This is a genomic window from Mesorhizobium sp. M0052 (genome assembly GCF_040323255.1).
Lineage (GTDB): Bacteria > Pseudomonadota > Alphaproteobacteria > Rhizobiales > Rhizobiaceae > Mesorhizobium.
The window spans coordinates 1-55739 of record NZ_JAMYUS010000015.1 but is presented as its reverse complement, the minus strand read 5'-3'; the positions used below and the strand labels follow the sequence as shown (position 1 = coordinate 55739).

The 55739-nt window shown below is 63.5% G+C and carries 56 protein-coding genes (1 of these 56 running past the window's edge); 18 read left to right on the top strand and 38 right to left on the bottom strand.

Annotation, left to right across the window (positions count from 1 at the left end; translation table 11 throughout):
- From NKJ77_RS20490 to NKJ77_RS20405, 19 genes are all read right to left on the bottom strand, one after another.
- A protein-coding gene (locus NKJ77_RS20490; protein WP_352535647.1) for a sodium-translocating pyrophosphatase crosses the window boundary here: on the bottom strand, positions 1-1321 show its 5' portion. It extends 821 nt beyond the left edge of the window; the window shows 1321 of its 2142 coding nt (coding positions 1-1321); the start codon lies at positions 1319-1321; its stop codon lies off the left edge, out of view.
- Between the two features lie 259 nt (positions 1322-1580).
- The gene (locus NKJ77_RS20485; protein WP_023833080.1) at positions 1581-2348 is read right to left on the bottom strand and encodes an ABC transporter permease; all 768 of its coding nucleotides are present in this window, start codon (positions 2346-2348) and stop codon (positions 1581-1583) included.
- On the bottom strand, positions 2345-3283 hold the full coding sequence (locus tag NKJ77_RS20480; RefSeq protein WP_023833079.1) for an ABC transporter ATP-binding protein: 939 nt from the start codon (positions 3281-3283) through the stop codon (positions 2345-2347). Before NKJ77_RS20480 ends, NKJ77_RS20485 begins: the two co-directional genes overlap by 4 nt.
- A complete protein-coding gene (locus NKJ77_RS20475; protein ID WP_023833078.1) occupies positions 3280-4443 on the bottom strand; it encodes an ABC transporter permease in 1164 nt (387 codons plus the stop codon). The genes NKJ77_RS20480 and NKJ77_RS20475 overlap by 4 nt, the downstream gene beginning before the upstream one ends.
- 316 nt (positions 4444-4759) lie before the next feature.
- On the bottom strand, positions 4760-5671 hold the full coding sequence (gene osmF / locus NKJ77_RS20470; RefSeq protein WP_023831606.1) for a glycine betaine ABC transporter substrate-binding protein OsmF: 912 nt from the start codon (positions 5669-5671) through the stop codon (positions 4760-4762).
- Between the two features lie 178 nt (positions 5672-5849).
- Positions 5850-7067, bottom strand: coding sequence for an MFS transporter (locus NKJ77_RS20465; RefSeq protein ID WP_023682389.1), 1218 nt, complete (start codon positions 7065-7067; stop codon positions 5850-5852).
- Positions 7064-7564, bottom strand: a complete 501-nt coding sequence (gene nusB, locus NKJ77_RS20460) for a transcription antitermination factor NusB (RefSeq protein WP_023682390.1) — start codon at positions 7562-7564, stop codon at positions 7064-7066. Before nusB ends, NKJ77_RS20465 begins: the two co-directional genes overlap by 4 nt.
- Entirely contained in the window at positions 7561-8055 is a 495-nt protein-coding gene (gene ribH, locus NKJ77_RS20455; RefSeq protein ID WP_023682391.1) for a 6,7-dimethyl-8-ribityllumazine synthase, read from the bottom strand. Before ribH ends, nusB begins: the two co-directional genes overlap by 4 nt.
- 81 nt (positions 8056-8136) lie before the next feature.
- Complete coding sequence (locus NKJ77_RS32410) at positions 8137-8247, bottom strand: hypothetical protein (protein WP_502904432.1); 111 nt, start codon at positions 8245-8247, stop codon at positions 8137-8139.
- A gap of 50 nt (positions 8248-8297) precedes the next feature.
- Positions 8298-8915 (bottom strand): riboflavin synthase, encoded by a 618-nt coding sequence (locus NKJ77_RS20450; RefSeq protein ID WP_023831605.1) that lies wholly within the window; start codon positions 8913-8915, stop codon positions 8298-8300.
- A gap of 1 nt (position 8916) precedes the next feature.
- The gene (gene ribD, locus NKJ77_RS20445) at positions 8917-10047 is read right to left on the bottom strand and encodes a bifunctional diaminohydroxyphosphoribosylaminopyrimidine deaminase/5-amino-6-(5-phosphoribosylamino)uracil reductase RibD (protein WP_023831604.1); all 1131 of its coding nucleotides are present in this window, start codon (positions 10045-10047) and stop codon (positions 8917-8919) included.
- A gap of 2 nt (positions 10048-10049) precedes the next feature.
- Positions 10050-10544 (bottom strand): transcriptional regulator NrdR, encoded by a 495-nt coding sequence (nrdR, locus tag NKJ77_RS20440; protein WP_023669351.1) that lies wholly within the window; start codon positions 10542-10544, stop codon positions 10050-10052.
- 138 nt (positions 10545-10682) lie between these two features.
- On the bottom strand, positions 10683-11267 hold the full coding sequence (locus NKJ77_RS20435; protein WP_023730852.1) for an invasion associated locus B family protein: 585 nt from the start codon (positions 11265-11267) through the stop codon (positions 10683-10685).
- Between the two features lie 80 nt (positions 11268-11347).
- A complete protein-coding gene (glyA, locus tag NKJ77_RS20430; protein WP_023669349.1) occupies positions 11348-12661 on the bottom strand; it encodes a serine hydroxymethyltransferase in 1314 nt (437 codons plus the stop codon).
- A 171-nt stretch (positions 12662-12832) separates the two neighbouring features.
- Positions 12833-14479 (bottom strand): Na+/H+ antiporter, encoded by a 1647-nt coding sequence (locus tag NKJ77_RS20425; protein WP_352535646.1) that lies wholly within the window; start codon positions 14477-14479, stop codon positions 12833-12835.
- A gap of 182 nt (positions 14480-14661) precedes the next feature.
- Complete coding sequence (locus NKJ77_RS20420) at positions 14662-15915, bottom strand: L,D-transpeptidase family protein (RefSeq protein WP_023708671.1); 1254 nt, start codon at positions 15913-15915, stop codon at positions 14662-14664.
- Between the two features lie 378 nt (positions 15916-16293).
- Complete coding sequence (ldtR, locus tag NKJ77_RS20415) at positions 16294-16809, bottom strand: transcriptional regulator LdtR (RefSeq protein ID WP_023672997.1); 516 nt, start codon at positions 16807-16809, stop codon at positions 16294-16296.
- A gap of 203 nt (positions 16810-17012) precedes the next feature.
- On the bottom strand, positions 17013-17435 hold the full coding sequence (locus NKJ77_RS20410; RefSeq protein WP_023682398.1) for a DUF6163 family protein: 423 nt from the start codon (positions 17433-17435) through the stop codon (positions 17013-17015).
- Positions 17432-18469, bottom strand: coding sequence for an enoyl-CoA hydratase/isomerase family protein (locus tag NKJ77_RS20405; RefSeq protein ID WP_352535645.1), 1038 nt, complete (start codon positions 18467-18469; stop codon positions 17432-17434). Before NKJ77_RS20405 ends, NKJ77_RS20410 begins: the two co-directional genes overlap by 4 nt.
- 179 nt (positions 18470-18648) lie before the next feature.
- Here NKJ77_RS20405 and NKJ77_RS20400 point away from each other — a divergent pair, with 179 nt between their 5' ends.
- Positions 18649-19155, top strand: a complete 507-nt coding sequence (locus NKJ77_RS20400) for a pyridoxamine 5'-phosphate oxidase family protein (RefSeq protein WP_352535644.1) — start codon at positions 18649-18651, stop codon at positions 19153-19155.
- Between the two features lie 88 nt (positions 19156-19243).
- Positions 19244-20299 carry a porphobilinogen synthase gene (gene hemB, locus NKJ77_RS20395; protein WP_352535643.1) on the top strand — a complete coding sequence of 352 codons (1056 nt, stop codon included), beginning with the start codon at positions 19244-19246 and terminating at the stop codon, positions 20297-20299.
- A 34-nt stretch (positions 20300-20333) separates the two neighbouring features.
- Here hemB and NKJ77_RS20390 read toward each other — a convergent pair whose 3' ends face one another.
- Positions 20334-20660: a DUF1330 domain-containing protein gene (locus NKJ77_RS20390; RefSeq protein WP_023673003.1), complete on the bottom strand. Its 327-nt coding sequence runs from the start codon at positions 20658-20660 to the stop codon at positions 20334-20336.
- Positions 20661-20836: 176 nt separating this feature from the next.
- Between NKJ77_RS20390 and NKJ77_RS20385 the strand changes: the two genes are divergently transcribed.
- Positions 20837-21532, top strand: coding sequence for a winged helix-turn-helix transcriptional regulator (locus NKJ77_RS20385; RefSeq protein WP_352535642.1), 696 nt, complete (start codon positions 20837-20839; stop codon positions 21530-21532).
- A gap of 109 nt (positions 21533-21641) precedes the next feature.
- Positions 21642-22286 (top strand): dihydrofolate reductase family protein, encoded by a 645-nt coding sequence (locus NKJ77_RS20380; RefSeq protein ID WP_023689515.1) that lies wholly within the window; start codon positions 21642-21644, stop codon positions 22284-22286.
- A gap of 189 nt (positions 22287-22475) precedes the next feature.
- Here NKJ77_RS20380 and ppk2 read toward each other — a convergent pair whose 3' ends face one another.
- Positions 22476-23396 (bottom strand): polyphosphate kinase 2, encoded by a 921-nt coding sequence (gene ppk2 / locus NKJ77_RS20375; RefSeq protein WP_023689516.1) that lies wholly within the window; start codon positions 23394-23396, stop codon positions 22476-22478.
- A 242-nt stretch (positions 23397-23638) separates the two neighbouring features.
- Here ppk2 and NKJ77_RS20370 point away from each other — a divergent pair, with 242 nt between their 5' ends.
- Positions 23639-24682, top strand: a complete 1044-nt coding sequence (locus tag NKJ77_RS20370) for an aldo/keto reductase (protein WP_023700559.1) — start codon at positions 23639-23641, stop codon at positions 24680-24682.
- Positions 24683-24702: 20 nt separating this feature from the next.
- Here the strand turns inward: NKJ77_RS20370 and NKJ77_RS20365 are convergent, their stop codons facing one another.
- Entirely contained in the window at positions 24703-25674 is a 972-nt protein-coding gene (locus NKJ77_RS20365; RefSeq protein ID WP_023753659.1) for a glycosyl transferase family 90, read from the bottom strand.
- A gap of 178 nt (positions 25675-25852) precedes the next feature.
- Here NKJ77_RS20365 and NKJ77_RS20360 point away from each other — a divergent pair, with 178 nt between their 5' ends.
- Complete coding sequence (locus NKJ77_RS20360) at positions 25853-26011, top strand: hypothetical protein (RefSeq protein WP_023673009.1); 159 nt, start codon at positions 25853-25855, stop codon at positions 26009-26011.
- A 72-nt stretch (positions 26012-26083) separates the two neighbouring features.
- On the opposite strand, the gene NKJ77_RS20355 is transcribed toward NKJ77_RS20360, so the two are convergent.
- Both NKJ77_RS20355 and NKJ77_RS20350 read right to left on the bottom strand, forming a co-directional pair.
- Positions 26084-26317: a DUF982 domain-containing protein gene (locus tag NKJ77_RS20355; RefSeq protein ID WP_245259900.1), complete on the bottom strand. Its 234-nt coding sequence runs from the start codon at positions 26315-26317 to the stop codon at positions 26084-26086.
- A 109-nt stretch (positions 26318-26426) separates the two neighbouring features.
- A complete protein-coding gene (locus tag NKJ77_RS20350) occupies positions 26427-27092 on the bottom strand; it encodes a GntR family transcriptional regulator (protein WP_023742859.1) in 666 nt (221 codons plus the stop codon).
- A gap of 150 nt (positions 27093-27242) precedes the next feature.
- On the opposite strand from NKJ77_RS20350, the gene NKJ77_RS20345 reads away from it, so the two are divergent.
- Both NKJ77_RS20345 and NKJ77_RS20340 read left to right on the top strand, forming a co-directional pair.
- Positions 27243-28508, top strand: a complete 1266-nt coding sequence (locus NKJ77_RS20345) for a multidrug efflux MFS transporter (RefSeq protein ID WP_023831601.1) — start codon at positions 27243-27245, stop codon at positions 28506-28508.
- A gap of 43 nt (positions 28509-28551) precedes the next feature.
- Positions 28552-28926, top strand: a complete 375-nt coding sequence (locus tag NKJ77_RS20340) for a DUF423 domain-containing protein (protein ID WP_023831600.1) — start codon at positions 28552-28554, stop codon at positions 28924-28926.
- A 36-nt stretch (positions 28927-28962) separates the two neighbouring features.
- Here NKJ77_RS20340 and NKJ77_RS20335 read toward each other — a convergent pair whose 3' ends face one another.
- Positions 28963-29106: a hypothetical protein gene (locus NKJ77_RS20335; protein WP_023697463.1), complete on the bottom strand. Its 144-nt coding sequence runs from the start codon at positions 29104-29106 to the stop codon at positions 28963-28965.
- A gap of 63 nt (positions 29107-29169) precedes the next feature.
- A complete protein-coding gene (locus tag NKJ77_RS20330) occupies positions 29170-29313 on the bottom strand; it encodes a hypothetical protein (protein ID WP_023673015.1) in 144 nt (47 codons plus the stop codon).
- Positions 29314-29459: 146 nt separating this feature from the next.
- Between NKJ77_RS20330 and NKJ77_RS20325 the strand changes: the two genes are divergently transcribed.
- Positions 29460-30542 (top strand): LacI family DNA-binding transcriptional regulator, encoded by a 1083-nt coding sequence (locus NKJ77_RS20325; protein ID WP_023682412.1) that lies wholly within the window; start codon positions 29460-29462, stop codon positions 30540-30542.
- Between the two features lie 15 nt (positions 30543-30557).
- On the opposite strand, the gene NKJ77_RS20320 is transcribed toward NKJ77_RS20325, so the two are convergent.
- Positions 30558-31793 carry an OpgC family protein gene (locus NKJ77_RS20320; RefSeq protein ID WP_023831599.1) on the bottom strand — a complete coding sequence of 412 codons (1236 nt, stop codon included), beginning with the start codon at positions 31791-31793 and terminating at the stop codon, positions 30558-30560.
- A gap of 217 nt (positions 31794-32010) precedes the next feature.
- On the opposite strand from NKJ77_RS20320, the gene NKJ77_RS20315 reads away from it, so the two are divergent.
- Positions 32011-32682, top strand: a complete 672-nt coding sequence (locus NKJ77_RS20315) for an alpha/beta hydrolase (RefSeq protein WP_245260287.1) — start codon at positions 32011-32013, stop codon at positions 32680-32682.
- Positions 32683-32740: 58 nt separating this feature from the next.
- On the opposite strand, the gene sthA is transcribed toward NKJ77_RS20315, so the two are convergent.
- Positions 32741-34129, bottom strand: a complete 1389-nt coding sequence (gene sthA, locus NKJ77_RS20310) for a Si-specific NAD(P)(+) transhydrogenase (RefSeq protein WP_023682415.1) — start codon at positions 34127-34129, stop codon at positions 32741-32743.
- A gap of 190 nt (positions 34130-34319) precedes the next feature.
- Between sthA and NKJ77_RS20305 the strand changes: the two genes are divergently transcribed.
- The 3 genes from NKJ77_RS20305 (at position 34320) to NKJ77_RS20295 (ending at position 36712) form a co-directional block, all read left to right on the top strand.
- The gene (locus NKJ77_RS20305) at positions 34320-34790 is read left to right on the top strand and encodes an RDD family protein (RefSeq protein WP_023673020.1); all 471 of its coding nucleotides are present in this window, start codon (positions 34320-34322) and stop codon (positions 34788-34790) included.
- A 139-nt stretch (positions 34791-34929) separates the two neighbouring features.
- Positions 34930-35694 (top strand): arginyltransferase, encoded by a 765-nt coding sequence (locus NKJ77_RS20300; protein ID WP_023682417.1) that lies wholly within the window; start codon positions 34930-34932, stop codon positions 35692-35694.
- A gap of 121 nt (positions 35695-35815) precedes the next feature.
- Complete coding sequence (locus NKJ77_RS20295) at positions 35816-36712, top strand: DMT family transporter (protein ID WP_023829426.1); 897 nt, start codon at positions 35816-35818, stop codon at positions 36710-36712.
- Here the strand turns inward: NKJ77_RS20295 and NKJ77_RS20290 are convergent.
- Together NKJ77_RS20290 and parC are read right to left on the bottom strand one after the other, a co-directional pair.
- On the bottom strand, positions 36700-37914 hold the full coding sequence (locus NKJ77_RS20290) for an AI-2E family transporter (protein ID WP_023727506.1): 1215 nt from the start codon (positions 37912-37914) through the stop codon (positions 36700-36702). The genes NKJ77_RS20295 and NKJ77_RS20290 overlap by 13 nt on opposite strands.
- A gap of 281 nt (positions 37915-38195) precedes the next feature.
- Positions 38196-40448 carry a DNA topoisomerase IV subunit A gene (gene parC / locus NKJ77_RS20285; protein ID WP_352535641.1) on the bottom strand — a complete coding sequence of 751 codons (2253 nt, stop codon included), beginning with the start codon at positions 40446-40448 and terminating at the stop codon, positions 38196-38198.
- A gap of 404 nt (positions 40449-40852) precedes the next feature.
- Here parC and NKJ77_RS20280 point away from each other — a divergent pair, with 404 nt between their 5' ends.
- The gene (locus tag NKJ77_RS20280) at positions 40853-42043 is read left to right on the top strand and encodes an aq_1923 C-terminal domain (RefSeq protein WP_023697470.1); all 1191 of its coding nucleotides are present in this window, start codon (positions 40853-40855) and stop codon (positions 42041-42043) included.
- 230 nt (positions 42044-42273) lie between these two features.
- On the opposite strand, the gene aspS is transcribed toward NKJ77_RS20280, so the two are convergent.
- Positions 42274-44067, bottom strand: a complete 1794-nt coding sequence (gene aspS / locus NKJ77_RS20275; protein WP_081732404.1) for an aspartate--tRNA ligase — start codon at positions 44065-44067, stop codon at positions 42274-42276.
- 634 nt (positions 44068-44701) lie between these two features.
- Complete coding sequence (locus NKJ77_RS20270; RefSeq protein WP_023831595.1) at positions 44702-45460, bottom strand: DeoR/GlpR family DNA-binding transcription regulator; 759 nt, start codon at positions 45458-45460, stop codon at positions 44702-44704.
- Between the two features lie 107 nt (positions 45461-45567).
- On the opposite strand from NKJ77_RS20270, the gene NKJ77_RS20265 reads away from it, so the two are divergent.
- From NKJ77_RS20265 to rnd, 3 genes are all read left to right on the top strand, one after another.
- On the top strand, positions 45568-46770 hold the full coding sequence (locus NKJ77_RS20265; RefSeq protein WP_023831594.1) for an MFS transporter: 1203 nt from the start codon (positions 45568-45570) through the stop codon (positions 46768-46770).
- Positions 46771-46975: 205 nt separating this feature from the next.
- On the top strand, positions 46976-48220 hold the full coding sequence (locus NKJ77_RS20260; protein WP_023673030.1) for an MFS transporter: 1245 nt from the start codon (positions 46976-46978) through the stop codon (positions 48218-48220).
- Positions 48221-48295: 75 nt separating this feature from the next.
- Positions 48296-49447, top strand: a complete 1152-nt coding sequence (gene rnd / locus NKJ77_RS20255; protein ID WP_023682426.1) for a ribonuclease D — start codon at positions 48296-48298, stop codon at positions 49445-49447.
- A gap of 63 nt (positions 49448-49510) precedes the next feature.
- Here rnd and NKJ77_RS20250 read toward each other — a convergent pair whose 3' ends face one another.
- The 5 genes from NKJ77_RS20250 to NKJ77_RS20230 all read right to left on the bottom strand — a co-directional run bounded on the left by NKJ77_RS20250 (position 49511) and on the right by NKJ77_RS20230 (position 52884).
- Complete coding sequence (locus NKJ77_RS20250) at positions 49511-49930, bottom strand: MAPEG family protein (RefSeq protein ID WP_023673032.1); 420 nt, start codon at positions 49928-49930, stop codon at positions 49511-49513.
- A gap of 22 nt (positions 49931-49952) precedes the next feature.
- Positions 49953-50522: a hypothetical protein gene (locus NKJ77_RS20245; RefSeq protein ID WP_050587175.1), complete on the bottom strand. Its 570-nt coding sequence runs from the start codon at positions 50520-50522 to the stop codon at positions 49953-49955.
- Positions 50523-50541: 19 nt separating this feature from the next.
- Positions 50542-52044 carry an IMP dehydrogenase gene (guaB, locus tag NKJ77_RS20240; RefSeq protein WP_023742866.1) on the bottom strand — a complete coding sequence of 501 codons (1503 nt, stop codon included), beginning with the start codon at positions 52042-52044 and terminating at the stop codon, positions 50542-50544.
- Positions 52045-52186: 142 nt separating this feature from the next.
- On the bottom strand, positions 52187-52642 hold the full coding sequence (locus tag NKJ77_RS20235) for a PIN domain-containing protein (RefSeq protein WP_023673035.1): 456 nt from the start codon (positions 52640-52642) through the stop codon (positions 52187-52189).
- Positions 52639-52884, bottom strand: coding sequence for a type II toxin-antitoxin system Phd/YefM family antitoxin (locus NKJ77_RS20230; protein ID WP_023673036.1), 246 nt, complete (start codon positions 52882-52884; stop codon positions 52639-52641). The genes NKJ77_RS20235 and NKJ77_RS20230 overlap by 4 nt, the downstream gene beginning before the upstream one ends.
- A 243-nt stretch (positions 52885-53127) precedes the next feature.
- On the opposite strand from NKJ77_RS20230, the gene NKJ77_RS20225 reads away from it, so the two are divergent.
- On the top strand, positions 53128-54549 hold the full coding sequence (locus NKJ77_RS20225) for an MFS transporter (RefSeq protein WP_023805084.1): 1422 nt from the start codon (positions 53128-53130) through the stop codon (positions 54547-54549).
- 217 nt (positions 54550-54766) lie between these two features.
- Here the strand turns inward: NKJ77_RS20225 and NKJ77_RS20220 are convergent, their stop codons facing one another.
- Positions 54767-55477 (bottom strand): RlmE family RNA methyltransferase, encoded by a 711-nt coding sequence (locus NKJ77_RS20220; protein ID WP_023694903.1) that lies wholly within the window; start codon positions 55475-55477, stop codon positions 54767-54769.
- Positions 55478-55739: the final 262 nt, after the last annotated feature.

The window sequence follows — 55739 nt, the reverse complement described above, 5'->3', positions numbered from 1 at the left end:
CGCCGGCATTGTCGGTGACCGGGCCGAAGGCGTCGAGGGCGACGATCATGCCGGCAAGGCCGAGCATGGTGGTGACCGCGATCGCCGTCCCGAACAGGCCGGCGAGCTGGTAGGTCGAGATGATGCCGCCGACGATGACGATTGCCGGCAGTGCGGTCGATTCGAGCGACACCGCAAGTCCCTGGATGACGTTGGTGCCGTGACCGGTCACCGAGGCCTGGGCGATGGAGTTCACCGGGCGCTTGTTGGTGCCGGTATAGTATTCGGTGATCACCACGATAAGACCGGTCACAACGAGACCGATCAGGCCGCAGATGAACAGGTTCTTGCCGATGATGGTCATGCCGGCGACGGTGCCGACCTCGCCCCAGCCGACGGTTGCCGAGGTAGCGACGCCGAGACCGACGATCGACAGCAGGCCGGTGACGATCAGGCCTTTGTAGAGGGCGCCCATGATCGAGCCGTTGGAACCGAGCTTGACGAAGAAGGTGCCGACGATCGAGGTCAGGATACAGGCGCCGCAGATGGCGATCGGATAGAGCATCGCCGCACCCAGAGCGGCGGTTCCGCCGAAGAAGATGGCAGCCAGCACCATGGTGGCAACGACGGTCACCGCATAGGTCTCGAAGAGGTCGGCGGCCATGCCGGCGCAATCACCGACATTATCGCCGACATTGTCGGCGATGGTGGCCGGGTTGCGCGGATCGTCTTCGGGAATACCGGCTTCGACCTTGCCCACGAGATCGCCGCCGACGTCGGCGCCCTTGGTGAAGATGCCGCCGCCCAGACGGGCGAAGATCGAGATCAGCGAAGCGCCGAAGCCGAGCGAAACCAGCGCATCGATGACGATGCGGTCATTGGGCTGCAGGCCCATCGGGCCGGTCAGAATATAGTAGTAAATCGACACGCCGAGCAGCGCCAGGCCAGCCACCAGCATACCGGTGATGGCGCCCGACTTGAAGGCGATGTCGAGACCGGCGGCGAGGCTGTTGGACGCCGCCTGCGCGGTGCGCACATTGGCGCGCACCGAGACGTGCATGCCGATGAAACCGGCGGCGCCCGAAAGCACGGCGCCGATCAGGAAGCCGACCGCGGCGGTGATCGAGAGCAGCCACCAGGCGAGCACGAGCACGACCACGCCGACGATGGCGATGGTGGTGTACTGGCGCGCCAGATAGGCTTGCGCGCCTTCGCGGATGGCGGCGGAGATTTCCTGCATGCGTGCGTTGCCCTGATCGGCTGCAAGAACCGATCGTGTCGCCCAGATGGCGTAAAGGATTGAAAGCAAGCCGCAGGCGATGACGGCAGAAATGATGGTCATTGCCGAATTTTCCTCGATTGATGGCCCAAAAGAACCCCTCCCTGGGCCGTTGGTGCGGGGAGCGGAAAGCCTAGGCGGAATCCGTCCTTCGCAGCGGTGTATGCGAAACAGGGCTCGGAACGTCAAGATATTGTTCGGTTTTTGCCCCGCTTTCAGCCAAAAGGTTTAGGCCACAACATTCCCGTGGCCGATGCCTTGCTATTAGATCGGTTGAAATGACGCTGCGTCGGTCAATGCTTTGCCCGCAGTCCAGCGAAGGTCAGTCGCCAGTCTCCTGCCCCATCTTGCGCGCCGTGTAGCGCTCGATGGCGGACAGTCCGTCATAGATCAGCACCGCCAGCGCCGCGACGATCAGGCCGCCTTGCAGGACGAAGGCGAGATTGTTGGACAGCAGGCCGGCGATGATCACCTCGCCCAGCGTCTTGGCGGCAACCGTCGAACCGATCGTCGCCGTGGCCAGGCTGATCACCACCGACAGCCTTATGCCGCCCAGAATGATCGGCGCACTCAGCGGCAATTCAACCTTGATCAGCCTTTGCCAGCCGGTCATGCCGGCGCCGCGCGCGGCCTCCATGATGTTGCCCTGCAGCGTCGTGAGGCCGGTCAGCGCGTTCTCGAAGATCGGCAGCAGGCCGTAGAGAAACAGCGCAATCAGCGTCGGCTTCTCGCCGAAACCGACGGCGGGCACCGCCAGCGCCAGCACCGCCACCGGCGGAAAGGTCTGGCCGATATTGACCAGACTGCGCGACAGCGGCAGGAATTCGGCGCCCGCCGGCCTGGTCACCAGGATGGCAAGCGCCACGGCAACGATGGTTGCGGCGACGGTAGCGATCAGCACGGTCCTGAGATGCACCAGGGTCAGCGTCAGCAGGCTGCCCTGATTGTAGATCGCCGGCGCATTGTTTTCGGTCAGCGGCTTCAACAGCGGCTCGAACCAGCCGGGATTGGTGACGAAGGCTATGAGAAGCACCACCAGGGCAAGCCTGAGCAGCGAAGGCAGCCAGGCTTTTAGACCGGCCCCTTTCATGCCGGTCTCGCCGCGCGCTTCACCAGCCCGTCGACGGTGACGCGGCCGAGAGGCTTGCCGTCTTCGCCCTTGACCGGCAGCGCCGGCCGGCCGGACCACAGAAGCTCGGCCAGCGCGTCGCGCTGGCTGGCGTCGCCTGGGATCGCCTCGCCTTCGGCAGTCCCCTTTTCCACGGCCTCGCGCACGCGGCCGAGCGACAAGAGCCGGAACGGCTTTTCGCTGGCGCCGACCAGGGTTTCGACGAAGGCGTTCGCCGGCCGCGCCAGGATCTCTTCCGGCTTGGCGTATTGCACCAGCTTTCCGGCATCCATGACGGCGATCTTGTCGCCCATATGGACCGCCTCCTCCATGTCGTGGGTGACGAGGATGATGGTGGTGCCGAAGCGCTTCTGGATTGCCAGCAGGTCCTCCTGCGCCTTGGTGCGGATGATCGGGTCGAGTGCGCCGAACGGTTCGTCCATCAGAAGCACATTGGGCTCGGCGGCGAGCGCGCGGGCGACGCCGACACGCTGCTGTTGCCCGCCGGACAGTTCGTGCGGGTAGCGCGGGCCATAGGCCTCGGGGTCGAGCTGGTAGAGTGTCATCAACTCATCGACGCGGGCCTTGATGCGGTCCTTGTCCCAGCCCAGCAGGACCGGCACGGTGGCGATGTTCTGCGCAACGGTGCGGTGCGGGAACAGGCCGTGGCCCTGGATAGCGTAGCCGATGCTGCGGCGCAGCTCGTAGCCGGGCAGCGTGCGGTTGTCGTTGCCGTCGAGCTTGATGACGCCGGCGGTCGGCTCGACCAGCCGGTTGATCATTCGCAGCAGCGTCGTCTTGCCGGAACCGGAGGTACCGACAATGACGCAAACCGTGCGCGGCTCGACGACCATGGACACGTCGTCGACCACGGTCGTCGCGTCATAGCGCTTGGTAATGCCTTCGATCTCGATCATGCCGTTTCAACCCTGCGCCTAGTGGCGGTCATTTCGATCACTGCGTCGAGGATGATGGCCGCGGCGAAGGCCAGCGCCACCGTCGGCACGGCGCCGAGCAGCACCAGGTCCATTGCGGTCTGGCCGACGCCCTGGAAGACGAAGACGCCAAAGCCGCCGCCGCCGATCAGTGCGGCGATGGTGGCCAGGCCGATGTTCTGCACCAGCACGATGCGGATGCCGGTGAGGATCACCGGAAAGGCCAACGGAAACTCGATGCCGAACAGGCGCTGGCCATCGGTCATGCCCATGCCGCGCGCTGCATCATTGGCCGCGCGGGGTACGCCGGCAAGCCCGACCACGGTGTTGGCCACCACCGGCAGCAGCGAATAGAGGAACAAGGCAACGAAGGCGGGCGCGGTGCCGATGCCTCTGATACCGAGCGCTGCGGCACCCGGAACATGGGTGGCGACCCAGCCGAGCGGTGCGATCAGCAGGCCGAACAGCGCGATCGAGGGTATGGTCTGGACGATGTTGAGCACGTTGAGCACACCGGCGCGCAACCGTTCGACGCGATGGCATAGAATGCCGAGCGGCAGGCCGACGATCACCGCCGCCGCCAGCGACCCCAGCGCCAGTGTGATGTGCTTGGAGCCTTCGGCCCAGAAACTATCGGCGCGGTTTGCATATTCCTTGAGGATCGACAGGCTGTCCCACTGCCCCGATATCAGCAACAAGCCGATGGCCAGCGCCGCGAGGACGAGCACGCCGATGCGGGCCGGTGGCGACAGGTTGAGCCTGGTCAGCACGTCGGCGAGCAACAATGTGAAGGCAAAGATCAACAGCCAGAAGCCGGAAGCCGGCGAGATGCGGGCGAAGGTGTTGCCGGCCGGCATCAGGAAGGTGCCGGCGACACCGATCAGGATGGCAAGGGCGGCGAGCGCCACGACGCTTGCAGCCAGGCGCAGGACAAGTGGGGTTTTCAGCAACGCAACAATTGCGGCCACGACGACGACCGCCAGCAGCAGCGGCCCGACTGTGGCCGGCAGCGCCTCGAGGATCGAGCGCGCCTGACCGGGAACGATACGATTGGCGCGGAAGGTGGCGAACGGGGCCAGAAACGCCGCATAGGCAACGATCGCCGCGATAACCACGCCGAGCTTGTCGAAACGCAGGGTCATGGATGCCCCTCATGAGGAGCGATTTTCCACGTTGCGCAGACTACGCCGGTGATCGGCGAAAGCCGACGCGAAATCCGATCTCCCCCCTTGCGGGGGAGATGGCCGGCAGGCCAGAGGGGGGTGTGAAGGATCGCCAGCTTTCGAGCGTCGGCTTGTTCAGAAGCAACCCTGTCGAGGCACGCACCTGCTACCGGTTGTGAGGTCGGCGGGACAGCACCCCCCTCTGTCCTGCCGGACATCTCCCCCGCAAGGGGGGAGATCAGCAGCTTCCAGAGAGGGGTGTCTCGCACCAGCGTCACGATCAGCTATGCGCTGACTACTTCAAAAACCCGTTCTTCTTCAAAAAGTCCTCGGCGACACCCTTGACCGGCTCGCCGCCGACCTGGACGCGGCCGTTGAGTTCCTGCAGCGTGACGAGGTCGAGCTTGGCGAACACCGGCTTCAACAGCGTCTCGATCTCCGGATGCTCTTTCAGCACCGCTTCGCGGATGATCGGCGCCGGCTGGTAGACCGGCTGCACGCCCTTGTCGTCGGCGAGCACGACCAGGCCGGACGGCGCGATGCCGCCGTCGGTGCCGTATACCATGGCGGCGTTGGCGCCGTTGGTCTGGTTGGCGGCAGCACCGATTGTCGCGGCGGTGTCGCCGCCCGAAAGCGTGATCAACTGCTCCGGCTTCAGCGTGAAGCCGTAAGTGGTCTGGAACGCCGGCAGGGCTGCCGCCGAATTGACGAACTCGGCCGACGCCGCCAAAACCACCGTGCCGCCGCCGGCGACGTATTTGCCGAAGTCGGTCAGGGTCGCCAGCTTGTTGGTCTCGGCAATCTCCTTGCGCAGCGCGATCGCCCAGGTGTTGTTGGCCGGTGACGGCGACAGCCAGACGATCTTGTTGGCGTCATAGTCGAGCTTCTTGGCGGTCTCATAGGCCTTGGCGGCATCCTTCCAGACCGGATCGTCGGCCTTCTCGAAGAAGAAAGCGGCATTGCCGGTGTACTCGGGATAGATGTCGATCTCGCCGGCAGTGATCGCCTTGCGTACCACCGGCGTGCCGCCGAGCTGGATGCGGTCGGTGGTCTTGATGTTGTTGGCGTTGAGCACAAGCTGGATGATGTTGCCGAGCACGCCGCCCTCGGTGTCGATCTTCGAGGAGACGACCACCTGGGCATTGGCGGAGGCGGCCGTGATGCCGAGCGCCAACGCCGCGCCGGCCAGAATCTTGACTGAAAACATTGTGAAAACCCCTTGCTTTGGACCGAAATGCGGTGGCCGCATATGAGCATGGCTTCAACGCCCCGTCGGGGCACACGGTTTCATAACAATGGGTACAGACGCAATAATTTTGTGCGGTCGCCGCGATTTCGGCCGCCGCCATGCTGACACGTCGTGCCAAGCCAAAGATAGAACCGGATCAGGCGCGGGCTTTGCGCGATCCGGTCAGTTTGAGCGCGCCAAGGGCGACGAAGCAGAGGGCGACGACCGGGAAAACCAGCCAGTTCAGCATCTCCCAGCCCCAGGCATTGTAGATGGCGCCCGACATTAGCGAGGCGAAGGCGACGGAGCCGAACAGGACGAAGTCGTGGAAGCCCTGCACCTTGCTCTTTTCGGACGGATGGTAGCTGTCGGCGACCATGGAGGTGGCGCCGATGAAGGCAAAATTCCAGCCGAGGCCAAGCAGGATCAGCGCCGTCCAGAACTGCCACAAATGCAGGCCGGACAATGCCACCGCGGCGCAGCCGATGAGCAGGACCAGGCCGGTGGCGACGATGCGTTCGGCGCCGAAGCGATGGATCAGCGATCCGGTGAAGAAGCTCGGCGCAAACATCGCCATCACATGCCAGGAAATGCCGAGCGTGGCGTCGTCTGTCGACAGGCCGCAGCCGACCATGGCCAGCGGCGCGCCGGTCATGACGAAACTCATCAGCGCATAGCTGCCGACGGCGCAAAACAGCGCCGCGACAAAACGCGGCCGGGTGACGATATCGGACAGCGGCCGGGCGTCGCTTGACGCGACTTCCGCGTGGCCGGGAGCCTTGGCCGGGATGCGCAGGAATGACAGGATGATGGCGCCGGCCGCCGCCAGAACCGGAATGGCCACGAACGAGCCGGCAAACATCACCGGCGCCAGCAATTCGCGGGTGAAGATGACGATCTGCGGCCCGAGGATCGCGGTGATGACGCCGCCGGCCAGCACGAAGGAAATGGCGCGCGCCTTGAATTCGGGCGGAGCATTATCGGCGGCGGCGAAGCGGAACTGCTGGACGAAGGCGCCGCCGACGCCGATCACCAGCAGGGCGAAAGCGAACAGCCAGAAGCTGGCGTGGAACAGTGCCAGCGTGGAGATGACGCCGCCAAGCGCGGTCACGATGGTGCCGGTCATGAAGCCGCCGCGCTGGCCGAGCCAGCGGATGATGGCCGCGGCCGGCAACGCGCCGAGCGCCACGCCGATGTTGAAGCCGGTGATTGGCGCCGTTGCCAGCGACTTATCGGGGCCAAGCAGATATTGCCCGGCCAGCCCGCCCATGGAAATGGCAATCGGCGCGGCCGAACCGATAATCGCCTGCGACGTCGCCAGGATGATCGCCGTGCGGCGCGCTTCCCTTGCTGCGCCGGGGACGGTGCCGGTCACAATGCGTCCTTGCCGCGCCCCTCGCCCCGCACCCGGCGCGACACACGGTCGAGCACGGCGTTGGTCAGCTTCGGCTCGTCTTCCTCGTAGAAGGCCTTGGCGATGTCGACATATTCCGAAACGATGACGGCCACCGGCACGTCGTCGCGCTTCATCAGTTCGTAGACGCCAGCGCGCAGGATGGCGCGCAACGTCGAATCGAGTCTGGACAGCGGCCAGTCTTCCGTCAGCGCCTGGCGTATGATCGGATCGATGGTCGTCTGGTTCTCGACGACGCCGGCCAGGATGGCGCGGAACCACTGCGCGTCGGCCTCCCGATAAAGCGCGCCGTCGACTTCCTTGCCGAGCCGGAACGCCTCGTATTCGGCGGTGATCTCGAAGACGCCGCTGCCGGCCACGTCCATCTGGTAAAGCGCCTGCACGGCGGCCAGACGGGCGGCGCCACGCTTGTTGGCGTGGCGTATCGCGGGCTGGCCGGGCGAAGCGGGTTCGCTCACGATTGCGCTCCCAGCTTCTCTTTGAGCGCGATCATGGTCAGCGCCGCGCGCGCGGCAAAGCCGCCCTTGTCACCCTCCGAGCGCTTGGCGCGCGTCCAGGCCTGCGCGTCGTTCTCGGTGGTCAGGATGCCGTTGCCGATCGCAATCGCTTCCTGGACCGAGAGATCCATCAGCGCGCGACTCGATTCATTGGCGACGATATCGAAATGATAAGTGTCGCCGCGGATGATGGTGCCGAGCGCGACAAAACCATCATAGTCCTTGCCGCCCTCGCCCATGCCGTCGAGCGCAAAAGTGATCACGGCTGGAATTTCCAGCGAACCGGGAACGGTGACGACGTCATAGGTCGCGCTAGCTTCGTCGAGCGCGCTCGTCGCGCCGTCGAGCAGTGCGTCGGCAAGATCGTCATGAAAGCGCGCCTCGATGATCAGAAGGTGGGCCTTCTTCTTCGGGCGAATGAACGCTTTGCCGTGTTGGGATGTGCCAGCCATAAATGTCTCCGGGGGTAGCCGGTGACTTAGGCCGAAGCCGGTTTGATCGCAAGCGGAAGATTGCTGGAGGCGAAGCCTGGCCTAGCGCGTCTTTGGGCTGGGCGTCGGTAGCGGCCACTCGCTGCAGAGGCTTTCAGCCCAGACGAGAACAGCTTCGTGATCCACTACACGACCCCCGTCTACATCGGACATTGCTTCGCGCGTAAGCCGCTTTTTCTGTTCGATTGTGAGTCTTGCGGCCATCAAAGCCCCTCTTTCGCCGCCTCGACTAGGCGCGCGGCGTAGCGGGCCATGGTGTCGATCTCGAGGTTGACCTTGTCGCCGACCTTGCGCTCGCCCCAAGTGGTCACGGTCAGCGAATGGTGGATCAGAAGCACGTCGAAACGGGTGCCCTCGACCTTGTTGACGGTAAGCGAGGTGCCATCAAGTGCGACCGAGCCTTTTGGCGCGATGAATCTCGCCAGTTCGCGCGGCGCCTCCAGCGTAAAGCGCACCGCATCGCCTTCATCCTTGCGCTCGATGATTTCGGCCATGCCGTCGACATGGCCCGACACGATGTGCCCGCCGAGTTCGTCGCCGATCTTCAGTGCCCGCTCGAGATTGACCTTGGTGCCTGATTTCCAGCCCGACGCCGTGGTCAGCCTGAGGGCCTCTTCCCAGGCTTCGACCTCGAACCAGCGTGCGTTGGACCCGCCATCTGGCAGCGCCGTCACCGTCAGGCAGACGCCGCCGCAGGAGATCGAGGCACCGATGGCGATCGTCGCGGGGTCATAGCCGGTGTCGATGCGCAGGCCGACGCCTTCGCTCAGCGGCTTGACGGCCGCGACGGTGCCGATATCGGTGACAATTCCAGTGAACATTTCAGATATCTCTCACCCATTCGGCATAGCTGTCTTCCCCGAAGCGTATCTCGCGCAACTTGCGGAAGCCTGCCGGGATATGGTTGGCGTCGATGGGCGACGCAATGCCGCCCTCGCCGATCGCTTCCGGTCCCTGGAACAGCACGATGCGGTCGACCAGTCCTTCGGCGAGGAAGGCGCTGGCTACCTTGGCGCCGCCTTCGACCAGAACGCTGGCCATGCCGAGCGCGCCGAGATCCTCGAGCAGCTCCGGCAAGGCAATGCCGCCTTCATGGGTTTCGGTGCCGATGAAGCGCACACCGGCACGCTCCAGCACCGACCGCCGCAGCGGGTCGGCCTCCAGGCTCGCGGCGATATAGAGCGGCACCCGGTCGATGCCGGAGACCAGCTTCGAGGCTTCGGGCAGCCTGATCTGGCGGTCGAGCACGATGCGCGCCGGCGAGCGGTTCTCCAGCCCCGGCAGCCGGACGGTGAGCGCCGGATCATCCTCCAGCGTCGTGCCGATGCCGACCAGTATGCCATCGGCTTCGGCGCGCATCAGATAGACTTCGCGGCGGGCGATATCGCCGGTGATCGCGACCTGGCCGGCGCCGTGCCTGCCGATCTTGCCGTCGCTGGAAAGCGCAAGCTTCAGAATCACTTCCGGGCGCTTTTTCAGGGACCGAATCAAATAGCCGGCCATCTGCTCGGCGGCTTCCTCGGCCAGCACCTTTTCGACCACTTCGATGCCGGCGGCGCGCAGGATGGCATAGCCTTTGCCGGAGACGCGCGGATCGGGATCGCTGGCGGCGCCGACGACCCGCGCCACTCCGGCATTGACCAGCGCGTTGGCGCAAGGCGGCGTGCGGCCATGGTGGGCGCAGGGCTCCAGCGTGACATAGGCGGTGGCACCGCGCGCCAACTCGCCGGCTTCAGCCAGCGCTTCGGTCTCGGCATGCGGCCGGCCGCCAACAGCGGTGACGCCGGTGCCGACGATCATCGGGCCGGCGCCATCGTCGCGAACGATGATGGTGCCGACCGAAGGGTTGGTCGAGGTGCGGCCGGCATTTCTGCGCGAGAGCCTCAGCGCTGCGGCCATGAAGCGGCGATCGAGGGCCTGCTGATCGGCCTTCCCTGACGTTTGGCTTGCCATGCTCAGCCGGCGTCCTCTTCGCTCTTCAGCTCGTCGCCTTTGAGTTCGTCACCTTTGAGCTCACCCAGCACATCGTGAAAATCCTTGGCCTCACGGAAATTGCGATAGACAGAGGCGAAGCGGACATAGGCGACGTCGTCGAGCGACTTCAGCGCTTCCATCACGAGCCGGCCGACCTCGCCCGAGGCGATTTCCGTCTCGCCGGAGCTTTCGAGCTGGCGCACGATGCCGGTGACGGCGCGGTCGATGCGCTCGGGATCGACATTGCGCTTGCGCACCGCGATCTCCACCGAACGCAAGAGCTTGTCGCGGTCGAACGGCACCTTTCTGCCGGACTTCTTGACCACCACGAGGTCCCGCAACTGGACGCGCTCGAAAGTGGTGAAACGGCCACCGCAATCGGGGCAAACGCGCCGCCGGCGGATCGCGGCGCCATCCTCGGCGGGGCGCGAATCCTTCACCTGCGTATCTTCGGACTGGCAATAGGGACAGCGCATGGAGAGCCTTCGGGTTGGCGATTCTGGCGGAACGATAGGCTTAGAGGTTTTTGCCGGGACGGCAAAGGTTCGGCAACGGCCGCTCGCGCCCTCAGAGATAGCGAGGCGGGAGGAAAATTGCCAGCCGCGCCAGATATGTCAGGGGGCGACGTCCTTGGTCGGGAAGCCGCAGGACGTTCCGAGGTTGCGGTAGGCCTTGGTGAAGCCATCCATCGGGATGCTGGCGACAGCCTGCTTGCCGAACGTCACATCGAGCGAGATGACCTGGCGCATGGCCCGCAACAAAGCGAGACTGGTCTTGGCCTGGTTGTCGACGGTCCAGCTCGGGCGGCCGGCATCATTGGAATAGACGGTCGCGGAAACCTTGACGCCGGGGTCACCGAAGGTCGCGGCGATCTTCTTGCCGGTCGGCAGCTCCTTGTTGGCGATCGTGAACATGATCGCGGGATAGGCATCGGGCGGCAGCGCGTCGCCGGTCGAGATCGAAAGCGTCAGCGTGCCGGCATTGCCGCCGCCATCGACAAAGGCCGTGGAGGCAGCGCAGGTCTTGCGGGAATCCTGGCCGGTGTCGAGCGCATCGATGATGGTGGTCCACCTGCCAAAGGTGTTTGTGGCGGGGATATCCGTGCCCGGCTGCGTCTGCTCCTGGGCGATCGCGCCCGACACGGCGACAGCGGCAAGCGAGCCGAGGGAGGCCAGAACGGCAGGATGGAACATGCGCATCGTCAAATCTCCAACAGGCCGCGCCGCCCGGACAGCAAGCGGCGCAGAGCGCGGGATAAAAGACGAAGCGCCGCTGGCGGTCAACCGAGATAGGGATAGAGCGGGAAACGATCGGTCAGCGCCACGACCTTTGCCTTCACCGCCGCCTCGACCGCCGCATTGCCTTCGTCGGAATTGGCGACCTTCAGCCCGTCCAGCACTTCGGCGATCAGCTTGCCGATCTCGCGGAACTCGGCCTGGCCGAAGCCGCGCGTGGTGCCGGCCGGCGTGCCCAGACGCACGCCAGAGGTGACGAAAGGCTTTTCCGGATCGAACGGGATGCCGTTCTTGTTGCAGGTGATGTTGGCGCGGCCGAGCGCTGCCTCGGCGCGCTTGCCGGTGGCGTTCTTGGGCCTGAGATCGACCAGCATCAGATGGTTGTCGGTGCCGCCGGAGACGATGTCGAGGCCGGTTTCCTTGAGGCTCGACGCCAGCGCCTTGGCGTTGGCGGCGACGCTCTCGGCATAGAGCTTGAAGCTCGGCTTCAGCGCCTCGCCGAAGGCAACCGCCTTGGCGGCGATGACATGCATCAGCGGGCCGCCCTGCAGGCCGGGGAAAACCGCCGAGTTCATCTTCTTGGCGATGTCCTCGTCATTGCACAGGATCATGCCGCCGCGCGGGCCTCGCAACGATTTGTGCGTGGTCGTGGTCACGACATGGGCGTGCGGCAGCGGTGACGGATGCACGCCGCCGGCAACCAGGCCGGCGATATGGGCCATGTCGACCATCAGATAGGCGCCGACCGCATCGGCAATCTCGCGAAAGCGCTTCCAGTCCCAGATGCGCGAATAGGCGGTGCCGCCGGCCAGGATCAGCTTCGGCTTGGTCTCATGCGCGGTCTTTTCGATCGCGTCCATGTCGAGCAGATGGTCGTCCTTGCGCACGCCATAGGAAACGACCTTGAACCATTTGCCGCTCATATTGACGGGCGAGCCGTGCGTCAGGTGGCCGCCGGAGTTCAGGTCGAGGCCCATGAAGGTATCGCCCGGCTGCAGCAGCGCCAGGAAGACCGCCTGGTTCATCTGGCTGCCGGAATTCGGCTGGACATTGGCGAAGTTGCAGCCGAACAGCTTTTTGGCGCGCTCGATAGCGAGTTCCTCGGCGACGTCGACGAACTGGCAGCCGCCATAATAGCGCTTGCCCGGATAACCCTCGGCGTATTTGTTGGTCATGATCGAGCCCTGCGCCTCGAGCACGGCGCGCGAAACGATGTTTTCCGAGGCGATCAGCTCGATCTCGTGACGCTGGCGGCCAAGCTCGTTGCGGATCGAGCCGAAGATCTCCGGATCGGCATCTTCCAGCGTGGTTTCGAAGAAGGATTCGAATTTGTTCGACGCTGCCGCTGCAGTTGCCATGGCCTGAAATCCTTCGGTTCGGGGCATTTATCTATGCATATCGTTGCCCCGAAACCGCTGCACGGTTCCGGGCGACATGCATTGCCGCGCCATTAACACAGTTGTTTTCGCCTCGCCACGTTTGCAGCGCGAAATTTGCTGGCCGGATTGCGCCAGAGCGGCCCTGAACCGCTATTTTCGCTCCTGCCGCCCCTGCAGCAAGGCTTCGGTGAGCGTGATCTCGGTAAACAGCGCCTGCGCCGTATGGTCGTTGATCGCGCCGCTGCTTAACATGTCGCACACGGCGATGCGCTCGGCCTCGATGCCGGCAAGCCGCATTTCGAGCTCCAGCCGCCCGGCTTCGCGGGCCTCCGCCCGGGCGTCGTCGGCCTCGTCCGAGGTGGCGATGCGGCGCCGGTAGCCGACGACGATGTTTTCGGCGGCGGCAAGCCTGGCGCCGGGGACCTCGCCCTGGTCGTCGTCGCTGGCGCCCGCCATGCTTTCGACGCGGGCGATGGCCGCCTTGGCGGCGCCGATGCGGGCGAGACGCTCCTCGATGGCGCGGCCATCCTCGCCCGGCTCGACCAGCCCGCGCGCTATCTTCGGCAGCGCCACGCTGGCGATGGCGAGCGAACAGATGATGACGCCGGCGGCGAGGAAGATCACCAGGTCGCGCGCGGGAAAAGGCGAGCCGTCCGGCATCGCAAGCGGGAGCGACAGGATGCCGGCCAGCGTGATCGCGCCGCGCACGCCCGCCACCGAGCCGGCAAGCCGCACACGCATCCCGAACGGCTCGGCCTTGCGCTTTCCCCATTTTGCCTTGAGGCCTGCCGCGATGTCGCCGACCCAGATCCAGAGGAAGCGCAGCGCGATCAGGCACAGCGTCAGCGCTATCACCGTCGCGACCGGCTGGATGATCGGGTAATGGCCGGTCAGTTCAGGCGGCACGCGGCGAATGATTTCGGGAAGCTGCATGCCGAGCACGATGAACAGCGCGCCATTGTAGACGAAGGACAAGGTCGTCCACAGCGAGATCGTCTGCATGCGCGCCGAGACGCCGAGGAAGCGGAAGACGCCGGAGCTGCCGGTCAAAAGCCCGGCGGTGACCGCCGCCAGAATGCCTGAGGCATGCAGATGTTCGGCGACGAGATAGGCATGAAGGGCAGCAGGACCATGACCAGAACCTGCGCCTCGGCCGGAACGCCGCCGATGCGATTCAGAAGCTGCAGCAGCCTGGCGGCGATGAACAACGCGGCGATGCCGGCCAGGGATGCCGATGGCGACGGCATAAACGAAGCTCAGCGATGCATCGGCGAAGGAAAAGCTGCCGGTCACGGCGGCGGCGACGGCGAAGCGGAACATGACCAGGCCCGAGGCGTCGTTGAGCAGCGCCTCGCCTTCCAGAATATGCATCAGCCGCGCCGGCACCAGGCTTCTGTCGACGATCGAGGACACCGCCACGGCGTCGGTCGGGGACAGCACGGCGGCGAGCGCGAAGGCGACGACCAGCGGGATGCTCGGCACCAACCAGTGCAAGGCATAACCGAAGCCGACAATGGTAAAGAAGACCAGCCCGATGGCCAGATCGAGGATCGGTCCGCGCAGCGCGATCAGCTCGCGTTTGGGCGCTCCATAGGCATCGCCGAACAAAAGCGGCGGGATGAACACCAGCAGGAAGAGTTCGGGGTCGATCTCGACATGGATGCCCTTCACCGGCCATGCGAGCGCGGCGCCGATGGCAATCTGCAGCACCGGCAGCGGCACCCGAACCAACCGCACCAGTGCGCCGGAAAGAGCGACGAAGACCAGCACGGCGAGGATGAAGATTGCGACCTGCATGGCGCGATTCCGGCTGTTTTGAGGACCATGCGCAATTGCCGTTAGTCCGTCCAGATGGGCCTGCGGCGCAACGTCCGGCAGTGTTCATGGCCTGCATGGCTGGCGGCCACCAGTCTTCTTCTGTTGGGATGTCGAACGGAAAAGGCCGCCTCACGGCGGCCTTTCATAAACAATTCAGGCACCTAGAGCGAAGAGGTGATCTGCAGTTCGCTGGCGCCATCGAGCGCGTAGACGTCGTCGCGGAACTGCACGACGCCCGGACCCGTCGACCAGGCCGACACATAGAGGAAGTGGACCGGAACCGGGTTGACGACCTGCACCGGCGTGTTCTCGCCGGTCTTGATGGTCGCCTCGAAATGCTGGCGGTCCCAGCCGGGTGTGTCGCGCAGGATCCATGTGACGAGGTCGCGCACGTTCTGGACACGCACGCAGCCCGAGGAATCGAAGCGCATCATCTTGCCGAACAGGCTTTGCTGCGGCGTATCGTGCATGTAGACGCCGTCGGGGCTGGGGAAGTTGATCTTCACCGAGGCCATGGCGTTGCCGGAACCCGGATCCTGGCGGAAGCGGTATTTTGCGGCATCATCCGTCGACCAGTCGACAGTCATCGGATCGACTTCGCTGCCATCAGGCGCAAACAGCCGGATGTGGCTGTCCTTGAGATAGTCGGGGTTCTTCCGCATCAGCGGAATGATGTCCTTGCGCACGATCGAGACCGGCGCGTTCCAGTAAGGATTGACGATGATCTCGTTGATCTTGGAATTGACCACCGGGGTCTGGCGGTCGATCTTGCCGACGATTGCGGTGTGGCGCAGCACGACGCGATCGTTCTCGACCGCCTCGATCTGTGCCGCCGGGATATCGACCAGCACATAACGGCTGCCCAGCGTGCCGGCCTTTTCGCGCAGGCGCTCCAGGTTGGTCTGCAACTGACCGAGGCGGATCTGCGCCGAAACGTTCATCGCGGCGTAGGTGTATTTGCCCATGGCGCCGTCGGCCGGCAGGCCATGGCGCGCCTGGAAGCGCTTGACCGCGGCGTCGACGTAGGAATCGAACGATGTCGAAATGCCGGCGCTCTGCGCCAGGTCGCCCGAAACCATCAGCCGCTTGCGCAGCGGCACCACGTCCGGATCGTCGACGCCAAGCTGCAGCTTCTTGGTCGCCGGCACCTCGCCCCAGCCGCCCTGGGCGACGATGTTCTGATACTGCGCCACCGCCTGTTCGGTGAAGGCGACCGTCTGCAGGCTGAAGATCGGCAGCGTCGAGGCGACCTTGCCGCCCTCCGAGGCGCGGGCATCGAACTGGTCGTCCCAATTGCCGCGGCCCGATGATTTCAGGATATCGTCGATCACATCCTGCGCGCTGGCGGCATTGGCAACCATGGCAACGGCGAGCGCGGAAGCTCCGGAAAGGAAAAGGCGGCGGCTGGTTCTCATGGACGTTCCAGACATTCTTGTCGTGTTTGGCTTCTAGCGTTTGGCTGTTGCAGCGTTCGGCTACGTGCTCGATCTTGGGCGATATCGCCCGCACTCTAAAGTTGGCACTGTTAACAATTAGCCAACCATGACCTGCATCACTGAGCCGTGAAAAGCGGACCGCGATGCGACATTACAGGCGCGCGAACAGCTTTCGCCGCCGCATCACCCGCATCCCCGCTTCCACCGCGAATATGGCGGCAACGTGGCTTACGCCGAATTTGGAAGCGCCGGCGGCTCGAAAAGAAAAGGCCGGTGCTTTTCGGCACCGGCCTGTTGGCTGAGACTTTCCTCCGGCCGCGCTTCTTCCGGCGCAGCTGCTATTCAATGGCCCGCTGATTACATCCGGTAGGCGATGGTGTCGTTCCAGAAGCGGTCGAGGCGCTGCAGCGCGCGGTTCATCTGCTTGAACTCTTCGCTGTTGATGCCGCCGACCTGTTCGATCGAGCCGACATGGCGCTCATAGAGACCGGCGACGACTTCCGCCACTTCATTGCCCTTCGGCGTCAGCGAAACGCGGACCGAACGGCGGTCGATGCGCGAGCGCTGGTGGTTGATGAAGCCGAGATCGACCAGCTTCTTCAGATTGTAGGAGACGTTCGAGCCGAGATAGTAGCCACGCGAGCGCAGCTCGCCGGCGGTCAGTTCGGAATTGCCGATATTGAACAGAAGCAGCGCCTGGATGGCATTGATGTCGGAACGGCCGTTGCGGTCGAACTCGTCCTTGATCACGTCAAGCAGACGGCGATGCAGACGCTCCACCAGCTGCAGCGATTCCATGTAAAGCGAACGGATAGCCTCGCGGCGATCGTCGGATACGTTGGCGGTCTTCGCCGCCGGACGCGAATTGATCATTGTCTTTGCCTCTCGTTTGTCGCCCTGGTGATTTTTTGTTTTTCACCTTGATTGCGACACTATCGAATACTCATAAAATTCGACTTAAACGCTAGGGCTAACAAGAGCTTACCGGTAATAGGTTTCGCAAGACGCTTAATGAACGGTCACCCGAGCAAGGATAATTAACCTAAAGATTTACCCAATGGCTGCGGGGCGGCGTTTCAGGCGCGCGCGGGGCGCTTGCGCATCCAGATAACGACGCGGAAGGCGATGTAGAGCAGCGCCACCGCGGCATGCGAGAAGACGATCAGCGGCCGGTGGCCGTACAGATCGGGGAAGCCGGCATACATGATGGTCTCGGTCACCGCGCAGATGAACCAGATCACCGGGCCCCACGACGCCAGCATCCAGAGGCCGGCGGCGGCGAAGGGGAAGAACACGGCCAGCATCACCGCCACGACCTGCCAGTGCACCGGCATCAGGTCGAAGCGCCACAGCGGGCCGGGATAAAAGCCGATCAGCCGGATCCAGTACAGGATGCCGAACAGCAGGCAATATCCCGCTATGACGCGCTGGAACCAGGCGAAGATGATCTCGACACCCGAGGGCTGCAGCACGATGCGCCGCGACGTGACCTCGCTCACAGTTCGAGCTCCCGTTCGAGCGGCGCGAAATAGGCGTCCACCGAAGCAGCGTCGACCTCGGCCAGGCTTGCCGGCCGCCACTGCGGCGTCGAACCCTTGTCGACGAGGACGGCGCGGATGCCTTCATAGAAGTCCTGCCCGGCCAGCATGCGGTTGAGGATGCGGAACTCCATCTTCATGCAGGCTTCCATCGACAGCGTCAGCCCGGCGCTGATCTGGCGCCAGGCGACATTGAGGCTGGTGGGCGAGCGGGTGCGGATGGTGGCCAGCGTCTTGGCGGCAAACTCGTCGGCGCCGGCCGCCCGCTCCAGGCTATCGAGGATTTCGGCGAGCGAGGGTTGGGAAAAATGCCGGGCAATGGCTTCTAGCACCGGCTGGCCGGTCTCGCGCCTGGCCGGCACGAAAAAGCCGCGCAGCACCGATTCCGGATCGCCATTGGCGCAGAGCCGGTCAAGAAAGGCAGCCTGGTCAGCGGCCTTGATGGTGTGGGTGGCCAGGCCAGACCACAGCGCATCGCCATAGCGAATGCGGTTGCCGGTCAGCGCCAGATACATGCCGAAGCTGCCGCCAAGGTCGGGCAGAAGATGGCTGCCGCCGACATCGGGGAAGAAACCGATGCCGACTTCGGGCATGGCGAACTGGGCGTTCTCGGTCAGCACGCGCTGCGAGCCGTGGAACGAGATGCCGACGCCGCCGCCCATCACGATCCCGTCGATCAGCGCGACATAGGGCTTTTTGTAACTGTTGATGCGGGCGTTGAGCCGGTATTCGTCGGCGAAGAACTCGACCGGCGGCTTCACGGCGCGGGCCTCGTAGACGTGCATGATGTCGCCGCCGGCGCAAAACGCCCTGCCCTCGGCCTTGACGATGACGACATCGACGCCGGTATCGCGTTCAAAAGCGTCGAGCGCCTTGTCCAGCGCCTTGATCATGCGATGTGTCAGCGCATTGAGCGCCTGCGGCCGCGTCAGCGTGACGACGCCTGCCTTGCCCAACCGTTCGAAGCGGATCTCGTCGCCGCCGCCAAAATCCATCGTCAGAGAATCCCTCCCCGCGCCTGCGGGACTGAAGTGCTAAAGGTGGCGCATGGGTGCGTCAACCGGCGGGTGCGGTTTGGATTTTCGCAAGGCAACGCGACCGTGCTTTGCCCCCGGCAGAAATGCGCGCAAAATTGCCGGGCAAAACAGCCTTTCTTCTGATGCAGGGACAACGCATGACGCTTGAAACCGCGGCGCCGAACCGTAGCTGGGGGATGCCGAAAAAGTTCGACCCGGATGATGTTCTCAGCCGCCCGCTGATGGCCAATCTGGCGACCGTGACCGCTGACGGCGCGCCGCGCAACGCGCCGATATGGTTCATCTGGGAGGACGCTGCGATCTGGCTGCTCGGCTCGACCGGGGCAAGTGCTGTCAAACACCTCGAACGCGACCCGCGCTGCGCCGTGGAGATCGTCCATTTCGACAATGAGGCCGGCATCCTGCTGCATCTCGGCCTGCGCGGCTCCGCCACCATCGAGCCGATGGCGCCGAACCGCTTCAAACGGCTGCTGCACAAATATCTCGGCCCGGAGGCGACCTGGAACCGCTGGTTCATCGACAATGTCGCCGACATCGGCCATCCGGACGGGCGCCTGATCCGGCTTGCCCCGAAGAGCATCTTCACCAACAATGTGTCGTTCTCCAAAACCGGCCCCGAGCTGGCGTGGCCGCCGAAGCCGTAAGCAGCGCGTTATCGACTGGCACAATCGTGTCGCATTGGTCAGCGGCAAGGCCTCGTGGTAAAAGCCGCCTCGACCCGGAGTTTTTGCGATGAACAAATTCACCCCCGCGACGAGCAACAAATTCGCGCCGGCAAAGCCCGGCGGTGCGCGCAGCGTCGACGAGATCACCGGCAGCCGCCGCTTGCGGCGCATGCGCAAGGCCGACTGGTCGCGCCGCCTGGTGCAGGAAAACCGGCTTACGGTGAACGATCTGATCTGGCCGATCTTCGTGATCGACGGCAAGAACACGCGCGAGCCGATCGCCGCCATGCCCGGCGTATTCCGCCTGTCGCTGGACCTCGCCGTCAAGGAGGCCGAGCGGGCCGCTAAGCTCGGCATTCCGGCGATCGCCACCTTCCCCAATGTTGAACTCAGCCTGCGCGACCTGACGGGATCGCACATCCTCGACCCGGAAAACATCGTCAACCGCGCCACCCGCGCCATCAAGGACGCGGTGCCGGAGATCGGCATCATCACCGATGCCGCGCTCGATCCGTTCACCTCGCACGGCCATGACGGCATCTTGCGCGACGGCATCATCGTCAATGACGAGACGGTGGAACAGGTGACCGCCGCGGCCGTCATCCAGGCGGCGGCCGGCGCCGACATCATCGCGCCGTCCGACATGATGGACGGCCGCATCGGCGCCATTCGCGACGCACTCGACGCCAACGGTTTTTCGGATGTGGCGATCATGTCCTATGCGACGAAATTCGCCTCCGCCTTCTATGGCCCCTACCGCGAGGCGGTCGGCACCGCCGGCCTGCTCAAGGGCGACAAAAAGACCTATTATCTCGACCACGCCAATTCCGACGAAGCGGTGCGCGAGGCCGAGCAGGACCTCGCCGAGGGCGCCGACATGCTGATGGTCAAGCCTGGCCTGCCCTATCTCGACATTATCCGGCGGCTGAAGGACGAGTTCCAGATGCCGACCTTCGCCTACCAGGTTTCGGGCGAATATTCGATGATCAAGGCGGCGGCCGCCAATGGCTGGATCGACGGCGAAAAGGCGATGCTGGAATCGCTGCTCGCCTTCAAGCGCGCCGGCTGCGACGGCATCCTGACTTACTTCGCGCCGGAAGTGGCGCAGATGCTGAAGGGTTAGCCGGAACCTGGATGCTCCGGGTTCCGGCTTTTCCTCACGCCTTTGGCAAATAAGGAATCGTTCCGGCGAGATCGGTATCGTCGATCAGCTGGAAGCGGCTGTCGCTGCCCTTCCGGCGCTCCGCCACAAACGGAGCGTATTGCGGATCGTTGGTGAAGGCTTCGGCTGCCTTTGCCGACGGAAACGCCATGATGGCGATCAGGCTGGTGTCGAGCGGCTTGCCCTCCAGCGTCTTCACATTGCCGCTGCGGGCGAGATACTTGCCGCCATGCTTGTGGACGAGGTCATGCACCGAAGCGGCATAGGCCGGCACCCATTTGTCGTCCTTCACCTTGATGTCTGCGATCACGTAAGCGGTCATTGTCCAACTCCTCATGGATCGGCACCGGACTGCCCGGTGACGTGACCGCTGCCTCGCATGGCGGCGCCGGACCGCTCCAGTCACAGAACTGTACCGGGGGTGCCAGTACAGCTTCTGTACTGGCTGAACTCAGGTTTTCTGAATAAGGTCCGGCAACATCTTTTGGAGCTCACCACATGACACAAGCCGGTTACAAGCAATTCTGCCCGCTCTCCATGGCCGCCGAGCTGCTCTGCACACGCTGGACCATGGTGCTGCTGCGCGAACTGGTGGCGGGATCGACCCGCTTCAACGATTTGCGCCGCGGCGTGCCGAAAATGTCGCCAACCCTTCTGTCGCAACGGCTCAAGGACCTCGAGGCCGGCGGCATCGTCGAGCGGACCGAGATCGCGACCGAGAAGGGCGTGTTCGAATACCGGCTGACCGAGGCGGGCCGGGATTTGCGCCCGGTTGTCGAGGCGATGGGGTTTTGGGGCCAGAAATGGGTCGAGGCCAGGCTGTCGCTCAAAAACCTCGATCCGTCGCTGCTGATGTGGGACATGCGGCGCAATCTGAACCCCAATCCGCTGCCGGACGGGCGCACCGTGATACAATTCCTGTACCATGACCTGCCGGCGTCAAAACGATCGTGGTGGCTGATCGTCGAAAAGCAGGGCGAGGTCGATCTTTGCTGGTACGATCCGGGCTTCGACGTCGATCTCTACGTCTCGACCGATCTGTGCACCATGACCTCGATCTGGATGGGGCTGACGACAGTTCACAAGGAACGCGACAAGATCAGCCTGACCGGCGATCTCGACGTCGCCGGCAAGATGCAGATCTGGCTTGGGCTCAGCCCGTTTGCGGTGATGCCGAAGCGCGTGGCGGCTTGAGTCCCTGCGCATTCCACAGATCGGTTTGCCTCTAAAAATACTAGTTGCAAAATGCAATCAGTTTGAGTACTGATTGCAAATCACAACTGGTCACCAAAGGGAGTCTTCCATGTCCAAACTGCGCGTCAATGCCTTCACCTTGTCGCTCGACGGTTTCGGCGCCGGTCCTGACCAGGACCTGCAAAATCCGCTCGGCGTTGGTGGCGAAGATCTGCACAAATGGATGACCGGCACCCGCACCTTCCACGAGATGGTCGGCAAGGATGGCGGCAGCACCGATGTGGACGACCGGTTCACCGTCCGCAGCTTCGACAATGTCGGCGCCTGGATCCTCGGCCGCAACATGTTCGGCCCGATCCGCGGCGAATGGCCGGATGAGAACTGGAAGGGCTGGTGGGGCAACAACCCGCCCTATCACGTGCCGACCTTCGTGCTGACCCATCACAAGCGCGACCCCATTGTGATGGAAGGCGGCACCATTTTCCGCTTCGTTACCGGCGGCATCCACGCCGCGCTCGAACAAGCAAAGGCTGCGGCCGGCGGCAAGGATGTCCGCGTCGGCGGCGGCGTTTCCACTATCCGGCAATATCTCAAGGAGAAGCTCATCGACGAGTTGCATCTGGCTGTGTCGCCAGTGTTGCTCGGGAGGGGCGAGAGCCTGTTTGCCGGGCTGGATATGCTGAAGCTGGGTTACCAGTGCACCGAGCAGGTGGCCACGGCGCTCGCCACGCATGTGACGATCAAGCGGGTATAGTGGCGAAGTAACAGGCGCAGGCTTCTTTCTCCCCGTTTTGCGGGGAGAAATGCCCGGCAGGCAATGAGGGGCAGCGCTGCTTTTGGAGGTTAGCAGCGTCCGACGGCTGTGAATTCGTCGATGCCGGCGCTGCCCCTCATCCGCCCTTCAGGCACCTTCTCCCCGTGAAACGGGGAGAAGGAAAAGTGCTCAATACTTCTCCGGCACGTAAAGCTCGCGCGGCAGGACCTGGCGCTCGTACTCCGGGTTGAACACCCGCTCGGGCAGCGTGATTTCTTCGTGCGGCACGTCCTCATAGGGCAGCTGTTTGAGGAGATGGTCGATGCAGTTCAGCCGCGCCCGCTTCTTGTCGTTGCCTTCGACGATGTACCACGGTGCCTCTGGGATGTTGGTGCGGGCAAACGTCTCTTCCTTGGCCTTGGTGTACTGCTCCCAGCGCACGCGCGACTGCAGGTCCATCGGCGACAGCTTCCACTGCTTCATCGGATCGTGGATGCGCATCATGAAGCGCATCTGCTGTTCCTCGTCGGTGATCGAGAACCAGTATTTGACCAGCGTGACGCCGGAGCGGACCAGCATGCGTTCGAACTCCGGCACATCGCGGAAGAACTCTTCGACCTGATCGGGTTCGGCAAAGCCCATCACCCGCTCGACGCCGGAGCGGTTGTACCAGGAGCGGTCGAACAGCACGATCTCGCCGCCGGCCGGCAGATGCGGCACGTAGCGCTGGAAATACCATTGTGACTTTTCGCGCTCGGTCGGCGCCGGCAGCGCCACGACGCGGCAGATGCGCGGGTTGAGGCGCTGGGTGATGCGCTTGATGACGCCGCCCTTGCCGGCGGAATCACGGCCCTCGAAAACCACCACCAGCTTCTTCTTGTGGTAGGCAACCCAGGACTGCAGCTTGATCAGTTCCGACTGCAAGCCGATCAGGTCGCGGAAATACTGCATGCGATCGATCGACGGCGGATGCGCGTTCTTGTAGATCTTGGCGATCTCCAGCGACAGCGCCGGCTCCGAGATTTCCAGCTCATAGTCCTCATCGAGCGTGTCGGCGAGTTCGGCTTCCAGCCAATCCCTGGCCGCAGAATTCTGCTTTAGCTCATTCATTTCCACTGCTCCGCTTGCCGGCTGACATGAAACCCTGAGCCGACTTGATATAGGCCGGCAATGACGGTTTTATTGCAAGCCGCCGGCCAGCCGGTCATCACTGCAAACCAGCGAGCATTGCCGATCCATCGCCCTGGGATGGGACAAGCCGCTCAAATTGTCCTACAAATGGCGGACCCGTTCGGGCTTCCCCGCCCTTTCCTGCTAAAACCACCTCCCCACCAAAACTACGAGGATCTGACATGGAATACCGCACGCTTGGCCGTTCCGGCTTGAAAGTTTCGGCGCTGACCTTGGGAACCATGACCTTCGGCGGCAGCGGGCCGTTCGCTGCCGTCGGCAATTCCGATCTCGCGGAGGCCTCGCGCATCATCGACACTTGCATCGATGCCGGCATCAATCTCATCGACACCGCCAATGTCTATTCCAACGGTCTGTCGGAAGAGATCATCGGCGAGGCGCTCGGCGGCAAGCGCAAGAACGACGTGCTGATCGCCTCCAAGGCGCGCATGCGGATCGGCAAGGGCCCCAATGACGAAGGCCTGTCGCGCCATCATCTGATCCGCGAATGCGAGAAGAGCCTGAAGCGCCTCAGGACCGATGTCATCGACATCTATTTCCTGCACGAATGGGACGGCGCGACACCGCTCGAGGAAACCATCTCCGCGCTCGACACGCTGGTTGCCCAGGGCAAAATCCGCTATGTCGGCTGCTCCAACTATTCCGGCTGGCAGGTCATGAAGGCGCTCGGCATCAGCGACAGCCAGCACCAGCCGCGTTTCGTCACCCAGCAGATCCACTACACGCTGGAAGCACGCGAGGCCGAGTATGAGCTCTTGCCGATCTCGGTCGACCAGGGCCTTGGCGTGCTGGTGTGGAGCCCGCTCGCCGGCGGCCTGCTGTCGGGCAAATACCGCCGCGACAGTCCGACGGCGCGCCAGATCGGCGGCTGGTCGGAACCGCCGATCCGCGACGAGGGCCGGCTGTGGCGGATCGTCGACGTGCTGGTCGACATCGGCGCCACTCGCGGCGTCTCGGCGGCCCAGGTGGCGCTGGCTTGGCTGCTTGGCCGGCCGGCCGTCAGTTCGCTGGTGATCGGCGCACGCAACGAGGCCCAGTTGAAAGACAATCTCGCCGCGGCAAGCCTGACGCTGTCCTTTGATGAACGCCAGCGTCTCGATGCCGTCAGCCGGCCGCCGGTGCTCTATCCCTACTGGCACCAGCAGTTTACGGCGAAGGACCGCTTCGGCCCGGCCGATCTGGTTATGGACCGCAGCGTCATCTGACTTAAGGGCGCCGGAAGCCGCTAGCCCGCGATAAACCGCCAGACCTGCGGATCGGGCTCGATCTGGCCGCTGAGCACGAAATATTTGTAGAGCACGAGCAGGCAGATCGCCTGCTCGGCCCGCTCGTCGGCGAATTTGCGGCAATAGGCGTTGGCCGCCGCAACGATGCGCTGGGCCTCGGCCGGATGCTGCTCGAGATGATGCACCCGCTCGGCCAGATCGCTGAAGTCGGGCGCCAGCGGCACATAATGGACATCGGGCTCGAGCTGCCCCTCGGCGAACCAGGTCTCGTAAGTCGGCAGCGGCATCAGGCAGAGCGAGTTCGAGCTCATGATCCATTTCAGATTGGTCGCGACATCATTGCCTTCGAGCGAGATGATGTAGCGGTAGCGGCGCTGCTGATCGATGCTGAGATAGGGCTTGCGGTATTCCGCAGGTGCTGTCGCCCTCGGCGTGCCGACATCGCAGAACGGCAGATTGCGGGCTGCATCCAGCAACAAGGTGCGGATCGGATTGTTGAGTTCGCCGCGCCAAACGACGAGCGGATGCTTGTCGGCGAAGGCGACATCGTCGGCCGGCATGTAGAAATGACGGAACTTGTTCAGCTTGAACAGGACGCCGTTGCCGTTGTCGCCCGCTATCGGCCGATCCTTGACGATCGACGGCATCTTCGGCACTTCGATGACGTCGCCGAATTCCAGGTCGATGCGCAGATCTGGGTCGAAATAACGGGTGAACTCCTTCAGATCGTAATAGTACATGCTGCGGTCCGACGGCAGCCGGCTGACCGGCACGGCCTCGGGGCTGGGGCTAAAAGGCTCCCGCAGCGTGTTGTAGTAATTGAGCCGCTGGCGGACCGATGCGTCGGAAAGCCTGGCCTGATCGAGCAGCCGGCCGAGCCGGCGCCGGAAAAGAACCGGCGGCGCGATGTCGCGCATGGCGTTGCGCGCATAGTAGATCAGCTTCTGTGCGTTTCTTTGAAGCGTGGCCATCGGTCGTTTTGATTCGAAATCGGTCGGCGGCGGCTCCAGCAACTGTCCCGCAGCCTTTTCTAAACCATTGTGTTCGCCATCACGCAAGTCCAGAACCGCTGGCATCTGCCCTCGCGGCGCTGTTGTGTTTGCCGGCCAATGCTTCTAGGCAGGATCAGGCACAGCGAAAGGAAACGATATGGCTCGACCACCGAATTACGGTCAGGAACGCAAAGAGCGCGACCGGCAGAAGGCCGCCAAGAAGGCGGAGAAGCTCGCCGCCAAGGTCGCGGCCAAGGAGCGCGCCGAGCCTGAGAACGAGGCAAGTTCGAAAACCGACACCGAGACAGAAAAATAGGCAAGACAGGATCACCGGCCCGCGAAACGGGCCGGATCCTGGCAAAATGCCGGTCTGATCAGGCCGATGTGATCAGGCCGGGGCCTTGTCGCTGACGAAGACGTTGACCTCGCGCGCGGCGGCGATGAAGGCGCGTCTTGCAATCATCGCCGGCTTGTCGCCGGCCAGCGCGTCATGGCAGGCCTGCAGCGCTTCGCGGTGCTTGGGGCTGCGCTTGCCGGGCCAGCTGTTGAGCAGGTAATCGGAAGCCTCGCGCACCGTACGCAAGAGCTGAGTGCTTCCCTCCGTGCCCGACTTAACGGTCACGGGTGTTTCAAATCGGTTGTTTTCCATGGCCGCCTCTTACGCCATCGGCGTCCGCGAAGCGAGGCCGAAAGCGGATCGCGACGGCGTTCTTTCGTTTTCGTGACCAGTATCAAGCGGCGACGACGGCAAAACCCCTGGCGCGCAGGCCGCGCCGGTCATTGTGCAACGACGTCACCAGGCGGTCGCGGCTGCCGGCGATATGGGCCGAAAGTCGCGCCGCCGCCGCATCGGCATCGCCGGCCCGCACCGCCGCCAGAATGGCGTGATGCTCGCTCCAGGCGCGGCCAAGGGCCGCCTCGTCGCGCACCTCCAGCCAGCGCGCCCGCGACAGGCGCGTCATGGCATCGCGCACGGCCCGAAACAGGAACTCGTTGCCGGAGAGCCGCGCCAGTTCGATATGGAAATCCATGCCGACGCGGTGCCATTCCTCGCGCGGCGTGGCAGTGTCGCAGGAATCCAGCATCGCCTCGATGACATCGGCTGCGCTCCTGTCGGCCAGCGCCGAAGTCAGCCTGACCGCCGCGACCTCGACCGCTTCGCGGTACACAGCGATCTGTTCCAGTTCGGCAAGGTTGATCGGCGACACGGTCCAGCCGCGCCCGTCGCGGCAGATAAGCCCTTCCGTCTCCAGCCGCAGCAGGGCTGCCCTGACCGGCGTACGCGAGGCGCCGAAGCGGCTCTCGATCCAGCGCTCCGTCAGCCGCTCGCCAGGACCGACCTCGAGGCCAAGGATCATCTCGCGAAGCGCTTTTTCGACGATGTGCATCTGCGACATAGTTGCTTCCATTGCTGGCGATCGGCCTTGCCCGTTGGTCTTGCCGATCACATTGAGAGCGCCTGATTGACAGCAGCCGGGCTTTGCGTCCATGAGGGTACCAAGTTGGTATCCCAAAATGGTATCCGCAGCAAGCGGACAGGACAGGACATGCCGCAGGACAGTGCAGCGCGGGCCGCCGAAGCGCCTTCCACCTACAACATTCATTGGCGGCGCAACCTCTTCGTGTGCTTTGCCGGATCGTTCAGCACGCTTGTGGCGATGACGTTGCTGCTGCCGTTCCTGCCGCTCTATGTCGAACAGCTGGGCGCCGTGGGCCACGCGGCGATCGTGCAATGGTCCGGCATCGCTTTCGGCGCCACCTTCCTTGCCGCCGCCCTTGTCGCGCCACTGTGGGGACGGCTGGGTGACCGTTATGGCCGCAAGGTGATGCTGGTGCGCGCCAGTTTCGGCATGGCGATCTGCATGTCGCTGACCGGCATGGTGCAGACCGTCTGGCAATTGGTGCTTTTGCGCCTGTTGATCGGCTTTGCCGGCGGTTATTCCTCAGGCTCGACGATCCTTGTCGCCATGCAGACGCCGAAGGAGCGCTCCGGCTGGGCGCTTGGCGTGCTGTCGGCCGGCATCACCGCAGGCTCCCTGGTCGGCCCGTTGCTTGGCGGTGCGCTGCCGCCATTGATCGGTATTCGCGCTACCTTCCTCATCGCCGGCGGCGTCATTTTCCTGGCGGCGCTGGCGACGACGTTCCTGATAAAGGAGATGCCTCGCCCGCCAGTACAGGCAAAACGCGAGGAGAAACCAAAGGGCGGTTGGGCGCAGATCCCCGACAAACGCCCTGTCGTGGCCATGCTGGCGACCGGCATGCTGTTCACCTTCGCCAACATGTCGATCGAGCCGATCATCACCGTCTACGTCCAGCAACTGGTCGCGGACGCAAGCCGGGTGACCCTGGTCTCAGGTGTCGTCATGTCGGCGGCCGCACTCGGCGCCATCCTGTCGGCGTCACGGTTGGGCAAACTCGCCGACCGCATCGGCCACTGGAACGTCATCGTCGCATCGCTGGCCGTCTCGGCGCTGCTGTTGATACCGCAGGCCTTCGTCACCGAGAGCTGGCAGTTGGTCGGGCTGCGGTTCCTTATGGGTCTGGTGCTGGGCGGGCTGTTGCCCTGCATCACCAGCGTCATCCGCCACAATGTTCCCGATGGGGTCGGCGGCAATGTGCTGGGCCTGGCAATCTCGGCGCAATATGTCGGCCAGGTTGCGGGGCCGCTGCTGGGCGGCTTCGTCGGCGGCCATTTCGGCATGCGCGCGGTGTTTCTCGGCACGTCGTTGCTGATGGCGGGCGGTGCCGCGTATAATTGGCTGGCCCAGGCGCGCCGCACGCGCGACATGCTGGCGATATCGGAAAAATCCTGACAGACAGGTCGCGCCGCCTATCGTCAATCACGGAGCCCGAGACATGAGCATCGCCGAGTCAGCACCAGCAAACAGCGCGCGCATCCTCGTTTTCGCCGGCGGCATTGCCGGCGCGGCGGGCGTGGCGCTGTCGGCGGCTTCAGCGCATCTCGGCGGCGCGTTCGTCGGCACGGCCGCATCCTTCCTGCTCATGCATGCGCCGGTGTTTTTGGCCGTCGGCCTCGCCGGCGCAAGCCGGATCTTGCGGATCGGCAGCCTGGTGCTGCTCGTCGGGCTTGTTCTGTTCTGCGGCGATCTGCTGGCACGGGATTTCGTGGGATCGCGGCTGTTCCCGATGTCGGCGCCGATCGGCGGCACCTTGCTCATCGCGGGCTGGCTGGTGATCGCGGCCTCGGCGCTCGTGCGACAACGGACCTGACGGGGCAAGAACCCTGCCCCATCAAATATCGCAGATTTAATCCTGCCGGCTTTCCGGCAGCAGGTCGCGGTTGCGCTTGGCAGGCTTGGTCGGCCGCCGCCGTTGCGGCTGCTCCGTGGCAGGCGAGATACCCCAGTAATTGCGATAAATGTCTTCGAACAGATGTTTCACGGGATGCATGTTCGTTCTCCTCTTCAAGAACTTGAATCGATCCAATCAGCTGGCACGAAAATGTCTGGCCGATCAGCTGCGCTTGCGTTTCACAAGGTATTGCAGGTCACGCCTCCACGGCCCGACCTTGTCGCGGCGCCTGCGGGTGGCGGCGTCGGAGACTATGCCCCAATCATTGCCGTAGATGTCTTCGAACAGATAATTCACGGGATGCATGGCACCCTCCTCTTGAATCGATCCAAGTTGTACTTAATGAATCCCTTGGATCGATTCAAATATAGACCCTCTCCGCCGTCCGATCAAGGGAAAATTTGAACCGATCCAACGAAAGTGCTAAACAGGCTCCGGTTCAGGAGACGAAAATGACGGCATTGACCTCCGGCAAGACGAGACCAGTGCGGCTTGCCGACATCGCCAAGGCGGCCGGGGTCTCGCACGGTACCGCGTCCAACGTGTTCGCTCGCCCGGAGATCGTGCGCGAAGAGGTCCGCGAGCGGGTCAAGGCGGCGGCGGAAGCGATGGGCTATGCCGGCCCGGATCCCAAGGGCCGGCTGCTGCGCGCCGGCAAGGTCAACGCCATCGGCGTGGCAACGGCGGAACCATTGTCCTATTTCTTCGACGATCCCTTTGCCCGCGTCATGATGGCCAGCATTTCGCAGGCCTGCGACGCCACCGGCGCCGGAATTTCGCTGGTCTCGGCCGCCAACAGCGAGCAGCTCGCCTGGAACATCCAGAGCGCCCTGGTCGACGGCTTCATCGTGTTCTGCATCGAGGGTGGGTCGCGGCTGGTCGAACTGGCGCGCGAACGCAAACTGCCTTTCGTGGCGCTTGATCTCGATTCGGAAAATGAGGCGGTCGCTGCGATCGGCGTCGACAACGTCGCCGGCGCGGGTCTGGCGGCGCGCCATCTGGCCGAGTTCGGCCATCGCAGCTTTGCCGTCCTCGCCCTGGAATCTGCCGACGCTGGCTTTGGTCCCGTCACGCAGGAGCAAGTCGAGACGACATCCCTCTACTCGGGCACACGCGACCGTCTGCGTGGCTATTTCGGCGAGCTCTCCCGCTTCGGCATCGACGTCTCGCAAGTGCCAATCTACGAAACCCTCAATGACGAGGCGAGCGTGCGGGCCGGCCTCGATCATATTTTCGCGCTGCCGCAGACGCCGACGGCAATCCTGGCCATGTCGGACAAGATCGCGCTGCATGCGCTCGACTGGCTGCGCGAGCGTAACATTGCCGTGCCGGGCGATGTGTCAATCGTCGGCTTCGACGGCGTGCCGGAAGGCGCCGACTCCGAGCCGCCACTAACCACTGTCGCCCAGCCGATCGCCGAGATGGGCCGGCTGGCCGTCAAGGCGATCCTCGAAAATGACGGCTCGCAGCACCGGCAATTGCTGCCGGTCGATCTTGTGGTGCGGGGGTCGTCCGGCCCCTCGCCTGCTAGCTAGGCGGCTGATGTGGGATCACCGGCTTAGCCTTGGCATCGCGGGCATGCCGAAGGTCTGGTGAACGGCTGGCGCTTCTTTGCGAACCGGCTTTTTGCCCAACCCGATGCCGGACAGCCACTCAAGATAGAAGGCGAGCGCGAATTGCATGGCGATGCCGGCCGAAATCAGCAAGGCGTCATAGGCAAAGCCGCCCGGATTGATCAGCTTCATCACCTGCGCCGCCATGGCGATCAGCGTGCCGGCGAGGAACACCGGCAAGGAGCGCTTGCCGAGCAGCGCTAGCGGGTGATCCGGGCTGAGACAGAACAGGTTCGAGAAAGCCGGCAGGGCGACGATCAGATAGCTCACCGCCAGTATGTGCAGGAGCCGCGGCAGCGACAGGAACGTCTTGTCGAAGCCGCCGATCACCACGGGCAGGTTAAACCATGTTATCTCGCCCCAGAGCGGGCTGTGCACCCAGACCGCCGCTGCCGCGACATAGGTCGCCGCGGCGCCCACCAGCCAGCGGTTCACCGGGAACGTGCCGCCGCGCCTGACATGCAGCATGCCGGCAAGGCCGATGTTGAACAGGAATTGCCAGGACAGCGGGTTGAGGAACCAGAAGCCGGGCTCGGGATAGTTCGGCGGCGCGATCTGCCAGAGGCCGGCGGCAAGCCACAGCGCGCCGGAAAAGACCAGCGCCGGGAGCGGCCGGTAGCTGACGAAGAGCAGGAAAAGCGGCGCCATCAACAGCAGCGCCGCATAGACCGGCAAAATGTTGTTGTAGCCAAGCTGGTGGCCGAGCGTGACAATGCCGATCATGACCTCCGGCGTGTTCTTCATCAGCGGCTCGATGTTGATCAGCTTGAGCAGTTCCGGCCGCCGGCCGTACACCGCCGCGGCGCAGAACAACGCCATCACAACCATGGTGGTGACGATGTGGGCACTGTAAAGCACGCCGGCCCGGCGCCACATCTTCAACATCGCCAGCAGCCGGCCGCCCGGCTGGAACTTGTTGCCATAGGCGAGTGCGACCGACATGCCGGAAATCAGCACGAAGGCTTCCGCCGCGTCCGAGAATCCGAAATTCTTGTAGGTCAGCGTTTCGAAGACGGTGCCCGGCACGTGGTCGATATAGATGGTCAGGAGTGCGAGCGCACGGAACACGTCAATGCGCGTGTCGCGATCGGGGATACGCGGAGCGCGATCGGCGATACGCGGAGCGCGATCGGCGATACGCGGGGCGCGATCGGGCGGGACTGGCAGGGTCATCGACAAAAGGCCTCAAAGGAGAGCAAGGATGCTCGCGTTGTTCATGCCGGGATGCGACCATCGGCGCACACCGCTTCGATTCCTCCCGCAGGGAGCATATCGGCGCAGAAACGGTCTGAAATGAGCCTGTTGCAATCACATTTGGCGGAGCGTGAAAATATTCCGTTTTGAAGCTGGCAAAGGACCAATGTCTCCGTGAAAACAACGAGATATGAGCGTGCATCGATATAGCGACGAGAACGCCTTTCTGCACCAGGATCTGGCCTTTCCCTACCGCCTCCTCAAGCCGGAGAATGCCGGCGGCGAGAGCCTGTTTTTACTGCACGGATCGGGTGTCGACGAAACGACGATGGTCCCGATTGCGAGGCAGATCGCCCCTAACGCCACGCTGGTCGCGGTGCGTGGCCGCATCCGCCAAGAAGACGGCTTCCGCTGGTTCGAGCGGATCACGCCGACCAGTTTCGAACAGGCGAGCATCCGTGCCGAAACATCGTACTTTGCCGCCTTCGCAAGCGAGGCCGCAAAGCGCCACGGGCTCGACCTCGCCCGGGCGACTTTCCTCGGCTATTCCAACGGCGCCAATCTGGTTTCCAGCCTGATGCTGCTCAACTCCGGCCTCGTCCGAAAAGCGGCGTTGCTGAGAGCAATGCCCGTGCTTGACGATGCGCCGGCAACCAATCTGACCGGAACGCGCGTCCTGATTGTCGCCGGTGCCGCCGATGAGACCTACGGGCCGTTTGCGCCGCCACTGGTGACGCTGCTCAACAAACATGGCGCCGAGGTCGATGCGCGCATCGTGCCTTCAGGTCACGAAATCGGCGACCCGGATGCCGCCATCGTCCGGCAGTGGCTTGCGGGACCAGCATTGGTCGCACGCCAGGCAGGCTAGGAGACCTCCGGTAGACCGCATCGGCGCCCGGCGGAACAGCTGAGCAGATGCTCGTCGCCTAGCCCTGTCCCATCCGGTTCCAAGCATCGAGCCCGGCGATCTTGTAGGCTTCGGCCAGCGTCGGATAGTTGAAGGTGTTGTTGACGAAGAAATCAACCGTGCCGCCGAGGTTGATCACCGCCTGGCCGATATGGATAAGTTCGGTGGCGCCTTCGCCGACGATGTGGGCGCCGAGCAGGCGGCGCGTTTCGACCGAGAACAGCAGTTTCAGAAAGCCGGAGTTGACGCCCATTATGTGGCCGCGCGAGGTTTCGCGGAACCGCGCCAGACCGACTTCATAAGCAGCGCCGCTCTCGCGCACCTGCTCCTCCGACTGACCAACGGTGGAGATTTCCGGCACGGCGTAGATGCCATAGGGGAAGGTTTCCGGCGGCGGTGGCAGTTGCACGCCGAAGGCGTGGCAGGCGGCCACCCTGCCCTGCTCCATCGATGTCGAGGCAAGGCTGGGGAAACCGATGACGTCGCCGGTGGCATAGATGTTGGGCGCACTGGTCTGGAAGGTCTGCGGATCGACCTTGATGCGGCCCCGGGAATCGGCCTCGATGCCGACCACGTCGAGGCCGAGGCTGCCGAGATTGCCGCTGCGGCCGGCGGCGTAAAGCACGATCTCGGAGCGGATGGTGCGGCCATCGGCGAGCGTCACTTCGGCATAGTCGGGTTTTGAGACGATTTCCTTGACCGTACTGCCGAGGCGAATGGTCATGCCGCGGTCGCGCATCTGGTGGATGAAGTCGTCGACGATCTCGCGGTCGACGAAATCGAGGATGGTGTTGCGCGGCTCCACCAGCGTCACCGGTACGTCGAGCGCCGAAAAGATCGTCGCATATTCAACGCCGATGACGCCGGCGCCGATCACCGTCAGCGTGCGCGGCAGATGGTCGAGTTCCAGCATCTCATCGCTGTCGAAGACGCGGATCTTGTCGAAAGGCACGTCGCGCGGCCGGTGCGGCCTGGTGCCGACCGCGATCAGCGCATTGGTGAAACCAACCTCCGAGTAGTCGCCATTGTCTGCCGTCAGGCTGACCTTGTTTGGGCCGACGAATTTCGCCATGGCGCGGACGCTTTTGACGGCGTTGCGCATAAACTGGTGCTGCAGCACCTCGACCTCGTGGTCGAGCGTCTTGTGCAGCCGCTCGACCAGGTCGGCGATGGAGATGTCCTGCTTGACCCGGTAGCCGCGGCCGTAAAAGCCCCGCTCGCGCCAGCCGGACAGGTTCAGCACCGTCTCGCGCAGCGTCTTCGACGGGATGGTGCCGGTGTGCACCGAGACGCCGCCGAGGCGCCGGCCCCTGTCGACCACCAGCACCGATTTGCCGAGCTTTGCCGATTGCACCGCGGCGCGGCGCCCGGAAGGGCCGCTGCCGATGACCAGCATGTCGTAATCCATGTAACCCCGTCCCCTCGGCGTCTTGTTGCGCCGCAGCAAGCTAACGCCATCCGTCCACCAAATTCAATCGGCTCAACCGCGCCACACTGCCGACCCGGACCGATGGACGAACCGATCTTGATTCCGCCCGCGGTCTTCACCATTTCAGTGGCGGCGCACCCTAGCGTGGCGCCTGTTACGAGGACATGACATGAACGCGCGCGTACTTGACGGCGAAATCATCACCAGCAGGCTCGACGACGTCAGGGCCTATGACGGTGTGCGCACGCGGCGCATCCTGGCCTTCATAATCGACTATTGCATCGTGGCGCTGCTCACCATTCCGTTCGCGATCCTGGTGGCCGTGCTTGGCCTTTTGACATTCGGTCTTGGCTGGGCGCTGTATTCCATCCTCGTGCCGGCGGTCGCCATTCTCTACATCTGGAACACGCTGGGCGGTCGCAACCAGGCCACATCAGGCATGAAGATGATGGGCATTCGGCTCGATCGTCTCGACGGCAGCCGTATCGACGGCCTCACCGCCGTTGTCCATTCGGTGCTGTTCTGGGCGAGCACGGTCATCCTGACGCCGCTCGTCCTCCTGGTGACGCTGTTTTCCGATCGCAAGCGCACACTGCACGACCTGCTGCTTGGCACGGTCGTCAGCCGCAGCGACCGTTGAACCGGCGTCCAACCGACGCCAACAGGCATTTGTGCGCAAATGTGAAGGGGTCCGTTCAACCCCGCCTTCACAATCCTGTTGAATTTTTCGCCAGCCAAGCCAAAGGTAGAGCGATTCGCAGGAGTGTTCCCAAGGTTCGATGACGCACCATCCGACCCAGTCGCCGCAGTTCTTCCTGACCGCGCCATCGCCGTGCCCGTATCTCGAGGGCCAGTTCGAACGCAAGGTGTTCACGCATCTGGTCGGCGACAAGGCGCCGGAGATGAACGATCTGTTGACGCAAGGCGGTTTCCGGCGCTCGCAGAACATCGCTTACCGTCCCGCCTGCGAGACCTGCCGCGCCTGCGTCTCGGTGCGCATCCTGGCGCAGGAGTTCACCGCCAGCCGCAACATGAAGCGGGTGATCCAGCGCAATTCCGATCTGATCGGCGCCATGCACGACGCGCAGCCGTCGACCGAGCAGTATTCGCTGTTTCGCGGCTATCTCGACGCTCGCCATCGCCGCGGCGGCATGTCCGACATGACGGTGCTCGACTACGCCATGATGGTCGAGGATACCCATGTCGACACCAAGGTGATCGAATACCGGCGCCGCGGCCCCGACACATTCATCACCGGCAAGGGCCAGGGCGAGCTGATCGCCGTGGCGCTGACCGACAAGATGGCCGATGGCCTGTCGATGGTCTATTCCTACTTCAATCCCGAGTTCGAGGACCGTTCGCTCGGCACCTTCATGATCCTCGACCATATCGCCCGCGCCCGGGCCATGGGCTTGCCCCATGTCTATCTCGGCTACTGGGTCAACGGCTCGCGCAAGATGAACTATAAAATGCGCTTCATGCCGCAGGAGCATCTCGGCCCGAAGGGCTGGGAACGCTACGACCACGAAGCGGTCACGCGCTGATTTTTCTTCTTACCAAATCCTGATCTAAACATTTTCAGCCGAGACGATGCTGGTCTTTCCGCCCGTTGGCGGGGCGATTGCGCCGACCGGCATCTGCTCAAATCATCGCGAAAGCCGTTGCATGTCCTCTCACAATGCCCACACCAAAGGACTTCTGCTCACCGCGCTTGGCGGGCTGGCGCTGACCATCGACATTCCCCTGATCCGGCTCGCCCATGGCGAAGCCTGGACGATCCTTTTGCTGCGCACCGGCTGCACCTTCGTGGCGGGGCTGATCGTATGGGCCATCTGGCGCTCGTTCAGCAAGAATGCTCCGCAGCTGATACCCGGCTGGTCGGGGCTCGTCGTCGCCACACTCTACGGGCTCGGCGCAATCGCCTTCATCACCGCCGTCTACAACACCTCGACCGCCAATCTGGTTTTCATCCTGGCCTTCTCCACCATGTTCTCGGCGCTGCTGTCGTGGCTGTTCCTGAAGGAGCGACCGCAGCCGCTGACGCTTGCGGCAATGGCGCTGATGATCGTCGGCATCGCGATCATCGTCGGCGATTCCGTCGGCACGGGAAATCTGTTCGGCGATGTGATGGCGCTGTGTTCGGCCTTGGCGATTGCCTGCGCCATCACCGTTTCACGCGCCAGCGGCAGGGATATGGGATTCACCGCGCTGACCGGCGTCCTGCTGCCGTTCGGGCTGGCGGCGCTCATGGTCTCCAAGACCGGTTTTCAGGTGGAGGCGCCATGGTGGATCGTTTTCAACGGCGCCGTCATCATGCCGTTCGCCTTCTTCTGCCTAGCCAACGGGCCGAAATACATTTCAGGCCCGGAAGTGGCGATGTTCTATCTCCTGGAAACGGTTCTGGCGCCGGTCTGGATATGGATGATCTTTGCCGAGACGCCGTCGCGCAACAGCTTGATCGGCGGCGTGATCCTGATCGTCACGCTGGTTGCCCATTCCCTGTGGCAGTTGCATGAAGGGCGCAAGCGCCGGGCAGCGCTCGCCGTCGCTTACCCAGCCTGACTTTTCTTCGCCGGGCCGGCGACAATCTCGATCTGCGGCGGCCCGCCTTCGAGCTCGGCCGCCGCGTCGGGAACGGTGTCTTCGGCCAGTTCCACCTCGCGCAGCCATTCGCGCCATATCGCCACCAGCAGCGCCATCAGCACGGGGCCGATGAACAGGCCGAGAAAGCCCATCGTCTTGACGCCGCCGATCAGGCCGAAAAAGGTGGGCAGGAAGGGCAATTTGATCGGTCCCCCGACCAGCTTCGGGCGCAAGGTCTTGTCGACGATGAACAGTTCCACCGCGCCCCAGATGAACAGCGCCAGACCAGCCATCGGCGAGCCGCTGGCGGCGAGGTAGATCGATACCAGCGTAAACGACAGCGGCGCGCCACCGGGGATCAGCGCCATCACGCCGGTGAGCGCGCCGAGCGTCACCGGCGAGGGCACCCCGGCCAGCCAGTAGGCGATGCCGAGCACCAGCCCCTCGCCGATGGCGATCACGGTCATGCCGGTAACGGTCGAGGAAATGGTCGCCGGCACGACGCGCGAAATCCGCTCCCAGCGCGTCGGCAGGATGCGTTCGCCGAGCCGGTCGATCTGGCTGGCAAAGTGTTCGCCGTCGCGGTAGGCGAAGAACAGCGCGATCATCATGAACAGCAGCGTCAGCAACAGGCCGAAGGCGCTGCCGCCGGCAGCCAGCACGCCGCGATAGATGCTGCCGATATTGGCGCCGCTGACCAGCTGGATCAGCTCGCCGATGCCGCCGGGATGGCCGAAATTGTCGATCCACTGTTCGTTCAGCCACTCGCCGACGACAGGCAGCGAGGTGATCCAGTGCGGTGTGACCGCGCCGTGCCTGTTGGTCTCGATCGCCCAGCCGACCCATTCGCGGACCTCGTTGATGGCGTAGGTGCCGGCGAGCGCTATCGGCACCACCAGGAAGGCGAGGATGAACAGGATGGCGAGCGTCGCGGCGACCGTGCGGTTGCCTCCGACACCGGCAAGCAGCCGGCGGTAGAGCGGCCAGCTGGCAAAAGCAATGACGAGGGCTGCCAGCACGGGAAACAGGAACCCGTGGAAGAAATAGACGCCGGCGGCAACGATCAGCACCAACAGCCAGCGCGCCGCCGACAGCGGCGGGATGACGGCGGCCCGCAGCGGTGTCGACAGGCCGAACAGGCGCTGCTGACGTTCCGGCTTCTGGATCTTCGCTTCCTTCAAACGGTCAATTCTCCCCAGCCTACACAGCGTTTATGCACTGTTATAGTGCCGCAATCGTGACGATAGTCCAAATGGTTGGTGAAGCTGCCAATCTCCCCCCTTGTGGGGGAGATGTCCGGCAGGACAGAGGGGGGCGCGAAGGATCGCCAGCCTGGCACCCGACATTGAAGACCCAAGAGTTGCGACCGAGTGGCGAGCCATTACCATTTGATGCGCTGGCGGGACAGCGCCCCCCTCTGGCCTGCCGGCCATCTCCCCCACTTGGGGGGAGATCAGCAGCTTCAACCAAATTTCCCCGTCCGCGGGAATCCCTTCGGCACCATCCGTCCGGCCGACGCTCTCGCGCCGATCCACTCGGCCAGCTCTTCGCGCGACCTGACGAAGGTGCGGTCAGCGGAATCCTGCCAGGACAGGCCGCTCTCCAGCGTGAAAGGTTTCAGGTCGAGCAGACCGCCATCCTTGTATTTCTGCAGGCGAACGCCCTTGCCGCGGCCCATCTCCGGAATTTCGGAGAGCGCAAACACCAGCATCTTGCGGTTCTCGCCGACAATGGCGAGATGATCGCCTGACACCGGGACGCAGGCCTTGGCCTCGTCGGGCGCCTTGACGTTCATCACCTGCTTGCCCTTTCGGGTGTTGGCGACGACTTCCTCCTCAGGCACGACGAAACCATTGGCATCGTAGGAGACGAGCAGCAGCTTGCGCTTCGGGTCGTGGACGAAGGCGGTGACGATGTCCTGGTCGTTGTCCATGTCGACGATGATGCGGATCGGTTCGCCATGGCCGCGGCCGCCCGGCAGCCGGTCGGCGCCGATGGTGTAGAATTTTCCGCCGGTGGTGAAGACCAGGATCTTGTCGGTGGTCTGGGCATGGAAGGCGAGCTTGAGGCTGTCGCCTTCCTTGAAGGTGAGCGTGGAATGGTCGGCCAGATGGCCTTTCATCGCCCGCAGCCAGCCCTTTTCCGAGACCACCACGGTGACCGGCTCGCGCTCGATCATGGCGTGCGCAATGTCGGTCAGATCATGCTCCGGCGCGTCGGCGAACTGGGTGCGGCGCTTGCCGAGTTCGGTCTCGGGGCCGAACTTGTCGCGAACCTGCGTGACTTCCCATTTGATCGTCGACCATTGCTTGGCGTCGGATGCGAGCAATGCCTCGATCTGCTTCTTCTCGGTGGTGAGACCGTCGAACTCCTTGCGGATCTCGAACTCTTCCAGCTTGCGCAGGGCCCGCAGCCGCATGTTGAGGATGGCTTCGGCCTGGGTGTCGGTGAGCGACCAACGGGCCATCATCACCTGCTTGGGCTCATCCTCCTCGCGGATGATCCTGATGACCTCGTCGATGTTGAGATAGGCGATCAGGTAGCCGGCAAGGATTTCCAGCCGCTTCTCGATCTCGCCAAGCCGATGCTTCGAGCGGCGGATCAGCACATCGCGCCGATGGTCGAGCCACTCCTTCAGCACGCCCTTCAGCGACAGGACGTTGGGCACCTTGCCGCGCGACAAAACGTTCATGTTGAGGGGAAACCGGCTTTCGAGCTCGGTCAGCTTGAACAGCGATTCCATCAGAATGCCGGGATCGACCGAACGGCTTTTCGGTACGAGCACAATGCGGACGTCCTCGGCGCTTTCATCCCTGACATCCTCAAGCAGCGGCAATTTGCGCGCGATCAAAAGCTCGGCGATCTTCTCGATCAGCCTGGCCTTCTGGATGCCGTAGGGGATTTCAGTGACGACGATGCTCCAGGTGCCCCTGCCCTGATCCTCCTGGCCCCATTTGGCGCGCACGCGAAAACCGCCGCGGCCGGTCTCATAGGCCTCCAGGATGGATGCGCGGCTGTCGACGATGATGCCGCCGGTCGGGAAATCCGGCCCCTGGACGAACTCCATCAGCTTTGTCACCGGCGCGTCCGGCTGCTCGATCAACTGCAGCGCCGCGTTGCAAAGCTCGGCGGCATTGTGCGGCGGGATGGAGGTAGCCATGCCGACCGCAATGCCGGAGGAACCGTTGGCGAGCAGATTCGGGAAGGCGCCGGGAAGCACTACGGGCTCCTCGTCCTCCTCGTTGTAGGTTGGCCGGAAATCGACGGCGTCCTCGGTGATGCCGGCAAGCAAATCGCTCGCCACCTCGGTCATGCGCGCCTCGGTATAGCGCATGGCGGCGGCGTTATCGCCGTCGATATTGCCGAAATTGCCCTGCCCGTCGACGAGGGGATAGCGCATGGAGAAATCCTGCGCCAGACGCACCAGCGCGTCGTAGATCGACTGGTCGCCATGCGGATGGAACTTGCCCATCACGTCGCCGACGATGCGGGCGCATTTGGCAAAGCCCTGGTCGGGGTTGAGCCTGAGCAGCCGCATCGCATGCATGATGCGGCGATGCACAGGCTTCAGCCCGTCGCGCACGTCAGGCAGCGCCCGGTGCATGATGGTCGAGAGCGCATAGGCAAGATAGCGCTCTTCCAGCGCCTTCTTCAGATCGACCGGTTCGATGTGGTCACCGCCGCCATTTTCAGGCGGCAAAATCCTTTTTCCCATGCGGCTGGACTAGCCGAGCGGGTGATTCGCGGCAAGGCGGGGCTGCGGAAATCCGCACTTTGCAGCCTTTGGGCTTACGAGGGCGGCTCAAGGTCCGACAATGGATGTGACGGACTTCATGTTCCCCCTTGCCGTCCCTGTGCAACAGCAGCGGTAGCAGTGCTGTTGCCAACCAACATCAATCTGTTACACGCCCTCTCTAAGGCAGGAGACGGTATGCAGGGGAGCCCGACCTTCATGACATATTCACCGCATCGGGCGAAGGCTCCCGCTCCGATTTGCCTTTCGCCGTGATTTTCGACAACTCTGCGGGAAAGCGCCTTTTTCCCGTCCAGTTCGTCACGGAATGGTGATGGCGTAGAATTGAGAAAACACTTTTTCAGGACTCTCTCAGGGAACTCGCGATGACAATCCAACGTTCGACACTCAAGAAACTTGCTTTTTCGACCTTTTTGCTGACGCTGCCGCTGAATGCCGCCTTTGCGCAAGACACGGCGGTTGCCGACCGACTGAAGGCCGCACTTGCCGTCCAGGGCGTCGATATCACCTGGACCGGCGTTACCGGCGACAATTCCAGCATGGTGCTGCAGGGCGTGTCGGTCAAACCGGCGGCCGAAAAGGAGGCGCTGCCGATCGGCGACGTCAAGCTCGAAGGCGTGACCGAAGCCAATGGCGGCTTCGATGTCGCGACCATCACGACTTCGGCCTTCGAGCACAGCAAGGACGGCGTCACGCTCAACCTCACCCCCTTCGTCATCCACGACGCCAACATCCCGGCTGAGGGCGCTACAGGCCCGCTCGGCTCGATGATGATCTACAAGTCGGCCGAACTCGAAAACCTGACGGTCAAGGTTGCCGATAAGACCGCCTTCTCGGTGGATGGGCTTGCTGTCCAGATCACGCCGCCGGCCGACGGCAAGGCGATGGAGTTTTCCGCCACCACGGAAAAGTTCAACGCCGACCTGACCCTGGTCGACGATGCGAAATCCAAGGAAGCCATCGAGGCCCTCGGCTACCAGAACATCTCGGGCAATATCGAAATCGGCGGCACCTGGCAGCCGAGCGACGGCAAGATGGACCTGTCGAAATACGACATCTCGGTCGAGAATGCCGGCACGCTCGGCATGACCTTCGGCCTCGGCGGCTACACGGTCGACTTCGTCAAGTCGCTGCAGGAGATGCAGAAGAAGATGGCGGCGCAGCCCGAAGGGGCTGACAATTCGGCGCAAGGCATGGCCCTGCTCGGCCTGTTGCAGCAGCTCTCCTTCAACAGCGCATCGATCCGCTTCGATGACGATTCGCTCACCGGCAAAGTGCTTGAGTATGTCGGCAAGCAGCAGGGCATGTCGGGCAAGGACATCGCCAACCAGGCCAAGGCGATCGTGCCGTTCGGCATGGCGCAGCTCAACAATCCCGAACTGACCGCCGAAGTGACGGCCGCGGTGAGCAAGTACCTCGACGATCCGAAGAGCCTCGAGATTTCGGCCGAGCCGCCGGCAGCGGTGCCGTTCGCGCTGATCATGGCCGGCGCCATGTCCAACCCGGCCGACCTGACCAAGACGCTGGGCGTCCACGTCAAGGCCAACGAAGACTGATCGAAGTTCGCTCCCTTCTCCCCGTCACTATACGGGGAGAAGGTGCTGGCAGGCAGATGAGGGGCGGCGCCAACGCCTGCAAATTGTAGTTCGATGCTGAACCGATTGTCAGAAGGCGCCAACTGCTAAGGCCGTTCGCCAATCGCCTGCATGCGTGCTGCCCCTCATTGTCCTGCCGGACATTTCTCCCCGTATAGAGACGGGGAGAAAGGGCAGCTGCAACGCTGCCGTCAGTCCTTCTTCACTGCCGCGACACGCAGCGACAGATCACGCAACTGCTGCGGCGAGGCTTCCGAAGGCGCGTTCATCAACAAATCGTAGGCCTGCTGGTTCATCGGGAACATGGTGATCTCGCGCAGGTTCTTGGCCCCGACCAGCAGCATGACCACGCGGTCGACACCGGCCGCCATGCCGCCATGCGGCGGCGCGCCATACTGGAAGGCGCGATAGAGGCCGCCGAAGCGCTCCTCGACCGTGGCGCGGTCCAGCCCGACCGTCTCAAACGCCTTGACCATGGTCTCGGGCAAATGGTTGCGGATACCGCCAGAGGCGATCTCGAAGCCGTTGCAGACCATGTCGTACTGGAAGGCCTTGATGCCGAGCAGGTCGTCGCCGTTGAGCGCGTCGATACCGCCTTGCGGCATCGAGAACGGGTTGTGGGCGAAGTCGATCTTCTTCTCCTCCTCGCTCCATTCGAAGAACGGGAAGTCGACGATCCAGCACAATTCGAAGCGCTCGCGGTCGACAAGGTTCAGTTCTTCGCCGGCACGCGTACGCGCGGCACCGGCGAAGGTAACGAACTTCTTCGGATCGCCGGCGACGAAGAAGGCGGCGTCGCCATCGGCAAGGCCGAGCTGCTGGCGGATCGCCTCGGTGCGCTCCTCGCCGATGTTCTTGGCCAGGGGACCGGCGCCTTCAAGCTTGTCGCCTTCCTTGCGCCAGAAGATGTAACCCAGTCCCGGCTGGCCCTCGCCCTGCGCCCACGAGTTCATGCGGTCGCAGAAGGCGCGGCTGCCGCCGGTCTTGGCCGGAATGCCCCACACTTCGGCCTTCGGATCGTTGGCCAGGATGTTGGCGAAGACCTTGAAGCCGGAATCGCGAAAATGGTCGGAGACGGCCTGCATCTCGATCGGGTTGCGCAGGTCCGGCTTGTCGGAGCCATATTTGCGCATCGCGACATCGTAAGGAATGCGCTGGAATGTCTGCGTCACCGGCTTGCCGTTGGCGAAGGTCTCGAAGACGCCGCGCATCACCGGTTCCATGGTCGACAGCACGTCGTCCTGCTCGACGAAGCTCATTTCGAGGTCGAGCTGGTAGAATTCGCCGGGCAGACGGTCGGCGCGCGGGTCCTCGTCGCGGAAGCAGGGCGCGATCTGGAAATAGCGGTCGAAGCCCGAAACCATGATCAGTTGCTTGTACTGCTGCGGCGCCTGCGGCAGCGCGTAAAAGGTGCCGGGATGGATGCGCGACGGCACCAGGAAGTCGCGCGCGCCTTCCGGCGACGAGGCCGTCAGGATCGGCGTCGAGAATTCGGTGAAGCCGACATCGGTCATACGCTTGCGCATCTCGGCGATGATTTTCGTGCGCGCCACGATGTTCCTGTGCAGCGTCTCGCGGCGCAGGTCGAGAAAACGGTACTTCAGGCGGATGTCTTCGGGATAGTCGGGCTCGCCGAACACCGGCAGCGGCAATTCCTTGGCTGCCGACAGCACCTCGATCTCGCGGGCAAAGATCTCGATCTCGCCGGTCGGCAGGTTGGCGTTGGTGGTGTCCGGCAGGCGCGCCTTGACCTCGCCGTCGACGCGGATCACCCATTCGCCACGCAGCGTCTCGGCGACCTTGAAGGCGGGCGAATCCGGATCGACGACGATCTGGGTCAGGCCGTAATGGTCGCGCAGGTCGATGAACAGCAGGCCGCCATGGTCGCGCACGCGATGCACCCAGCCCGACAGGCGAACCGAAGAGCCGACATCGCTCTTTCTCAACTGGGCACAGGTGTGGCTGCGGTAACGATGCATTGTCATGTCAAAATTCCGGGGTGTTCTGGTTGCGGGCCGAAGCATCAAAGCCCGGTCCAAAGTTTGCGCGAAAAGCGCATGGGAGGCCCGATTTGTCAAGGCAAGCCGGGTTTGGGTCGTCTCTCTAACCGCTCGTCAGTGTTGAAGTCTTTGCCAGGCTTGGCGCATTGCCGCCAGAAGTGTTTCTCGCGACAGTGCAGTCATCGAATGATCTGGAGATACTTCATGCCAAAACCCACAGTCCCGCCGAGTGTCGGGCCACATAATGGCCGCGAATTGGAGCTGATGCTTCAGGGCGACAAATCAATGGCCTTGTTCGCGGCGGAACCGGGTATGGACGCCGACATATTGGCGATGCAGGCTTTGCACCGTTTGTCGACAAAGGCCGCATCCTGAAGTTCACCCAGATTGTTCCTAAAACCTCAGTGGAAGAGCGCTGATACTGCCTGCCGACAGAAGAATGACGCTGCAAACTGAGCTTGTTGATCTCCAGAACGTGCCGCAGCGGAGAGGCCTTTGACATCTTCACATCGAATGATCTGGCGAGGCTTGAAGGAGCCCTTCTCGGTCATTCAAAGGAAGATGTCGAAGTGTTCGTCGCCCATGCTGCGTCCCGGACTGCCCGCGCGCCGAGCTCCGTTTAAGCCAAATGGATTTCGGCGCCCTGGCGTTCGAAATCCGCGAGGATTGCGGCCGGCGCGGTCTTTTCGACCACGAGGTGGCGGATCGCCTCTGGCCTGGCGACCCGGTAGGGTGCGGCTGTGGCCAGCTTGTCGTTGGTTACAGCGATGACGATGCCTGCGCTGTTCTTGGCCATGGCCCGCTTTACCTCGGCCTCAGCCGAATCGAAGGCCGTGACGCCGCGCGACCCATCGAGACCGCAGGATCCGAGAACAAACAAGTCCGCGCCAAGTTGCCCGACAGCTGCAAGCGTGTCGGCGCCGACGCAGGCGCCGAGATGGCGGTCGAACCGCCCGCCCAGCACAATCAGTTCGACCAAAGCGTGGTCTGACAGGACGGAGGCAATTTCGAGCGAATTGGTGGCGACGGTCAGATCTATGTCGCGCGGGATGGCCCTGGCGATCGCGGCATTGGTCGAGCCGCTGTCGATGAACAGGGTCTGTCCGCGCGAAAGCAGTGCCACGGTTGCGCGGGCCAGCCGCGTCTTTTCTTCGACGGCATGACTGGCGCGCAGGCCGACAGTCGTCGATGCGAAGGGTGCGGGCGCGACCGCACCGCCATAGACGCGGCGGCATTGCCCGGCCTTGGCGAGTTCCCTGAGGTCGCGGCGAACCGTGTCCTCCGAAACGCCGAAGCGGCTTGCCAGCTCGCCGGCCAGTACCCGGCCCTCGACGGCGAGGCGATCGCGAATGATTTGATGCCGCTCATCGGTCAGCATTGCATGATCCTGTTTTCTTTTTGCACGTTCTTGCACGATTTGCATGTTTGTGCAAGATAAGAGAATATCAACCACAATCGCCGGCTCTCTTCCCCGAAAGCATCGTCATGACCTTTGGCCTCCGCCTCGCTCCGCAACACCGGGTCTACGCCGGCTTTGCGATCTATTCGTTCGCCATGGGCCAAATCTTCCCGCGGCTGCCCGACATCAAGCATGCCATGGGCATAGGAGACGGCACGCTCGGGCTCAGCCTGATCGGGACGCCGATCGGCACCTTGACCGCGCTGACGCTGGCGGCGCCGATCCTGGAGCGCGTCGGCTTCCGCCGCGCGCTGCTCGGGCTGGTGCCGCTCTTGTCGGTTGTCTTTGCCATTGCCGTGCATGCGCCTGGGCCGCTTGCGCTGTTCCTGATGCTGTTTCCGGTCGGCCTGATGATCGGCAGCGTCGAGATCATTCTCAATGTCGAGGCCGACAGAACCGAATTCCTGCTCAAGCGCCGGATCATGAACCGGGCGCATTCGTTCTGGAGCATCGGCTTTTTCGGCGCCGGCCTGTTCGGCGCCGCGCTTGCGCATCTCGGCATTTCGCCGCAACTGCACCTGGCGATTGTCGTACCGATGGTGGCGACAGGAATCGCGCTGTTTCTCGGCGGTTACGAACCGGCGCCGAGCCGCTTCGCTGGCAATGACGAGACGGCGCCAAGGCTGGCGCGGCCGACGCTGCCGATCCTCGTCCTCGTCGCGGTGACACTGTCGGCGATGCTGATGGAAGGCGCCAGCATCGACTGGTCGGCAATCTACATGCGCACCGTGTTCGATGCGGGCCCTTTCGTCGCCGGCTTCACCGTGGCGCTGTTTGCATTCTCGCAAGCGAGCACGCGCTTCTTTGCCGACTCCTTTGTCGACCGCCACTCGCCGAGCGTCGTGGCGCGGGTGCTGCTGGCGACGATGGCGGTGGGCGTGCTGCTCGTCTTCTTCTCGCCTGCCCCGCTCGTATCGATGCTGGGCTTTGCGCTACTTGGCATCGGCAGCAGCGCGATCTTTCCGCTGGCGATCTCGGCGGCGGCCCAACGCACGGACCGCTCCGCGGCAATCAATGTCGCGGCGCTGTCGCAGATCTCCTTCGTCGCCTTCCTGCTCGGCCCGCCATTGCTCGGCTTCGTCTCCGACCATTGGGGCATCCGCTCGGCCTTCGGTATCGGCATCCCGTTCATCATGCTCAGCCTGCTGACCGCCGGCTCGCTTGGCCGAAGGGCGTCCCGCCCGGCCGCACAAGCGGATGAAGCTTTGACGAGGGCTCACGAAGCCTGAACGGCCCTACCTGAAAGCCACACACCTGTTGGCGGCGGGATAAGCCACTGGCATTGGCCACACCGATGGTTCAGAACTGTGGAGCCACTTGGACGAGTATGACGTTTCGTCGATCGTCACACTCATCCAACTCTTTCTCGAAGCATGATCTTTTCCGAAAACCGGTTCCCACTTTTCGGGATCATGCTCTAAGCAACGGTTCCGTATGTCCTCCATCCGCCCGCTGATCCCGCTCCTCATCGCCGCCGGCATCCTGCTTGGCGGCAATGGGCTGCAGGGCACGCTGATCGCGCTGCGCGGCGCGCAGGAAGGGTTTTCGGCCTCCGACATCGGCCTGATGGGTACGTTCTATTTCGCCGGCTTCCTGTTGGGGTGCTTGGCCGTCACCCGTATCCTCAAGGCAGTCGGCCATGTCCGGACGTTTTCAGCGCTCGCCGCCATCGCCGCTGCCAGTACGCTGCTCCTGGTGCTGGTGATCGATCCGGTGATGTGGTGCGCGGTGCGCTTTGCCGGCGGTTTCTGCTTTGCCGGCCTGTTCACCGTCATGGAAGCCTGGCTGAACTCCGGCGTCGAAAACAAGGATCGTGCGCGGGTGCTCGCCGTCTACCGCATGGTCGATATCGGCTCGGTAACCGGCGCGCAGTTCCTGATCCCGATCTTCGGCCCCGGCGGCTTTGCCATCTTCGCCATCATGTCGATGATGATCACGCTGTCGCTGGTTCCGGTGTCGCTCGGCGACCGCTCCAACCCGACGCCGCCGGAAGACGTCAAGCTCGATCTCGCCCGTGTCTGGCGGATTTCGCCGCTCGGCTGCTTCGGCTGCATCTGCGTCGGCGTCACCAACAGCGCGTTCCGCACGCTGTCGCCAGTCTATGCCGAGCAGATCGGCATGTCGGTGGCCGATGTCGTCACCTTCGTCAGCGTCGGCATCTTCGGCGGCGCCCTCATCCAGTATCCGCTGGGCTACCTCTCCGACCGCTGGGATCGGCGCGCGGTGCTTTTGGCCACGACATGCGGCGCCATGTTCGCCGCGCTGGCGCTGGTCTTCGTCGCCGGCGCCGATCCGACCCTCAATTTGATCATCGTCTTCATCTTCGGCAGCTTCGCCATGCCGCTCTATTCGCTATCGGCGGCGCATTCCAACGACCGCGCCGACAAGGGCGAGTTCGTGCTGATCAACGCCGCCTTGATGCTGTTCTATTCCTTCGGCGCCATTGGTGGCCCCTTCGCGGCGTCCGCAGTGATGCAACATTTCGGACCGGGCGCCCTGTTTGTCTTCAGCGCAGTCGTCTACGCCACCCTCATCGCCGTCATTCTCTACCGCATGCAGGTGCGCGGCAGCGTGCCGGCGGGCAAGCGCAGCCGCTTCACGGCGCTGCTGCGCACATCAACCGTCTTCGCGCGGCTGGCGCGCAGAAATGGCGATTCCGACGGATCGGCTGATACTTGACCGAAGGGCGGCTTGACGAAAGCGCCCATGGCTGAAATTGAAAGAGAACCTTACCCGTTACTAAAAAGCGATTTGATGCACGTCATCACCACCCAAAATGAGCTCGAGTCCGTTCTCGCCGCTTTTGAAAAGTCGGATTTCGTCACCGTCGACACCGAATTCATCCGCGAAACGACATTCTGGCCGATTCTGTGCCTGATCCAGATGGCGGCGCCCGGCGTCACCGCGCTGATCGACCCGCTGGCGCCCGACATCAACCTCGCCCCGTTCTTCCGGCTGATGGCCAATGAGGCGGTGGTCAAGGTTTTCCATGCCGCGCGCCAGGACATTGAAATCATCGTCCATCTCGGCGATCTGGTGCCCCATCCGGTGTTCGACACCCAGGTCGCGGCCATGGTCTGCGGCTTCGGCGACAGCGTCTCCTACGATCAGCTGGTGCAGCGCATCACCGGCGCACGGCTCGACAAATCCTCGCGTTTCACCGACTGGCGCCACCGGCCGCTGTCGGACAAGCAACTCGACTATGCCTTGGCCGACGTCACCCATCTGATCGACGTCTACAAGCATCTCAGCGCCGAACTGGAGCGGGAAAACCGCGCCCATTGGCTAAACGAGGAAATGGAGGTGCTGACTTCGCGCGAGACCTACGATCCGCACCCCGAAGACGCTTGGAAGCGGCTGAAGATGCGGCTGCGCAAGCCGCAGGAGCTGGCGATCGTGCAGACGGTGGCGGCATGGCGCGAACGCGAGGCGCGCGAGCGTGACGTGCCGCGCGGCCGGGTGCTCAAGGACGACGCCATATACGAGGTCGCCCAGCAGGCGCCGCGCGATGCGGCAGCGTTGGGCAAGCTGCGCACGACGCCGAAAGGCTGGGAGCGTTCGTCGACGGCTACCGCATTGCTTGGCGCGGTCAACACGGCGCTCGCTTTGCCCCGCGAAGAGATGCCGAAGCTGCCCAAGAGCTTTCAGCCGCCCGAGGGCTCCAATGCCGCCTCCGAGCTGCTGAAGGTTCTGTTGCGGATCGTCGCCGAGAAGGAAGGCGTCGCCTCGAAAGTGCTGGCGTCCAGCGACGACATCGACCGCATCGCCGCCGAGGGCGAGGATGCCGACGTGCCGGCCCTGCAGGGCTGGCGACGCGCCGTGTTCGGCGAAGCCGCACTGAAGCTGGTGCGCGGCGAAATCGGCATCAAGTTCGACAAGCGCAAGATCGCGGTGTTCGATTTGTAGACCCCCACCCCGCTCCGCTGCGCGGAGCGACCCTCCCCACAAGGGGGAGGGTAAACAACTGCCCTACACCGCTCCGAGCAGGTGTAGCGCGAACCAGATCCATGCCAGCAAGAGAATGATCGCGCCGACGTAGAAGGCGCGGCTGCGAAACCGCAGATTGTTGCTGGTGAGGTGGACCCAGGCGTGGCCATAGCGGGAAATCACGAAAATCCACATCAAGGCCAGGGTCAGATAATTGACGCCATTGGTCGCGTGCAGCGCCAGGCACAGCACATAGAACAGCACCGGCAGTTCAAACTGGTTGATGAGATTGTTGGCAACCGTGACGCTCGACCCGGGCTCGGTCGTGCGCACCTTGTATTGACCGACCTTGGCCTCGCCCGATTTGACCGCGCCGTAGCGGCGCCGGCCCATCACGACATAGACGATATAGACGAGCAACACCTGCGCCAGCATCGGCCAGAAAATCGCGGTCTGGCTCATGGCGTTGCCCCTGCTCTGTCGTTCATGCCTGTGGACGCCGCTGGGCGGCAAGGATCAAAAACGCGATGACGATGACGGGGATCGCCAGCAGCGCGAATTTGGTGACGATCAGCGACGAGGCCAAAGACAGAGAATCCGGGTTGGCCGACAGCGCATCGGACAAGAGCCGCGCCACCGCAATGTTCTGGGCGTAGTCGGCGCATGTGTAGGGCAGCACGATGACCAGCGCGAACAGCGCCTGAAGCTGCACCGGCATGGCACGAAAATTCTTCAGCCGCCGCCCCGTTGCCAGGATCAGGCTGACCATGGTCAGCGACAGCAGCGCCGGGAAGAGAAGGTCGAAAGTCAAATAGTGCCAGACCAGGATGATCTCGCTGCCGCGTCGGCCGAGTGCCGTCAGCCAGGCCATGCCCTCATCGGGCGTGAACCCGCCAAGGCGCACGTCGAGCGACGGCAGGCCACCGCTCAGCCGGCGGAAATAGAAGAATTCCAGCAGCGTCATGATGATGAAAACCGCCGCGGCGGCAAAGCACAGCGCGCCGGCATGGCGCGCCAGCCGCAGCACGATCGTCGCCTGGTGGCGCCAGAGCATGTACCGCTCTGGCTGCCGGTCAGGCTCCGCCAGGATAGTTCGGGCTTTCGCGGGTAATCGTGACGTCATGGGCGTGGCTTTCACGAAGTCCGGCGTTGGATATGCGCACAAAGGTGGCGCGTTCGCGAAAATCGGCAAGGTCGCGGCCACCGACATAACCCATAGCGGCTTTTAGCCCGCCCGCAAGCTGGTGCAGCACGCCAGACACAGGTCCCTTGTAGGGCACCTGCCCTTCAATGCCTTCCGGGACCAGTTTCAGCGTGTCGCGAACCTCGGCCTGGAAGTAGCGATCGGCCGAGCCGCGCGCCATGGCGCCGACAGAGCCCATGCCGCGATAGGCCTTGAAGGAGCGGCCCTGATGCAGATAGACCTCGCCCGGGCTTTCGTCGGTGCCGGCCAGCAGCGAACCGATCATGGCCGCACTGGCGCCCGCGGCAAGCGCCTTGGCCAGGTCACCCGAATATTTGATGCCGCCGTCGGCGATGACCGACACGCCTGATCTATGCGCCGTCTCGACCGCCGACATGATCGCCGAAAGCTGCGGCACGCCGACGCCGGCGACGATGCGCGTGGTGCAGATCGAGCCCGGGCCGATGCCGACCTTGACGGCATCGGCGCCGGCGTCGATCAGCGCCTGCGTGCCTTCGGCGGTGGCGACGTTGCCGGCCAGGATGCGGACGGAATTGGAAAGCTTCTTGGCCCGCGTCACCGCATCGAGCACGCGCTGCGAATGGCCATGCGCGGTGTCGATGACCAGGAGGTCGACACCGGCATCGATCAACCGCTCGGCGCGCTCGAAGCCGTCATCGCCGACGCTGGTGGCGGCCGCCGCCCGCAGGCGCCCCTGCGCATCCTTGGTGGCGTGCGGGTTGAGCTGCGACTTCTCGATGTCCTTGACGGTGATCAGGCCGACGCAATTGCCGGACTTGTCCACGACGACGAGCTTTTCGATGCGGTGCTGGTGCAGCAGCCGCTTGGCCTCGTCCTGGTCGACATTCTCCTTGACCGTGATCAGGTTCTCACGGGTCATCAATTCGTAGACTTTCTGCCCCGGATCGGAGGCGAAGCGCACGTCGCGGTTGGTCAGGATGCCGACCAGGCGGCCGATCTTCTGGCCGCCGCTGCCGCCATTCTCGACCACCGGAATGCCCGAGATGGAATAGGTGCGCATCAGCGCCAGCGCGTCCGCGAGCGTGGCGTCGGGGCCGATGGTGACCGGATTGATGACCATGCCCGATTCGAACTTCTTGACCTGACGCACCTGCTCGGCCTGTTCGGCCGGCGAGAAATTGCGGTGGATGACGCCGATGCCGCCGGCCTGCGCCATGGCGATGGCGAGCCGCGCCTCGGTGACGGTGTCCATGGCGGCCGACAGGATCGGCACGTTGAGGTCGATGTCGGTGGCGATGCGGGTGCGGATGTCGGTCTCACCGGGCATGACCTCGGAATGACCGGGCTGCAACAGCACGTCGTCAAAGGTCAGCGCCAGCGCGCCGGTGGACGTTTCGATGATTTTTGCCATGGCCAGTCCTCGGATACGAAAAGCGCTGGGAGAATACAAAAAAGCGCTGGACCGAAATGGACAGCGCCGACTCGTTTCTTCCCTTTCAGGATTGGCGCTGGCTGGTAACACGTCGCGGCGCCGATGAAAAGCCGGTCGTGGCCTATTCGGCGGACTTGCCCAACAGGGCATCGAGCAAGACATGGCGCGGTGACGCGAAAGGATTGACGACCGTTACGCCGCCCCAGGTGAAGCCGTCCTGCAGATCTTCCGACAGCAGCAGCCGGCAACCGGTTTGCGAGGCAACAGACAGGATGGTCGCATCCCAGATGCCGAAATGGTGATCGGTCGCAAGATCAGCCGCGACCGTCATCACCTCCGGCGTCGTGCCGACAACCGGAAACGCGTCGCGCCAGCTCAACAGGGCGTCGCGCGCTTGTGCACGTGATCGTCCGGCCTTGCGTGTGAGAACGGTGAACAATTCGCCGAGCACTTGGACTGGAATGACGGCTGCCTCTTGCGCAATGTCGTGCAGCAGGCCGAAAACGATGTCGCGCTTCTCGGCTCCGTTGATCCCCTCGGCATAAACAAGGATGTTGGTATCGAGCGCGACCTTCACCGCTCGTCCTCGTAAAGCTCGTCGCGGCTCCAGCGCCCGGCTTCTACAACAGGCTGGCGTTCGAGGCGCGACAGCAGCGCTGTGCGCGAACGAGACGCCGCAGGGTCGGGCTGCCCTGCAGGCACGATCCGCGCCACGGGGCGCCCATGGCTGGTCACGACATAGCTCTGTCCTTCGCGGACACCGCGCAGGAGGAGCGAGAATTTGCGGTTGGCGTCGGCTGCGGAAACGGCTTCTTCCATGACATTGTCCAGATAGTAGTTATATTCACTACAGCATAGTGAACCCGGTCAATTTTCGCAAGTTCATTCAATGTGGCGAAACGCAGCGATGCCTCTTGTCCGCCCACGGTCGCACAAAAATGACAGCAAATTAATGCGACATCGCGCCTGAGGCGTGATAACCGCCCGTTTGTATCGGCTTGCCCGCCTTTTCATTGCCTGGATTGGCCGGCAGGCACATTTAGACCAGTTCGGACGCGTTCGTTGAACCGCATCATTCCGCTCATTCTGGCGGTCGCCTTGTTCATGGAAAACATGGATTCGACCGTCATTGCGACATCGCTGCCGGCGATCGCCGTCGACATCCACACCAGCCCGATCGCGCTCAAGCTGGCGCTGACCGCCTATCTGGTGTCGCTGGCCATCTTCATTCCGATCAGCGGCTGGATGGCCGACCGGTTCGGCGCCAAGACCATTTTTCGCGCCGCGATCGGCGTGTTCATCGTCGGCTCGGTCTGCTGCGCCGTCTCCAACTCGCTGCCGGCCTTTGTCGTCTCGCGCTTCCTGCAAGGCATAGGCGGCGCCATGATGACGCCGGTCGGCCGGCTGGTCCTGGTGCGCGCGACGCCGAAGAGCGAGCTGGTTGCCGCCATGTCGTGGCTGACGGTGCCGGCGCTGGTCGGACCGCTCGTCGGACCACCGATCGGCGGCTTCATCACCACTTATTTCACCTGGCACTGGATCTTTCTGATCAACGTGCCGATCGGCCTGATCGGCATCTGGCTGGCGACGCGCTTCCTGCCGCAAACCGACTCGATGGAGACGCCGCCGCTCGATTTCGTCGGTTTCGTGCTGAGCGGGCTGGCGGCCTCCGGCGTCGTCTTTGGCCTGTCGGTGGTCAGCCTGCCCTATCTGCCGCCGGCGACCGGCCTCATCACCGTGGCGGTCGGGCTGATTTCCGGCGTGCTCTATCTGCTGCATGCGCGGCGCGCCAAGAATCCCCTACTGGCGCTGGAACTGTTCCGCAACCAGGTGTTCCGCTCCTCGGTGCTCGGCGGCTCGCTGTTTCGCATCGGCATCGGCGCGGTGCCGTTCCTGTTGCCCCTGATGTTCCAGATCGGCTTCGGGCTGACGCCGTTCCAGTCGGGCATGATCACCTTCGTCTCGGCCATCGGCGCCATTGGCATGAAGTTCGTCACCGCGCTGATCTTCCGGCTCGCCGGCTTCCGCCGGGTGCTGATCTGGGGCTCGCTGATCGCCGCCGCATCGATCGCCATCTACGGCCTGTTCACGCCGGAGACGCCTTACGCGCTGATGCTGGCGATATTGCTGGTCGGCGGGTTTATCCGCTCGATGTTCTTCACCGGCGTCAACGCGCTCTCCTATGCCGAGGTGACGGCTGAAGACACCAGCAAGGCAACGCCGATCACGGCGGTGTTCCAGCAGTTGTCGATCGCGCTCGCCGTGGCGCTGGCCGGCGGCATCCTGGAAGTCTCGACCTCGATCCGTGGCGGACCGCTGGCGCTCGGCGATTTCCACATCGCCTTCTTCATCGTGGCGGCGGTGTCGGCGGCAGCGTCCGTGTCATTCATGCGGCTGGCGCCGGATGCCGGCAATGCCGTATCGGGACATGGCCGGCTGACGACGCCGAAGACGCTGGAGCCGGTGAGCACGGCTGGGAAGTAAGGGGCGGCGCGACGAAAATCGTCGACGTCGGCGATCCTTCACACCCCCCCTCTGGCCTGCCGGCCATCTCCCCCGCAAGGGGGGAGATCGGATATCACGCGGCTTTCGCCAATCTTGCAACTTTGAAGGAATGGCGAGGCGGTCGCAGCTGCCAATCTCCCCCCTTGCGGGCGAGATGTCCGGCAGGACAGAGGGACGGAGCGCTACGAAGCGTCTTTCACGCCGTGCCGTCTCTGCCCTTAAAATCCTTCGCCAGCAAATACAACTCCACCGACTCATCCCGCGACGCCGGCGGCTTCACGTGGTGCACCGAGCGGAAGTTCTTCTTGAGCATCGACAGCAGCTCGTTTTCGGCGCCGCCTTGAAACGTCTTGGCCAAAAAGTGCCCGCCCGGCTTCAGCACCGACAGCGCGAAATCGGCGGCCACCTCGCACAGATGCATGGTGCGGATGTGGTCGGTTCGCTTGTGGCCGGTGGTCGGCGCGGCCATGTCGGACAACACGATATCGGGGTCGCCGCCCAGCGCCTCGGCGAGCTTTTGCGGCGCTTCCGGGTCGAGGAAATCCATCAGCAGCACCGGCGCACCCGGCACCGCATCCATTTCGAGATAGTCGATGCCGATGACATGTGGATTATCAGCCGTCGATTTCGTCCTCGCGGCCGCCACCTGGCACCAGCCGCCGGGGGCCGCACCGAGATCGATGACCTTCATGCCGGGTTTCAGCAGATGATGCTTGTCATCGATCTCGATCAGCTTGTAGGCCGCGCGCGAGCGATAGCCGTCGGCCTTGGAGCGCTGGACATAGGGATCATTGATGTGGCGCTGCAGCCAGCGGCGCGACGATTCCTTCAGGCCGCTCTTCTTCTTGATCCGCGTCTTGAGGACACGAATGCTGGCGGAGCCCGGCTTTTCCGGCTTCTTGGTCATGACGTTATTTCTTGTTTGAGTTTTTGCGCTGGCCGAGTTGCCGCCGTTTTTCGGCGGCTTCGCGTTTCGCGAAGGGCTTCCCCCACTCCGTCGCCGCTTCGCGGCGCCACCTCTCCCCCCTCCGGAGGGAGAGGAAAGGCGCCGGTCTGCATAAGTTCGCGCCCTTCCTCTACCCCGTCGATCGGGGGAGAGGTGTCGGGCGCAGCGCGCCGGGGTGGGGGGGGGCCGGTGACCAAAGCGCTGGGGATCATGCTCGGGCCCG

What these genes read in the sequence shown, in the direction of transcription:
- NKJ77_RS20485 (WP_023833080.1), bottom strand. Translation starts at nt 2,348, where the DNA reads ATGAAAGGGGCCGGTCTAAAAGCCTGGCTGCCTTCGCTGCTCAGGCTT.
- NKJ77_RS20480 (WP_023833079.1), bottom strand. Translation starts at nt 3,283, where the DNA reads ATGATCGAGATCGAAGGCATTACCAAGCGCTATGACGCGACGACCGTG.
- NKJ77_RS20475 (WP_023833078.1), bottom strand. Translation starts at nt 4,443, where the DNA reads ATGACCCTGCGTTTCGACAAGCTCGGCGTGGTTATCGCGGCGATCGTT.
- osmF (WP_023831606.1), bottom strand. Translation starts at nt 5,671, where the DNA reads ATGTTTTCAGTCAAGATTCTGGCCGGCGCGGCGTTGGCGCTCGGCATC.
- ribH (WP_023682391.1), bottom strand. Translation starts at nt 8,055, where the DNA reads ATGGCTGGCACATCCCAACACGGCAAAGCGTTCATTCGCCCGAAGAAG.
- NKJ77_RS32410 (WP_502904432.1), bottom strand. Translation starts at nt 8,247, where the DNA reads ATGTCCGATGTAGACGGGGGTCGTGTAGTGGATCACGAAGCTGTTCTC.
- NKJ77_RS20450 (WP_023831605.1), bottom strand. Translation starts at nt 8,915, where the DNA reads ATGTTCACTGGAATTGTCACCGATATCGGCACCGTCGCGGCCGTCAAG.
- ribD (WP_023831604.1), bottom strand. Translation starts at nt 10,047, where the DNA reads ATGGCAAGCCAAACGTCAGGGAAGGCCGATCAGCAGGCCCTCGATCGC.
- nrdR (WP_023669351.1), bottom strand. Translation starts at nt 10,544, where the DNA reads ATGCGCTGTCCCTATTGCCAGTCCGAAGATACGCAGGTGAAGGATTCG.
- NKJ77_RS20435 (WP_023730852.1), bottom strand. Translation starts at nt 11,267, where the DNA reads ATGCGCATGTTCCATCCTGCCGTTCTGGCCTCCCTCGGCTCGCTTGCC.
- glyA (WP_023669349.1), bottom strand. Translation starts at nt 12,661, where the DNA reads ATGGCAACTGCAGCGGCAGCGTCGAACAAATTCGAATCCTTCTTCGAA.
- NKJ77_RS20425 (WP_352535646.1), bottom strand. Translation starts at nt 14,479, where the DNA reads ATGCAGGTCGCAATCTTCATCCTCGCCGTGCTGGTCTTCGTCGCTCTT.
- NKJ77_RS20420 (WP_023708671.1), bottom strand. Translation starts at nt 15,915, where the DNA reads ATGAGAACCAGCCGCCGCCTTTTCCTTTCCGGAGCTTCCGCGCTCGCC.
- ldtR (WP_023672997.1), bottom strand. Translation starts at nt 16,809, where the DNA reads ATGATCAATTCGCGTCCGGCGGCGAAGACCGCCAACGTATCCGACGAT.
- NKJ77_RS20405 (WP_352535645.1), bottom strand. Translation starts at nt 18,469, where the DNA reads ATGGATTTTGGCGGCGGCGACGAGATCCGCTTCGAACGGTTGGGCAAG.
- NKJ77_RS20400 (WP_352535644.1), top strand. Translation starts at nt 18,649, where the DNA reads ATGACGCTTGAAACCGCGGCGCCGAACCGTAGCTGGGGGATGCCGAAA.
- hemB (WP_352535643.1), top strand. Translation starts at nt 19,244, where the DNA reads ATGAACAAATTCACCCCCGCGACGAGCAACAAATTCGCGCCGGCAAAG.
- NKJ77_RS20390 (WP_023673003.1), bottom strand. Translation starts at nt 20,660, where the DNA reads ATGACCGCTTACGTGATCGCAGACATCAAGGTGAAGGACGACAAATGG.
- NKJ77_RS20385 (WP_352535642.1), top strand. Translation starts at nt 20,837, where the DNA reads ATGACACAAGCCGGTTACAAGCAATTCTGCCCGCTCTCCATGGCCGCC.
- NKJ77_RS20380 (WP_023689515.1), top strand. Translation starts at nt 21,642, where the DNA reads ATGTCCAAACTGCGCGTCAATGCCTTCACCTTGTCGCTCGACGGTTTC.
- ppk2 (WP_023689516.1), bottom strand. Translation starts at nt 23,396, where the DNA reads ATGAATGAGCTAAAGCAGAATTCTGCGGCCAGGGATTGGCTGGAAGCC.
- NKJ77_RS20370 (WP_023700559.1), top strand. Translation starts at nt 23,639, where the DNA reads ATGGAATACCGCACGCTTGGCCGTTCCGGCTTGAAAGTTTCGGCGCTG.
- NKJ77_RS20365 (WP_023753659.1), bottom strand. Translation starts at nt 25,674, where the DNA reads ATGGCCACGCTTCAAAGAAACGCACAGAAGCTGATCTACTATGCGCGC.
- NKJ77_RS20360 (WP_023673009.1), top strand. Translation starts at nt 25,853, where the DNA reads ATGGCTCGACCACCGAATTACGGTCAGGAACGCAAAGAGCGCGACCGG.
- NKJ77_RS20350 (WP_023742859.1), bottom strand. Translation starts at nt 27,092, where the DNA reads ATGTCGCAGATGCACATCGTCGAAAAAGCGCTTCGCGAGATGATCCTT.
- NKJ77_RS20345 (WP_023831601.1), top strand. Translation starts at nt 27,243, where the DNA reads ATGCCGCAGGACAGTGCAGCGCGGGCCGCCGAAGCGCCTTCCACCTAC.
- NKJ77_RS20340 (WP_023831600.1), top strand. Translation starts at nt 28,552, where the DNA reads ATGAGCATCGCCGAGTCAGCACCAGCAAACAGCGCGCGCATCCTCGTT.
- NKJ77_RS20335 (WP_023697463.1), bottom strand. Translation starts at nt 29,106, where the DNA reads ATGCATCCCGTGAAACATCTGTTCGAAGACATTTATCGCAATTACTGG.
- NKJ77_RS20330 (WP_023673015.1), bottom strand. Translation starts at nt 29,313, where the DNA reads ATGCATCCCGTGAATTATCTGTTCGAAGACATCTACGGCAATGATTGG.
- NKJ77_RS20325 (WP_023682412.1), top strand. Translation starts at nt 29,460, where the DNA reads ATGACGGCATTGACCTCCGGCAAGACGAGACCAGTGCGGCTTGCCGAC.
- NKJ77_RS20320 (WP_023831599.1), bottom strand. Translation starts at nt 31,793, where the DNA reads ATGACCCTGCCAGTCCCGCCCGATCGCGCCCCGCGTATCGCCGATCGC.
- sthA (WP_023682415.1), bottom strand. Translation starts at nt 34,129, where the DNA reads ATGGATTACGACATGCTGGTCATCGGCAGCGGCCCTTCCGGGCGCCGC.
- NKJ77_RS20305 (WP_023673020.1), top strand. Translation starts at nt 34,320, where the DNA reads ATGAACGCGCGCGTACTTGACGGCGAAATCATCACCAGCAGGCTCGAC.
- NKJ77_RS20300 (WP_023682417.1), top strand. Translation starts at nt 34,930, where the DNA reads ATGACGCACCATCCGACCCAGTCGCCGCAGTTCTTCCTGACCGCGCCA.
- NKJ77_RS20295 (WP_023829426.1), top strand. Translation starts at nt 35,816, where the DNA reads ATGTCCTCTCACAATGCCCACACCAAAGGACTTCTGCTCACCGCGCTT.
- parC (WP_352535641.1), bottom strand. Translation starts at nt 40,448, where the DNA reads ATGGGAAAAAGGATTTTGCCGCCTGAAAATGGCGGCGGTGACCACATC.
- NKJ77_RS20280 (WP_023697470.1), top strand. Translation starts at nt 40,853, where the DNA reads ATGACAATCCAACGTTCGACACTCAAGAAACTTGCTTTTTCGACCTTT.
- aspS (WP_081732404.1), bottom strand. Translation starts at nt 44,067, where the DNA reads ATGACAATGCATCGTTACCGCAGCCACACCTGTGCCCAGTTGAGAAAG.
- NKJ77_RS20270 (WP_023831595.1), bottom strand. Translation starts at nt 45,460, where the DNA reads ATGCTGACCGATGAGCGGCATCAAATCATTCGCGATCGCCTCGCCGTC.
- NKJ77_RS20265 (WP_023831594.1), top strand. Translation starts at nt 45,568, where the DNA reads ATGACCTTTGGCCTCCGCCTCGCTCCGCAACACCGGGTCTACGCCGGC.
- NKJ77_RS20260 (WP_023673030.1), top strand. Translation starts at nt 46,976, where the DNA reads ATGTCCTCCATCCGCCCGCTGATCCCGCTCCTCATCGCCGCCGGCATC.
- rnd (WP_023682426.1), top strand. Translation starts at nt 48,296, where the DNA reads ATGCACGTCATCACCACCCAAAATGAGCTCGAGTCCGTTCTCGCCGCT.
- NKJ77_RS20250 (WP_023673032.1), bottom strand. Translation starts at nt 49,930, where the DNA reads ATGAGCCAGACCGCGATTTTCTGGCCGATGCTGGCGCAGGTGTTGCTC.
- NKJ77_RS20245 (WP_050587175.1), bottom strand. Translation starts at nt 50,522, where the DNA reads ATGCTCTGGCGCCACCAGGCGACGATCGTGCTGCGGCTGGCGCGCCAT.
- guaB (WP_023742866.1), bottom strand. Translation starts at nt 52,044, where the DNA reads ATGGCAAAAATCATCGAAACGTCCACCGGCGCGCTGGCGCTGACCTTT.
- NKJ77_RS20230 (WP_023673036.1), bottom strand. Translation starts at nt 52,884, where the DNA reads ATGGAAGAAGCCGTTTCCGCAGCCGACGCCAACCGCAAATTCTCGCTC.
- NKJ77_RS20220 (WP_023694903.1), bottom strand. Translation starts at nt 55,477, where the DNA reads ATGACCAAGAAGCCGGAAAAGCCGGGCTCCGCCAGCATTCGTGTCCTC.